General features: G+C 54.6%; 51 protein-coding genes and 1 pseudogene (2 of these 52 cut by a window edge). 32 read left to right on the top strand and 20 right to left on the bottom strand.

Annotated features, from left to right (window positions below):
• Together ACR0LD_RS07490 and ACR0LD_RS07485 are read left to right on the top strand one after the other, a co-directional pair.
• Positions 1-953: the 3' portion of an adenylate/guanylate cyclase domain-containing protein gene (locus ACR0LD_RS07490; RefSeq protein ID WP_480636257.1), read on the top strand. Its footprint begins 475 nt before the window's first position; only the last 953 of its 1,428 coding nucleotides appear in the window; its start codon lies beyond the left edge, outside the window; its stop codon occupies positions 951-953.
• A gap of 307 nt (positions 954-1,260) precedes the next feature.
• Positions 1,261-2,493, top strand: coding sequence for an alpha/beta hydrolase family protein (locus ACR0LD_RS07485; RefSeq protein WP_480636255.1), 1,233 nt, complete (start codon positions 1,261-1,263; stop codon positions 2,491-2,493).
• Between the two features lie 248 nt (positions 2,494-2,741).
• On the opposite strand, the gene ACR0LD_RS07480 is transcribed toward ACR0LD_RS07485, so the two are convergent.
• Complete coding sequence (locus ACR0LD_RS07480; RefSeq protein WP_170339966.1) at positions 2,742-4,016, bottom strand: adenylate/guanylate cyclase domain-containing protein; 1,275 nt, start codon at positions 4,014-4,016, stop codon at positions 2,742-2,744.
• A 267-nt stretch (positions 4,017-4,283) separates the two neighbouring features.
• Between ACR0LD_RS07480 and ACR0LD_RS07475 the strand changes: the two genes are divergently transcribed.
• Positions 4,284-4,745: a hypothetical protein gene (locus tag ACR0LD_RS07475; protein WP_170357415.1), complete on the top strand. Its 462-nt coding sequence runs from the start codon at positions 4,284-4,286 to the stop codon at positions 4,743-4,745.
• 178 nt (positions 4,746-4,923) lie between these two features.
• Here ACR0LD_RS07475 and ACR0LD_RS07470 read toward each other — a convergent pair whose 3' ends face one another.
• Entirely contained in the window at positions 4,924-5,856 is a 933-nt protein-coding gene (locus ACR0LD_RS07470) for an IS5 family transposase (protein ID WP_480636252.1), read from the bottom strand.
• 293 nt (positions 5,857-6,149) lie between these two features.
• On the opposite strand from ACR0LD_RS07470, the gene ACR0LD_RS07465 reads away from it, so the two are divergent.
• Positions 6,150-6,638, top strand: a complete 489-nt coding sequence (locus tag ACR0LD_RS07465; protein WP_170340103.1) for a CHAP domain-containing protein — start codon at positions 6,150-6,152, stop codon at positions 6,636-6,638.
• A gap of 597 nt (positions 6,639-7,235) precedes the next feature.
• On the opposite strand, the gene yghX is transcribed toward ACR0LD_RS07465, so the two are convergent.
• From yghX to ACR0LD_RS07440, 5 genes are all read right to left on the bottom strand, one after another.
• Positions 7,236-8,126, bottom strand: coding sequence for a YghX family hydrolase (gene yghX / locus ACR0LD_RS07460; RefSeq protein ID WP_480636250.1), 891 nt, complete (start codon positions 8,124-8,126; stop codon positions 7,236-7,238).
• An 89-nt stretch (positions 8,127-8,215) separates the two neighbouring features.
• Positions 8,216-9,739: a malonate--CoA ligase gene (locus ACR0LD_RS07455; protein ID WP_480636248.1), complete on the bottom strand. Its 1,524-nt coding sequence runs from the start codon at positions 9,737-9,739 to the stop codon at positions 8,216-8,218.
• The gene (locus tag ACR0LD_RS07450) at positions 9,736-11,034 is read right to left on the bottom strand and encodes a malonyl-CoA decarboxylase domain-containing protein (protein WP_480636246.1); all 1,299 of its coding nucleotides are present in this window, start codon (positions 11,032-11,034) and stop codon (positions 9,736-9,738) included. The genes ACR0LD_RS07455 and ACR0LD_RS07450 overlap by 4 nt, the downstream gene beginning before the upstream one ends.
• 1 nt (position 11,035) lies before the next feature.
• Positions 11,036-11,701 (bottom strand): GntR family transcriptional regulator, encoded by a 666-nt coding sequence (locus ACR0LD_RS07445; protein WP_480636244.1) that lies wholly within the window; start codon positions 11,699-11,701, stop codon positions 11,036-11,038.
• 42 nt (positions 11,702-11,743) lie between these two features.
• Positions 11,744-12,130, bottom strand: coding sequence for a YciI family protein (locus ACR0LD_RS07440; protein WP_170363807.1), 387 nt, complete (start codon positions 12,128-12,130; stop codon positions 11,744-11,746).
• Positions 12,131-12,214: 84 nt separating this feature from the next.
• On the opposite strand from ACR0LD_RS07440, the gene ACR0LD_RS07435 reads away from it, so the two are divergent.
• The 11 genes and pseudogenes from ACR0LD_RS07435 to ACR0LD_RS07385 all read left to right on the top strand — a co-directional run.
• On the top strand, positions 12,215-13,099 hold the full coding sequence (locus ACR0LD_RS07435; RefSeq protein ID WP_170371584.1) for a fumarylacetoacetate hydrolase family protein: 885 nt from the start codon (positions 12,215-12,217) through the stop codon (positions 13,097-13,099).
• A complete protein-coding gene (locus ACR0LD_RS07430) occupies positions 13,096-13,761 on the top strand; it encodes a malonic semialdehyde reductase (RefSeq protein ID WP_170404058.1) in 666 nt (221 codons plus the stop codon). The genes ACR0LD_RS07435 and ACR0LD_RS07430 overlap by 4 nt, the downstream gene beginning before the upstream one ends.
• Before the next feature lie 18 nt (positions 13,762-13,779).
• Positions 13,780-14,235: an OsmC family protein gene (locus ACR0LD_RS07425; protein ID WP_480636241.1), complete on the top strand. Its 456-nt coding sequence runs from the start codon at positions 13,780-13,782 to the stop codon at positions 14,233-14,235.
• Between the two features lie 34 nt (positions 14,236-14,269).
• Entirely contained in the window at positions 14,270-15,343 is a 1,074-nt protein-coding gene (locus ACR0LD_RS07420) for a C4-dicarboxylate TRAP transporter substrate-binding protein (protein ID WP_170439450.1), read from the top strand.
• A 30-nt stretch (positions 15,344-15,373) separates the two neighbouring features.
• Positions 15,374-15,925, top strand: a complete 552-nt coding sequence (locus tag ACR0LD_RS07415; RefSeq protein WP_170339329.1) for a TRAP transporter small permease subunit — start codon at positions 15,374-15,376, stop codon at positions 15,923-15,925.
• A complete protein-coding gene (locus tag ACR0LD_RS07410; protein ID WP_170339327.1) occupies positions 15,922-17,226 on the top strand; it encodes a TRAP transporter large permease in 1,305 nt (434 codons plus the stop codon). The genes ACR0LD_RS07415 and ACR0LD_RS07410 overlap by 4 nt, the downstream gene beginning before the upstream one ends.
• Positions 17,227-17,236: 10 nt before the next feature.
• Positions 17,237-18,103 carry a dioxygenase family protein gene (locus tag ACR0LD_RS07405; protein ID WP_480636239.1) on the top strand — a complete coding sequence of 289 codons (867 nt, stop codon included), beginning with the start codon at positions 17,237-17,239 and terminating at the stop codon, positions 18,101-18,103.
• Between the two features lie 42 nt (positions 18,104-18,145).
• Positions 18,146-18,931 carry a TatD family hydrolase gene (locus ACR0LD_RS07400; protein ID WP_254429939.1) on the top strand — a complete coding sequence of 262 codons (786 nt, stop codon included), beginning with the start codon at positions 18,146-18,148 and terminating at the stop codon, positions 18,929-18,931.
• Complete coding sequence (locus ACR0LD_RS07395; protein WP_170339934.1) at positions 18,928-19,305, top strand: hypothetical protein; 378 nt, start codon at positions 18,928-18,930, stop codon at positions 19,303-19,305. The genes ACR0LD_RS07400 and ACR0LD_RS07395 overlap by 4 nt, the downstream gene beginning before the upstream one ends.
• On the top strand, positions 19,302-20,432 hold the full coding sequence (locus ACR0LD_RS07390; protein ID WP_480636237.1) for a cytochrome-c peroxidase: 1,131 nt from the start codon (positions 19,302-19,304) through the stop codon (positions 20,430-20,432). The genes ACR0LD_RS07395 and ACR0LD_RS07390 overlap by 4 nt, the downstream gene beginning before the upstream one ends.
• A gap of 255 nt (positions 20,433-20,687) precedes the next feature.
• Positions 20,688-20,939: pseudogene (locus ACR0LD_RS07385) on the top strand (IS6 family transposase); the annotation flags it as partial.
• A gap of 296 nt (positions 20,940-21,235) precedes the next feature.
• Here ACR0LD_RS07385 and ACR0LD_RS07380 read toward each other — a convergent pair.
• On the bottom strand, positions 21,236-21,877 hold the full coding sequence (locus ACR0LD_RS07380; protein WP_480636235.1) for a TetR family transcriptional regulator C-terminal domain-containing protein: 642 nt from the start codon (positions 21,875-21,877) through the stop codon (positions 21,236-21,238).
• 191 nt (positions 21,878-22,068) lie between these two features.
• On the opposite strand from ACR0LD_RS07380, the gene ACR0LD_RS07375 reads away from it, so the two are divergent.
• The 7 genes from ACR0LD_RS07375 (at position 22,069) to ACR0LD_RS07345 (ending at position 30,874) form a co-directional block, all read left to right on the top strand.
• Positions 22,069-22,932 carry an ABC transporter permease gene (locus ACR0LD_RS07375; RefSeq protein ID WP_480636233.1) on the top strand — a complete coding sequence of 288 codons (864 nt, stop codon included), beginning with the start codon at positions 22,069-22,071 and terminating at the stop codon, positions 22,930-22,932.
• A complete protein-coding gene (locus ACR0LD_RS07370) occupies positions 22,929-23,723 on the top strand; it encodes an ABC transporter permease (RefSeq protein WP_170339925.1) in 795 nt (264 codons plus the stop codon). Before ACR0LD_RS07375 ends, ACR0LD_RS07370 begins: the two co-directional genes overlap by 4 nt.
• 20 nt (positions 23,724-23,743) lie before the next feature.
• Positions 23,744-24,859 carry an ABC transporter ATP-binding protein gene (locus ACR0LD_RS07365; protein ID WP_170357404.1) on the top strand — a complete coding sequence of 372 codons (1,116 nt, stop codon included), beginning with the start codon at positions 23,744-23,746 and terminating at the stop codon, positions 24,857-24,859.
• Positions 24,856-25,911: an ABC transporter substrate-binding protein gene (locus ACR0LD_RS07360; RefSeq protein WP_170339920.1), complete on the top strand. Its 1,056-nt coding sequence runs from the start codon at positions 24,856-24,858 to the stop codon at positions 25,909-25,911. Before ACR0LD_RS07365 ends, ACR0LD_RS07360 begins: the two co-directional genes overlap by 4 nt.
• A 94-nt stretch (positions 25,912-26,005) precedes the next feature.
• The gene (locus ACR0LD_RS07355) at positions 26,006-28,072 is read left to right on the top strand and encodes an oxidoreductase (protein ID WP_480636231.1); all 2,067 of its coding nucleotides are present in this window, start codon (positions 26,006-26,008) and stop codon (positions 28,070-28,072) included.
• A gap of 8 nt (positions 28,073-28,080) precedes the next feature.
• Positions 28,081-29,280: an aromatic ring-hydroxylating oxygenase subunit alpha gene (locus tag ACR0LD_RS07350; protein WP_170357406.1), complete on the top strand. Its 1,200-nt coding sequence runs from the start codon at positions 28,081-28,083 to the stop codon at positions 29,278-29,280.
• Between the two features lie 25 nt (positions 29,281-29,305).
• Complete coding sequence (locus ACR0LD_RS07345; protein ID WP_480632848.1) at positions 29,306-30,874, top strand: trimethylamine methyltransferase family protein; 1,569 nt, start codon at positions 29,306-29,308, stop codon at positions 30,872-30,874.
• A gap of 63 nt (positions 30,875-30,937) precedes the next feature.
• On the opposite strand, the gene ACR0LD_RS07340 is transcribed toward ACR0LD_RS07345, so the two are convergent.
• On the bottom strand, positions 30,938-32,332 hold the full coding sequence (locus ACR0LD_RS07340; RefSeq protein WP_170446014.1) for an aminotransferase: 1,395 nt from the start codon (positions 32,330-32,332) through the stop codon (positions 30,938-30,940).
• A gap of 189 nt (positions 32,333-32,521) precedes the next feature.
• On the opposite strand from ACR0LD_RS07340, the gene ACR0LD_RS07335 reads away from it, so the two are divergent.
• Positions 32,522-33,100 (top strand): TetR/AcrR family transcriptional regulator, encoded by a 579-nt coding sequence (locus tag ACR0LD_RS07335; RefSeq protein ID WP_254428901.1) that lies wholly within the window; start codon positions 32,522-32,524, stop codon positions 33,098-33,100.
• A 643-nt stretch (positions 33,101-33,743) separates the two neighbouring features.
• On the opposite strand, the gene ACR0LD_RS07330 is transcribed toward ACR0LD_RS07335, so the two are convergent.
• Positions 33,744-33,947 carry a hypothetical protein gene (locus ACR0LD_RS07330; RefSeq protein ID WP_170389536.1) on the bottom strand — a complete coding sequence of 68 codons (204 nt, stop codon included), beginning with the start codon at positions 33,945-33,947 and terminating at the stop codon, positions 33,744-33,746.
• 484 nt (positions 33,948-34,431) lie between these two features.
• Between ACR0LD_RS07330 and ACR0LD_RS07325 the strand changes: the two genes are divergently transcribed.
• The gene (locus tag ACR0LD_RS07325) at positions 34,432-35,187 is read left to right on the top strand and encodes an N-acyl homoserine lactonase family protein (RefSeq protein ID WP_170371558.1); all 756 of its coding nucleotides are present in this window, start codon (positions 34,432-34,434) and stop codon (positions 35,185-35,187) included.
• Positions 35,188-35,236: 49 nt separating this feature from the next.
• Here the strand turns inward: ACR0LD_RS07325 and ACR0LD_RS07320 are convergent, their stop codons facing one another.
• Positions 35,237-35,965, bottom strand: coding sequence for an SDR family NAD(P)-dependent oxidoreductase (locus ACR0LD_RS07320; RefSeq protein ID WP_170357411.1), 729 nt, complete (start codon positions 35,963-35,965; stop codon positions 35,237-35,239).
• 510 nt (positions 35,966-36,475) lie between these two features.
• Here ACR0LD_RS07320 and ACR0LD_RS07315 point away from each other — a divergent pair.
• A complete protein-coding gene (locus ACR0LD_RS07315; RefSeq protein ID WP_170357416.1) occupies positions 36,476-36,976 on the top strand; it encodes a hypothetical protein in 501 nt (166 codons plus the stop codon).
• 11 nt (positions 36,977-36,987) lie between these two features.
• Here the strand turns inward: ACR0LD_RS07315 and ACR0LD_RS07310 are convergent, their stop codons facing one another.
• The 7 genes from ACR0LD_RS07310 to ACR0LD_RS07280 form a co-directional block, all read right to left on the bottom strand.
• Entirely contained in the window at positions 36,988-39,732 is a 2,745-nt protein-coding gene (locus tag ACR0LD_RS07310) for an AsmA family protein (protein WP_480636227.1), read from the bottom strand.
• A gap of 108 nt (positions 39,733-39,840) precedes the next feature.
• Positions 39,841-40,590 carry a DUF3299 domain-containing protein gene (locus tag ACR0LD_RS07305; protein WP_480636225.1) on the bottom strand — a complete coding sequence of 250 codons (750 nt, stop codon included), beginning with the start codon at positions 40,588-40,590 and terminating at the stop codon, positions 39,841-39,843.
• 263 nt (positions 40,591-40,853) lie between these two features.
• Positions 40,854-41,234 carry a hypothetical protein gene (locus ACR0LD_RS07300; RefSeq protein ID WP_170366830.1) on the bottom strand — a complete coding sequence of 127 codons (381 nt, stop codon included), beginning with the start codon at positions 41,232-41,234 and terminating at the stop codon, positions 40,854-40,856.
• A gap of 24 nt (positions 41,235-41,258) precedes the next feature.
• Positions 41,259-41,450, bottom strand: a complete 192-nt coding sequence (locus tag ACR0LD_RS07295) for a hypothetical protein (protein WP_480636223.1) — start codon at positions 41,448-41,450, stop codon at positions 41,259-41,261.
• Between the two features lie 270 nt (positions 41,451-41,720).
• Complete coding sequence (locus ACR0LD_RS07290; RefSeq protein ID WP_480636221.1) at positions 41,721-42,200, bottom strand: hypothetical protein; 480 nt, start codon at positions 42,198-42,200, stop codon at positions 41,721-41,723.
• 30 nt (positions 42,201-42,230) lie between these two features.
• On the bottom strand, positions 42,231-43,112 hold the full coding sequence (locus ACR0LD_RS07285; RefSeq protein WP_480636219.1) for an amidohydrolase family protein: 882 nt from the start codon (positions 43,110-43,112) through the stop codon (positions 42,231-42,233).
• 69 nt (positions 43,113-43,181) lie between these two features.
• On the bottom strand, positions 43,182-44,543 hold the full coding sequence (locus tag ACR0LD_RS07280) for a metal-dependent hydrolase family protein (RefSeq protein ID WP_480636217.1): 1,362 nt from the start codon (positions 44,541-44,543) through the stop codon (positions 43,182-43,184).
• Between the two features lie 182 nt (positions 44,544-44,725).
• On the opposite strand from ACR0LD_RS07280, the gene ACR0LD_RS07275 reads away from it, so the two are divergent.
• From ACR0LD_RS07275 to ACR0LD_RS07250, 6 genes are all read left to right on the top strand, one after another.
• Positions 44,726-45,751 carry a helix-turn-helix domain-containing protein gene (locus tag ACR0LD_RS07275; RefSeq protein WP_480636215.1) on the top strand — a complete coding sequence of 342 codons (1,026 nt, stop codon included), beginning with the start codon at positions 44,726-44,728 and terminating at the stop codon, positions 45,749-45,751.
• A gap of 635 nt (positions 45,752-46,386) precedes the next feature.
• Positions 46,387-47,961, top strand: a complete 1,575-nt coding sequence (locus tag ACR0LD_RS07270; protein WP_480636213.1) for an ABC transporter substrate-binding protein — start codon at positions 46,387-46,389, stop codon at positions 47,959-47,961.
• 55 nt (positions 47,962-48,016) lie between these two features.
• Positions 48,017-49,570, top strand: coding sequence for an ABC transporter substrate-binding protein (locus ACR0LD_RS07265; RefSeq protein ID WP_480636211.1), 1,554 nt, complete (start codon positions 48,017-48,019; stop codon positions 49,568-49,570).
• The gene (locus ACR0LD_RS07260; protein ID WP_170339894.1) at positions 49,571-50,539 is read left to right on the top strand and encodes an ABC transporter permease; all 969 of its coding nucleotides are present in this window, start codon (positions 49,571-49,573) and stop codon (positions 50,537-50,539) included. It begins immediately after the preceding gene.
• Positions 50,536-51,450, top strand: coding sequence for an ABC transporter permease (locus ACR0LD_RS07255; RefSeq protein ID WP_170339892.1), 915 nt, complete (start codon positions 50,536-50,538; stop codon positions 51,448-51,450). Before ACR0LD_RS07260 ends, ACR0LD_RS07255 begins: the two co-directional genes overlap by 4 nt.
• Positions 51,447-53,141 carry an ABC transporter ATP-binding protein gene (locus ACR0LD_RS07250; protein ID WP_480636210.1) on the top strand — a complete coding sequence of 565 codons (1,695 nt, stop codon included), beginning with the start codon at positions 51,447-51,449 and terminating at the stop codon, positions 53,139-53,141. The genes ACR0LD_RS07255 and ACR0LD_RS07250 overlap by 4 nt, the downstream gene beginning before the upstream one ends.
• Positions 53,142-53,664: 523 nt before the next feature.
• On the opposite strand, the gene ACR0LD_RS07245 is transcribed toward ACR0LD_RS07250, so the two are convergent.
• Both ACR0LD_RS07245 and rsgA read right to left on the bottom strand, forming a co-directional pair.
• The gene (locus ACR0LD_RS07245) at positions 53,665-54,432 is read right to left on the bottom strand and encodes a VOC family protein (RefSeq protein WP_480636208.1); all 768 of its coding nucleotides are present in this window, start codon (positions 54,430-54,432) and stop codon (positions 53,665-53,667) included.
• Positions 54,433-54,436: 4 nt separating this feature from the next.
• Positions 54,437-55,273, bottom strand: coding sequence for a ribosome small subunit-dependent GTPase A (rsgA, locus tag ACR0LD_RS07240; RefSeq protein WP_480636207.1), 837 nt, complete (start codon positions 55,271-55,273; stop codon positions 54,437-54,439).
• Between the two features lie 1,229 nt (positions 55,274-56,502).
• Here rsgA and ACR0LD_RS07235 point away from each other — a divergent pair.
• Positions 56,503-57,671: the 5' portion of a phospholipase D family protein gene (locus tag ACR0LD_RS07235; RefSeq protein WP_480636205.1), read on the top strand. The gene runs 364 nt beyond the window's last position; 1,169 of the gene's 1,533 nt are visible here — the first part of the coding sequence; its start codon is at positions 56,503-56,505; the stop codon falls past the right edge of the window.

Here is a 57,671-nt window from a genome sequence, read left to right as displayed (position 1 = left end):
AAGGAGGACAAACTGTTGGAGCTCTCGCCGTGTTGAGGCATTCAACCGGAAAACTTCAAAAAGAGCAGTTCGATATTCTCACAACATTTGCGGCACAAGCGAACATCGCCTTGGACAACTTGCACTTGCTGAGCCAGATGCGTGAGGCGAATGACACTTTGACACACGTGTCCAAACAGCTTGCCAAATACATGCCACCCCAACTCTACGAGTCAATCATTGCCGGCGACCAACACGCGGCTATCGAAAGCCGCCGCCGAAAGCTCACGATCTTCTTCTCAGACATCGTCGACTTCTCCGAAATCACAGATCATCTCGAAGCCGAGGAGTTGACTACTTTGTTGAATGAGTATCTTTCAGCAATGTCCGAAATCGCCCTGAAGCACGGCGCATATTTCGACAAGTTTGTCGGTGACGCCATGATGCTGTACTTTGGCGAACCCGAAAGCCTCGGGGTAGAAGAAGATGCCGCTGCATGTGTGCGAATGGCAATAGATATGCAACGCAAGCTTGGCCACTTGCAAACGGAATGGCAGCGCAAAGGATTGATCGATCGACCATTTCGCGCTCGCATGGGCATAAACACTGGTTACTGCACTATTGGAAACTTCGGCTCGGAAGACCGGATGGACTACACTGCTATCGGACGCGAAGTGAACCTTGCTGCGAGACTTGAGGCCGAGTGTGATCCAGGAGGTCTCTTACTCGCTGCCGAATCCTATTCTTTGGTAAAAGACTGGCTTCCGGTTGAGGAACGAGAGCCTGTTCGAGTGAAGGGATTTCAAAACCCCATTCGCACCTATGCTGCGACCGCTATTTATGAAAGTGCCGACCGCGATAGCCGCATTATTCACGAGGAAGATGAAGGCTTTTCTCTTACAGTTGATCGTGCTCGCATAAGCAAAGGGGCAATCCTCCGACTAAAGTCCCTTGTTTCAGATCTGGACGACTAGTCAAATTTTCGGTCACGGCAGCTCAGTCCAAAACCTGTGACATCACATATCAAAAATGGCTGCACGACAATCGAAAGGCCAGTTTCCCGCCACGCTGCGACGCCAGGACGGGATTCATTGAGAAATCGCGTGTGCAAAAGACCGCTTTCACGCGTGCAAGTGGGAACCAATGGCCAAGCCAACCACACTTCACAAGATGGTGAGTAGCAGGCTTGGCAGTCCAGAGAGATGAGTTGCACTAATCGCACCGTGTACTGTGCTAAAAAAAGGGCGGACTCGTATCACTTACAGCATCGGGGCATTCGTCATGCGCTTTTCTCTCACCATCGCAACACTCGTTGTCTTGGCCACTCAGTGTTTTGCGCAAGACTCCGTTCTTATCGGGGACGCCCCGCTTCCTGCCGACATTGCAATTGATGTAACGCCAGATTCTCCTTTTCTTGGAATTTGGACGGGGAGATGGGACTCTCGGAGAAGTCATATCCTCGTCGTCGAAAGCCGAGATGAGGATGGGTTGTTCAATGTTGTTTACTCGGTCGGACGTGGCCAGCATGGCCGCGGAAACTGGTTCCGGAGCAAAGCACGTTTAGACGGAAGCACGTTGGTGTTCACCGACAATGACTTCGGGGCGCGCTATTCAATTTCGGGTACGGGGCGACTGCGGGGCATCTATCCAACCGAGGACCGCGTCGCAATACTCGAGCGACAAACCCTCTCAGAAGTCCTCGCGACGGCGACCCGCCAGTGGTTTGAGGTTGGAACGCGAGACTTCCTTACGACGGAACTCCGAGAGGACGGCGCAACAGTCGAGCTTGCTGTGGCCATCTATCGACCTCCTGGTGATGGGCCTTTCCCGTTGGCTCTCGTTCATCACGGCTCAACCGGCTCTGGAACCGATCCGCAGGCTTTTGATCGGTTCTTTTCCAACGACTGGCTTGCGGACGTTCTGAACTCACACGGTTGGATCGCTGCGTTCCCACAGCGCCGCGGTCGGGGTGGGTCCGACGGATTGTATGACGAGGGCTTTGCTGAAGATCGGACCGAGGGCTATTCGACGGAGGCCCGGCTATCTTTGGCAGGGGCGGAACGTGCGCTGATGGATGCAAAAGCAGCGCTGCATGCGTTGCAGGAACGACCGGATGTGAGTGATGGATCGGTTCTACTGATTGGTTTCTCGCGCGGGGGCATTGTTGCCCTTATGCAGGCCGGCGACGATCCGGGAAACACCGCTGGTGTGATCAACTTCGTTGGGGGATGGATGGCAGAGGGCTACGGTGATCCTCAAATCAATCCGACGCTCTTTCGACGTATTGGAACATTCGATGGGCCGGTGCTTTCCATCTATGGGGAAGATGACATGTTCTACAGCATCGAGCATTCCCTATCCAACCTCACCGCAATGGAAGCGATGGGTGCCAATAGTGAGACTCATATCGTGGCCGTTCCTGGCTACAACAAAGGTCATTGGGTATTGTGGTGGCCGATACTCTGGGAAGAGATCGTCAGCGACTACATCCGGCGCCTCCAGGATCAACGTTGAAACAATGAATTGGACTGCGACCCTGTTATCTCCGCGTTTTTTGCCGGATGCTTCGGTGAATTTCCGTTTCTGTCTGGAAGCGAGTTTTACCGATATGATTGGAATTGCAGCTTCTGTCTGCCGAGAAGCCAAACACTGAGTCTTGCGGGAAAACCGCTACGAGCCCGAAGCAGACCGTTGTCATTCTAGTGCCCGCGCCTCAAAACGCACATCAAAGCATGTTTGCAAAAGGCTCATGCAATTGAGCTTTACGTGACAATTCCGTAGGAAAAGACCTCTAAGTCTTCATCAAAACTCCGCAATGAATGCCGCCCCAATTTATGCGGCTCTTCAGATACCAAGCTGACAAAGTCGCCAGTTGCCAAAAGCCGCGCATCCAGTTTTCGCGTCAAGCTCTCTAACCTGCTGACTATCGCAACTGATGTGCCGGTTACCGTAAAATCCAAGCGCTTTTCAGTGCCAACATTCCCGTACACAGCCGCGCCAGTGTGCAAACCAATCCCAAACTCAGCACGGTCTGATGGATCAAGCTCTTTATGCCTTTGGAACGCTTCTCGCGCCGCCGACAGGGCAGCTTCGCACATGTCTTCGGGTAGTCTTCGTTGGCCATCAAAAGGAAAGATCGCAAGCAACCCATCGCCAACGAATTTCAGAACCTCTCCGCCGTGGTCGTGTACCGCCCCGCCGACGCAGTCGAAGAATTGGTTGACGGTCGCGACATATTTTTCCGGTGACAGGCGCTGGCTCAAAGCCGTAGACCCGTGTATGTCACTGAACAATAGAGCGCAGTCAATTTTGCTGACATCTCCCCGGGCTATTTGACCGTTCAATACAGATCGACCGGACACCTTGCCCAAGTAAACCTCCATCAACTCAGCTGCCAGGAACTGCTCTGACAGAACACGCGCTGTACCAAGCAAAGGTAGAGACAGTCGCGACAGACCATCTACCTCCCGGTCTGTGAAACCAGAACGACGCTTTGTAGCAAAAGAGACTGACGCCCCCAAAGCCCACTCGACCTTGCCGTCAAATACAACGGTACGATTGCCGAATGGTGCACTGAATACGACGTAGTCGGTGACACCTGCCTCAGCGAGTTTTTGGAATAGCGGAAATCTGTCACGGGTCGCTTCGTCAGTCAGATCTGCTCGCATGAAAGGAAACTTGATCGAGCCGTTCGTAAGGTCGTCCGCCAAGTCCCAGACTTCCTTGTTGAAGTGCTGTTTCGCTATCTCATTGGCCAATTTCGAGTTCTCTCCGAAGGGTGCTTTGTCGAAGAGATCAGTTGTCACCGAGCTTCGTGGAAGAACAGTCCATTCAATTCGATGGTTGGAAGCATCCCATGTTGCGTCGAGCAATCCAATTACAGGGTGCATCATCAGGCGGCCCAAGGAAACACGCGAAACCGGCACGCCACCATCGATCAGCCTGTGACTTAGCTGCTCGACTAGCCCGCCAAGGTCGGCATCAAAAAAGGCCAGCTTCTGCAACCAATCTGCAATGCGGTCGAAAACATCCGCCATAACGTACACCTCTGCCACCATCTTGTTACAGCCGGAGGCTCATGTCATTGGGTTTGTCTTCGAACTCTCATTTCTCTTGCAATGGGTTTGCAAATTCTCACACGCGTACGCTCACGATTTTCAGACGAACGTCAGGTTCGAGTCCTCCTCAGACCTTGATCGCGTGCTCAGCATAGACAACGATTGGCTTGGTCTCTCGGCTGCATTCGACGACAAAGCAAAAGCATGTTTAAGGTTGTCAGCCCGCTTCGCACAATGGAGAATCAAATGCGTCGATCGAACCTGATGCTGCAAATAACTATGGGGGTAATGGGGGGTGCTGCATCTTCCCAACCGCTCTTTGAGGATTCCAAGGCCTTCAATCCTTCCAGCGAAACGGCAATGGCGATTACCGGGCCAGTAATCTTGTCTACCAAGCGGATAGTCTTCGAGACCGGCGCTTCTCTTGATCTCGAGGTTCATGACGCCAAGAGTTCAGGTAATTGGGGCGCGTCTGGTGACGTGCCTTTTGCTCAGGTATTCCGGGTATCAGGTGACGTCGGACCGTTGCGTCAGGGAAACACGCTTTGTGGAGACCAGCCAATCACATTTATGGCGGCCTGGAACGAAGAAAGTTCTGGGTTCGACTATCTCGGCATCGCGATGTTTACGGGTGCGGCAGCGCCTACAAGCGTTGATGACCAGACTATTTGTGCGACCTATTTCTACTCGATGGATGTTTCGGGCTAATTCAGAAGTTGTCCGAGGCTAGCCACTTCGTCCGCAAAGTAGTCACTCAGTGAAGACGCAGCGAACAGAGGATGTGAGCCCCAAGTGACCGATGCTGCGCGATCGACCGACGGCGGCTGTGCGCGGCCATGTTGCACAAATCGGCTGAGGGCCGGAGTTCCCGTTTGCCCGGACGGATTTACTCTACTGCCACTGAGATGGGTATGCCAAGCGCGGTGTAGCCGTTCAGCACGGCGATGCGGACTTGCAGTTCCGCGACCTGGCGATCGAAGTCTCGAGCCATCAATGACTGACCAAGCAGCTTGATGCAGTTCATCTTGGACTCGACACGGCTCCGGCGGTGATAGCCGCTCCATCGTCGCCAGATAGCACGGCCCAGGTACTTTGAGGTCCGCAGAGCTTCGTTGCGTGCGATGGCGCCGGCGCTCGTCGGTTTCCATGGCTTGGCGTTTTTGCGGGGCGGGATGACAGCTGCGGCGTTTCGAGCGGCAATTGCTTCGTGGCATTTTCGGGTGTCATAGGCACCGTCGGCGGTGACGCTACCGATCTCCTGATCAGGTGGGATCTGGTCCAGCAGTTCTGGCAACATGGGCGCGTCACCAATGTTGCTGCCCGTGACCTCGACGGCCCGAACTTCCAGTGTTTCCTCGTCGATCCCTATGTGTATCTTGCGCCAGATGCGCCGCTTTGGGCCGCCGTGCTTGCGGGCGTTCCATTCACCTTCGCCTTCGGCTTTGATGCCGGTGCTGTCGATCAGAAGATGCAGGGGGCCATGGCTACCGCGGTAGGGGATGGCGACGTTCAGCTTCTGTTGTCGACGGCACAGAGTGCTGAAATCCGGCACCGCCCAATCCAGACCGACCAGCCGCAGCAGGCTCTGCACGAAACCAGTTGTCTGCCTGAGCGGCATGCCAAAGAGCACCTTCATCGTCAGACAGGTCTGGATCGCCGCATCACTGAAGCTCGGCTTCCGGCCGCGCTTGCCGGTCGGCGGCGGCACCCAGACCATCTCCGGATCAAACCAGATCGTCAGTGATCCGCGCTGCTTCAAACTGTCATTGTAAGCCGACCAGTTCGTGGTCTTGTACTTCGTAGGGGCCCAACTGCTCATACCATCCAGCTATCATGCTGAATTCATGTAGTGAATCCCTCAACAGATTTGTGCAACAAGGCCGCTGTGCGCAGAAAGTTGACTTTGCAAAGTTTCGCGCTCGTCCTTTCGAGGATGAATATCAACTGGCAAATTTCTGCCGGGGATCCGGCTGGGCTCTTTTCATTACCCATTAGATCGCCTTAAAACTATCCGACCCCTCAAACCGTCAATGTAATGTCTTGAAGAACAGCGACAGCAAAGCGAATACGAAACGGCCGTGCCTGCACGGTACTGCTCGCGCTGCGTTTGCGATGGGGCTTTTTGCTCTTGTTTCTGCCTGCGCTCAGGCCCCAAGCGGCGCGGATCTCGATCCAGAACGTCAGGCCATGGCGTTGCGCGAGGTCTCTCAAAAACAAGCTCGAGGGCAAAGGGTATGGTGCGTACCCTACGCACGTAACCTCAGCGGTATCGAAATTCGCGGAAACGCCAAGGACTGGTGGGGCAAGGCGCGCAATACTTTTGAGCGAGGCAATGAACCGGTTGTTGGTGCGGTCATGTCATTTCGAGCAACCCGAGGGATGCCGCTTGGTCACGTGGCTGTCGTATCCGATGTCGTCACTGACAGAGAAGTCATCGTGAACCACGCCAACTGGCACCGCAACAAGGTATCATTGAAAATGGGCGTCAAGGATGTATCCAAAAACAATGATTGGACATTGGTCCGAGTTGAAAGTCATCCGGGCCGGTATGGCAGCTTCTACCCGGTGAACGGGTTCATTTATCCCAATGTTGGGGAATAACTTAATTCAGTTGTGAACCGCACACTGTGCGTATCCGACGGATGGGTCACAAGCGGCTCAGTAGTTCACGCGGGCCAGTGACGGAAAAAGTCCGCAAATCGGATAATTGTGGCGGTAGAGCGAGTGACCGCATCGAGCCCTCCGTGGAAGTGAAGAATTTACGCAGCGAGCGCTCGCAGCAAGATTACCCACCGCATCGCCGAAAATCACCCGCTGCATGACAGAGGAAAATGCGGACGTTCAGGCAGAACGCAGCGAGATTGCGATCCGGTATGACCGGGTCACGGACCAAAACAACCGTTCTCGAATTACTATGAAGCCAGTAAGTCGGATGCAAAATTGCAAAAGCTCGCGGCCGTTCACTCCGCCCTCTAAAATCACTTCAACCTTTAGCAATCTCTTACCAATCGAGACACCTTGAAGCTGACATGCAACGCTACCCTCGGCGAATGGCGCGAGCTTGGTGCAGCAAAAAGGCAGCTATTTGGGGCTGGCCGAGAATGCTTTGAGTTTGTTTGATGACGCTCTCTCGAAGTTTTTGAACACCGAAGCGACGACAGATTTTTTGCCGTCGCTTCGCCATTCCGCGAACTCAGTTCAGGACTTTAGGTAGGTGTCAAACCAATCAATGGTGCGGTCCCAGGCCAAGTTTGCCATTTCCTCGTCATACCGAGGCGTACTGTCGTTATGAAAGCCGTGGTTGGCATTCTCGTAGATGTAGGCCTCGTAAACCTTATTGTTGGATTGCAGCGCAGCTTCGAACTCCGGCCAACCTGCGTTGATGCGTTCATCAAGCTCTCCCATCTGAATCAGTAGCGGTGCCTGAATTCTAGCCACATCCTCGGAGGCCGGTTGGCGGCCGTAAAATGGCACGCCGGCTGCCAATTCGGGGTAGGCCACGGCAATTGCGCTGACCACACCACCGCCATAGCAGAAACCTACAGCGCCAACTTTCCCAGTACAGTCTTCCCGGTTCAACAGGTATTCGAAGCCATTGAAGAAGTCATTCATCAGCTCGACCCGGTCGACTGTCTTCTGCAACTCGCGCCCATCTGCGTCGTTGCCGGGGTATCCGCCAACCGACGTTAGGCCGTCAGGAGCCAGTGCCATAAAGCCTGCTTTCGCCAAGCGTCGCGCCACATCTTCGATGTAGGGATTCAGGCCGCGGTTTTCGTGTATCACGAGCACCCCGGGCAGGGGTTCTTCCACACCAGCGGGACGAACAAGGTAGCCTCGGACATCACCCGTTCCGTTCGGAGAGGGGTAGGTTATGTAGTCTGCGTGGATATCGGGATCGTTGAACGACACCTGCTGTGCCAGCGCATAGTTCGGGCTGAGCATGTTCAATAACGCGGCAGCCGCTAAGCCGCCAACCGCGAATTTTCCGGCGCGGTCCAGAAATTGGCGTTTGGTGATCTTTCCGTGCGCATAATAGTCGTACAGATCCAGCAGTTCCTGATCGAAGTCTTTTGCTGTCATGCGAGTCATGGTCAATCTCCTGATGAGGTGGCGATTCAATCCGTGGGATACTATCAGTTCAAAGGGTTATGGTTTGTTCGAAGTTCTAGGCAGGTCGGCTAAGATATTGCCGTAGCGGGTTCCTTCTTCGTGTGCTGATCGCGCAGAACGTTCTTTTGGACTTTTCCCATGGTGTTTCGTGGCAACTCTTGGACGAGTTCGTAGCGACGCGGATGTTTGAAGCGCGACAGCCTTTCCCTGATGATTGATGCAATCTGATCCGTGTCGAGTTCTACGCCTGGCTCAGCAACCAGAGCGGCAATGATCTCTTCCCCGAAGTCGTTGTCAGGGACGCCAAAGACTGCCGACTCCAGTACGCCATCGATGTCGTTTAAAACGTCTTCGATTTCCTTGGGGTAGACGTTGTAACCGCCAGTAATGATGAGGTCTTTTGAACGACCTACAATCGACAGGTAGCCATCCTCGCTGTATTTGCCCAGATCCCCGGTGATAAAGAACCCATTCTCGCGAAGTTCTGCAGCGGTTTTTTCGGGCATCTGCCAATAGCCTTGGAAAACATTAGGGCCGCGTATCTCGATCATTCCAACCGTCCCTCTGGGCAGTTGCTCACCGGTTTCAGGATCAGTGACGATCACCTCGATGCCGGGCAATGCCATGCCAACAGTTCCTGCGCGACGTTCGCCAGTATAAGGGTTCGAGGTGTTCATGTTTGTCTCGGTCATACCGTAGCGCTCCAGGATGCGGTGGCCTGTGCGCGCTTCGAACGCCTGATGGGTTTCGGCCAGCAATGGGGCAGAGCCCGACACGAACAACCGCATGTTCGCCGCCGTCTCTTTGGTGAAACCGTCATCTGCCAGCAATCGAGTGTAGAAAGTTGGGACGCCCATTAGAAGGGTTGAATGCGGTAATTCCTCCAAGATCATTCCAATGTCGAATTTTTCCATCAGCCGAACTTCGGACCCGGCGACTAGTGACGTGTTCATCGCCACAAAAAGCCCGTGCGTGTGAAAGATCGGCAACGCGTGAACCAAGCGATCGTTTTTTGTGATACCCCACAAATTCGCGAGAGCTTGTGCATTGGTCAAAAGGTTCTGGTGGCTCAACATTGCGCCCTTAGAGCGACCCGTGGTTCCCGACGTATAAAGCAAAGCCGCAAGGTCGTCCGGGGCGCGATCAACGGTTTCAAACTCGCGCGGCTGCGTGTCAGCTTGGCGGCTTAAGCTTGATCTTTCACCGCCAAGGGTAAGCAGCCTTGCGCCATACTGATCCGCCAATTTTTTGATCTCAGCTTCGTCTTTGTCGTCGCAGACGATCACCGCAGGCAGGGCGTCAGATGCGAAGTAGTCCAATTCTGCCATTGTGTAAGCAGTGTTTAGCGGCAAATAGACAGCACCTGTCTGAACCGAAGCGGCATAGAGTGCAATCGTATCGGCCAACTTTGGGGCCTGCACAACGATGCGGTCGCCAGGAGAAACTCCGCTGTTCTGCAAAACATGCGCGATCTGCGCAGCGCGTTTCAGAAACGCGTCATATGACACTACCTTTCCGTCATCGAGTAGCAGGAACGGAGCCTCGTTTCCCACGTGGTGGGCAAACAAGCTGTCATAAAGTGTGTTAGTCACGCTGGATTTTCCTCTGGTCTGGCCGCAAGTACAGTGGTTGAAGCCGCGCGCACGGAACGCGAGGTTTCGATTGTGGCGTGCGTCACAAATTCTTCGTGGTGACGTTCAGTCTTTTTCAAGTCGTAGAGGTAATTGACCATTGCGCCGCCGGATTGGGATCGTCCGTTCTGTGACGGATCGGCCCCGGCATGCAGTTCGTGAAGCTCGGCGCCATTGCCCAGGTGAAAGCGGGCCACAGGGTCCAGCGGCATCCCATCCTCGCGCTTGGCGTGTAACAGGTATCGGGCGGCCATCGCCCGCACGTCCTGCGGAGGGGCTGTTCCCGCAAGTACGGCTTCGGCAGCATGGCCATGCTCGGGATGTCCTGTTTCGCCAGCTAACCACCGGTTCATACCGGGTATCGGAGACAAGGTCACAAATGTGTCAAGGCCCGGAAGCTCTCGCGAAAGTTCGGTCACAACCTGTTTGATCAGCAGGTTTCCAAAGCCGATACCCATTAAACCCCTCTGGCAGTTTGAAATTGAGTAGAATGCGGCGATTTTGGCCCGCTCTGGTTCGATCGGCTCTCGAACTTCGGACAAAAGCACTTCAATCGCGTTCGGAATCTCAGTCGTCAAAGCAACTTCGACAAAAATCAGCGGCTCATCCGGCATTGAGGGATGAAAAAATGCAAAACAGCGACGGTCGGGCGGTAAAAGCCGGCGCCGCAGGTCGTCCAGATCATGAATCTGATGGACGGCCTCATACGCGACGATCTTGTCCAGAACGCGGGCTGGTGTATCCCAACTGATTTGTTTGAGGACCAGAAACCCCCGGTTGAACCAGCTTCGCAGTAAATGCACGAAATCTACATCTGTGCGCTTGAGTTCGGGGTTGGATTTGAGAAAACGCAACAGGTCAACGCGCATTGCCACAAGCTCTTGCGTCGCGCCGGAGGGTTGATTCAGACGGCGCAGCAATTCTTGCCGTTTGGGTTCGGCCGCCTCGCTAAGCCTTTTGTACAGATCGACACTTCTACACTCGGCATAACGACGCGCCGTCTCAGACAGTTGATCCGCGTCTAACTCAAGCTGATCGTTCAAATAAGCGAAGAAGTCCAGTTTTTCCGGGTCGTCCAAGGTCTGGTATCGATCCAGTATCGTTGATGCGAGCGCGAAACCTGATACTTCACCTTCCGCAGACAAGAGTGCTTCACATAGCTCCGAGATGGATCGCTTGTCATCTATGCCCCGCTTTTTGCCGGGGCGGTCGAACAGCTGATTAAGCAGATCGCCCAGAAACCAGTTCCGCTGCATTTCACGACTCCATCTGACTGCTCAGATACTCACCAGTTCGACGGTAATGATCGACCAAATGCCGCGTTGCGCTTTCTGCATCGCGATCCAGTGCTGCGTCCAGTATTTCCTGATGCTCTGCGTTGATATCGCGCTTTTTGTAACTCGACCCGCCAGCCGCCAGATATCGATAGCGGATGTTCAGGTCGTAGAGCTGCGAGCAATACCGCAAGAGTAAAGGAAGCCTCGCATTGTCCAACAAGGCCATGTGAAACGCCTTGTGTGCGTCTTCAAAGTCGTGTTCCCCTTTTTGGCTCGCCTTTTTCATATGGTGGTGCCGCAAAACAAGCCTGTCTTCCCAGGCTGAGTCTGCATTGGCGATGGACTTGCGCAACGCGGTTTCTTCAAGACCGCATCGCAACATAAGGATTTCCTCGAAGTTGCATTTGCTTACTGGTGCAGCCCTGAATCCGCGCTGGTCAATTCGTTCCACCAACATATCCGATGTCAAAAGGCTTAGAGCTTCGCGAACCGGGCTTGCGCCGGTCTCAAGGAGCCCACGGAGCTGTTCGATCTTGAGCTTTTGGCCGGGCGGCAGCTCGCCAGTCAGGATCATTTCGCGCAGCTTTCGATACGCACCATGAGTGGCGGATGTCTCTTTAACCTCGGTATCAAGCATGGCTTCCATGTCTGGCATTCCCTTCTACGTGGTGCAGTCTGCTGGGAGCTCTTAGCTGAGCGTGCTCGTTCCAGTCGATAGCCCGATTGAGATGTTCAGCGAGCCCTCGTTTATCAGCCATCGCCGAAGTACAAAGCTGCGTGCACCGCTTTTGTGCATCGGGTCATCTTCTGCCAGCTTTCGGGCGGCTTCGAGACTGTCGGCCCTATAGATGATGAGGCCAATCCCTTGCATATGCTCGCCGGTTTCATCCGACATGGGGCCTGCAAAAGCCAACTGCCCCGAATGTTCAAGCTGCGCCTGATACGCCAGGTGATCTGGCAGTGAAGCTTTTACATCTTCGGGCGCTTTGGCTGGCGTGCTCAGCGCGACGTAAAGCTCCAACGCAAGCGCACCGCGGCTTTTCGCATCTGATTTGTAGTCTGCCCAAGCAACCATTCGCGGTCTCCAAAAATATCGATATTATTTGACATATGGCAAAATAGTCGGCAAAAATCAAGCAAGCTAACATGGAAGGTGACAATGAAATACCTGGTGGGAGAGACTTCGGAAGGCACAGCGGTTTTTGCCGTGAACGGTGAAAACGCAGTGAATCTAACGGCTTTGGACCCTGCCGTCGGTTCCGATTTGATGGGTTTGATTGGCCAGCCAGGTTTGGCCGACTCGCTGGCTGAAAAAATCACCTCGGCGGAAGCTGTGCCGTTATCCTCAGTCACACCGGCGTTGCCCGTGGCGTCACCCGGCACAATCATTTGCATGGGTTTGAACTATACGGATCACATCAAAGAGGGCGGCTACGACATCCCCGAATATCCAACGCTGTTCATGCGCGGTAAGAATTCGATCATGGCGGCGGGCCAACCTATGGTGCGGCCTGCGTGTTCGGAAAAACTCGACTACGAAGCCGAGCTTATGCTGATCGTTGGAAAACGCGGCCGCCATATCTCGGAGCAGGACGCGCTGGATTATGTCTTTGGCTACACTGTATTCAACGATGGTTCGCTGCGGGACTATCAGCGCAAAACCGTTCAGTGGACGCCCGGCAAAAACTTTGATGATACGGGCGCTATCGGTCCTTTCACCGTGACGCCAGATGAGTTGCCCGAAGGAGCATCAGGTCTGAAGATCGAAAGCCGTGTGGGCGATGAAATCCTGCAAAGCTCGAACACGGCCAATATGATCTGGGGTGTCCGGCAGGTAATTGCGACGATCTCGGAATATACCACTTTGGAGCCGGGGGATCTGATTGCTCTGGGCACGCCACCTGGAGTTGGACACGCCAAAAAGCCCAATCCCCGTTGGTTGAAACCCGGCGAAACCGTCGAGGTCGAGATTGAAGGCATTGGAGTTTGCGCCAGCCCAGTGATTGATGAAAAAGACGCCAAGTCAAAGGTCGCCGCAGCATGACCGCACCAACCGGGGCAGAGCTGGAAGCACTTCGCGCCAAGGCACAGCAAGATCATCGAGACCTGCGCCAGCGCATTCCGCGATTGTCCGACGATGCAATTGCCCTGATCCTTCGCGAGTCCAGGTCTCACTATGCCTGGACCGACCAGCCGGTTTCTGACGATCTGCTCGAAGAGATTTACGACATCACGATCAACGGCGCGACCAGCATGAATACGCTGCCCGCCCGCTTCGTTTTCGTGAAAAGTGCCGAAGGAAAAGAGCGGCTTGCCAAGTCGTTGAAGCCGAAGAACGTGCCAAAAATGATGGATGCGCCGGTCACGGCGATCATTGCCTATGACATGGACTTCTGGAGGGAATTGCCTTTTCTTTTCCCGCACGAAGACCGACGACCATTGTTTGAGAACAATCCCGAATATGTGGCCGATACAGCTTTTCGCAACGGAACGCTTCAGGGCGCTTATTTCATGATCGCCGCCCGAGCTGTCGGGTTGGATGTCGGCGCGATGTCCGGCTTTTCGAACAAGATCGTCGACGAGGAGTTCTTTGCAGGAACAACGCTCAAGTCGAACTTTTTGTGCAATCTGGGCTACGCAGATGAAACGGGACTGTTTCACAAGCTGCCTCGCTTCCCATTCGAAAAGGTTTGCTCTTATGCATGAGGAGGTGACCCAGTGGCCATGAAAGTGAAACCTGTCGTCACGTACCGCACGACAGCTCAATGCCCGACGCCCGCGCGGACCGAGATTCCCATTCGTGATTTAGATGTTGTCGTAGACGAACCGGTCGAACGGGGCGGAACAAATCTTGGCCCGTCTCCGACCGAAACCGCAATGGCAGCGCTGATCGCCTGCACCAACGTCATCGGGCACAAGAATGCGCACCGTTTGGGAGTTGATCTTGGCACAGTGACGATAGACGCGAAATGCAGGTTGGATCGCCGTGGTGTCCTAATGGAAGAAGAGATCGATGTTCCGTTTCCGGAAATTGAACTCACCGTGAATTGTGAAACGCCCGCCAGTCAGGAGGAGCTGACACGCGTGGGTGAGGAAACGGCCAAATACTGTGCCATCGCAAAGCTGTTCGAAGCGGCAGGCACTGACCTGACCGTCAACTGGGTCAAAACAAGCAGCTAAAAGTCAACAGACCCGACTTTCTGGGAGGAGAGAAATGAAAAACTGGACCAAACGCAGCCTTGTTGCGGCTGCTGTGGCAAGCGTCATGGCGATGCCCCTCGCGGCAGAAGAGACCATTTCAGCTGTTGTGATTGATGGGTACCCAGATCGGGCCTTATGGGTGAAGGAATTCACCAACTTCTTTATTCCAGAAGTGGATAAGCGGTTGGCCGAGTCCGGCAATTACAAGATGAACTGGCAGGAGAACTATGGCGGTTCTATTGTAAAACCCAAAGGTGTTTTGGAAGGCGTACAGTTGGGTTTGGGCGACATTGGCATCGTCACAACCATCTTCCATTCGTCCAAGCTGCCCAGCCAGGGGATCTCGGGCTCGACACCATTCGTCGCGTCGGATGCTCGTGCAGTGGCCAAGGCAGTTGACGAGATCGCGCGAGAATACCCGGCTATGCAGAATGAGTTTGCTGCGCAAAATCAGGTTTATCTGGCGACGGGCGTTGTGCTCGACACATATCAGATTTTCTGCTCAGAGCCGGTCGAGAAAGTTGCAGATCTTGAAGGACGCAAGATCGCGGGTGCCGGCCTGAACTTGCGCTATCTCGAGGGTATCAAGGACGCGGCGGGCGTACGCGGAGGCCTCACTGATTTCTACAACATGGTTCAAACCGGCCTTGTCGATTGCGTAATGATTTGGCCGGAAGCTTCCAAGACGTTCAAAATCGTCGAAGTGGCCCCTTACATGTTGAAGGCAGACCTTGGTGCGGTAAATACAAAAACAGTCACCGTCAATGCCGACTACTGGGCGAGTCTGCCCGATGAGGTAAAAGAAGTACTACAGGCCGTGGCTATCGACTACCGTGACCACGTGGCAGGTATTGCAATGGATCGAGCCGCTGCGTCGCGAGATGCATTTCTAGAAGCTGGCGGATCGATCATTGAAATCTCGGACGAAGACCGCGCTGCGTGGGCAAATGCGATGCCCAATGTTGCGCAGGAATGGGCTACAACGCTGAATGAGAACGGCGAGCAGGGCACAGATATGCTGGCCGCTTATCTCGGCAAGCTTCAGGATGCTGGTTTCACTGGTGTGCGGGACTGGACGGCCGAATAATCGTTCGGCGACCCGAGAAAGGGGCCAGACATGCTGAAGACCGCAGTTACCGTCCTGTCGCGGGTCGCCAATTCGCTTGCTATCGCCGCCAACGCATTGGGTACGCTTGTCGTCCTGGCGTTGGTGGTCATTCTGAATGTTGACGTCATTGCGCGGGGCCTTTTTTCAGCCCCACTGCGCGGAACCTACGAGATGGTGCAATTCTCGGTCGTGATGATCGTGTTCCTGCAGCTGGCCGACGTTGTCAGAGTGGATCGATTGACGCGCTCGGACGGGTTTTTGAACCTGCTACACCATCGTCGCCCCGGTCTGACAGCCAACCTGAGGCGCATCATCAACGCCATTTCGGCAATCTTCATGGCCTTGATCGCTTATGTAACCTTTCCAGAATTTCTTCACATGTGGGAAACACAGGACTACTTCGGAGTGCCCGGTCTTTTCACATTGCCTTGGTGGCCGGTCAAACTGGTCATCGCGTGCGGTACTGCGCTTGCCTGCGTGATCTTCCTGCTCAAGGTCGTCACGGCGCAGGACCGCCCGCAACTTGTCCGCACCCCAGAGCATGACGAGGCTGCAGAATGACCCCGATCGAGATTGGCCTGATCTCGGTCATCGCCATCGTCTTTCTGATTTACGCGGGCGTTTACATTCCTATCGCTCTGGGCGTGGTCTCGTTCGTGTCGATCTGGCTGATGCGGGACAACTTCACGCTTGCGCTCAACCTGTTGAAAGTGGCGGTTGGCGATAGCGCGATGGAGTATAGTTTCGCGACAATCCCTTTGTTTACCTTTATGGGGCTTATCGTTTCAAAAGCGGGACTAGGCAGGGATATTTACGAGGTCATGACCATGCGATTTCGCAAGGTCAAAGGCGGTATCGGAATGGCGACTGTCGGAGCAAATGCCGTGTTTGCGGCCGTTACCGGGTCGTCCATTGCGTCGGCATCAGTGTTCACCAAAGTCTCGGTCCCGCAGATGATGGCGCAGGCATATAATCCACGTTTTGCGGTTGGGGTTGTAGCTGGGTCTTCGGTCTTGGGGATGATCATCCCGCCGTCGGCAATGCTGATCATCTATTCCTTCGTGGCCGAACAATCCGTTGGTGACATGTTCCTGGCGGGGGTCATTCCAGGGATTATGCTGGCAATCGCTTATGTCGGCGCGATTTGGGTCATGGGGCGCTTCACCCCAGCTTTCGTCGGTGGTCGTGTTGTTGAAGACACCGAGTGGATGTCAGGACGCGAGATCGCCTCCAAGACACTGCCGACACTGTTCATCATTACCATCGTGCTTGGTGGTATCTACACGGGTTGGTTGACGGCAGTAGAAGCAGGAGCCGCCGGAGCTTTTGTCGCGCTAATCATCGCGGTTGCCCGCAAGTCTATGTCTCCGCGCGCATTCTGGGACGCGTTGCTGGAAACCGGGCACATCACGGCGGCGATCCTGTTCCTGATTACGGCGGCTTCAATATACAGTCGAATGCTGGGACTGGCGGGGTTGCCCAATCAACTTCAGGACTTGCTTGCAGGGAATTCCGCGTCCTTTTGGTCGATCATGCTGCTTTATGTTCTTCTGATGCTGTTCCTGGGAACGCTGCTCGACACGGCGTCGATCATTCTTATCGTTGTTCCGTTGTTCCTACCTATGGCCGAGGCGCTGGATATGTCGCTGATCTGGTTCGGCATTATCACCGTGGTCGGAGCCGAAATCGGGCTTTTGACACCGCCTTTAGGCATATCCTGCTTTGTCATAAAATCCACGATCAACGACGACCGCATATCACTCAAAGACGTGTTCATGGGCGCACTTCCCTTTGCGTTCGTGATGCTGATCGTTCTGTTCATTCTGATCGAGTTCCCGATCCTCAGCCTTGCCCTGATTTAAGGAGGCCAAGATGCGCTCTGTCACCAAAGACAATATCACTGACGTCTTCATGGGGTACCTGTCCAAAGACTCAGATCCACGAATGCGCGAGATCATGGGCTCACTGGTCAAACACCTGCACGATTTCGCACGGGAAACCAACCTGACGCATGACGAGTGGCGCGCTGGGATTGCGTTTCTGGAAGGCTGCGCCGCGGTGGAAACCGAGGATAGGCATGAATTCGTGCTAGCCTCGGACGTGTTGGGCCTGTCGTCATTGGTTGACATGCTGCATTCCAGCCCTGACGCGACCAGTTCGTCTGTGTTGGGGCCGTTTCACGTCTCAGGCGCACCCCCGCTGCCGATCGGTGGCGATATGAAACGTCACTACGGCGGGCCGGTCCTTCTTGCTGAAGGCGTGGTCCGGGATACAAAGGGCAATCCGATTGCGGGTGCCGAGCTCGACATCTGGCAAACCGCACCAAACGGGCTCTACGCCAGTCAGGATGAGGAACAGGATATCTACTCTTTTCATGGCTTTATGACGGTCGGCTCAGATGGCCGTTACGCTTTCACCACGGTCAAACCAGTGGAATACACGGTGCCATCTGATGGGCCAGTCGGAGACATTCTGCGAGCCTGTGGTCGCCATCCCTGGCGACCGTCGCACCTGCATTACATCGTCAAAGCTCCCGGTTATCGCACTTTGGTGACCGAGATATTTCCCGACGATGATCCCTATCTGGATGAAGACACGGTGTTTGGCGTGCGCGACGATCTGGTGATGACATATGTTGAACGCCCGGCTTCTGAATTTCCTGATGGCATGGAGCTTTCTGGTCAGATCCATGAACCTTTCTTGCATGTGAATTTCGACGTGACGCTTGCCAAGGACTGATTGATAGATAGGAGGCTTGAGGTGCTGAAACGTATCTTCATTTTGGGCGCTGCGCTGTTTTGCAGTGCCGCCATCGCACAAGAGCGCCCCATCTTCGACACGCATATTCATTACAGCCACGACGCCGTCGAACTGGTGCCACCAGAACAGGTGGCTAAAATCCTTCGGGATGCAGGCGTGCGGAAAGCGCTAGTTTCCAGCTCGGACGACAATGGCACTCAGCTGTTGTTGGACGCGGCACCGGACATCGTCGTTCCAGCGTTGCGCCCGTACCGTCGTCGCGGTGAAATCAACACCTGGATGCACGATGAAACTGTAATTGATTATCTGGAAGAAAACCTGGCCAAAAACGACTACGAAGCTATCGGCGAGTTTCACGCTTACGGCGAAGATATCAAAACGCCGGTCATCCAGCGTATGATTGCACTGGCCAAAGAGCGGAACCTCATTCTACACCACCACGGTGATCGAGAGGCAGTTGACCTGATCTTCGAGACTTGGCCAGAGGCGCGGGTTTTGTGGGCGCATTCTGGCTTTGACGACCCGGCCAGCGTGTCTGACGCTTTGGACACTTATCCCAGGCTTTGGGCGGACTTGGCTTTTCGGTCGGATATGGTTTCACGCGGCCGTTTAGACCCGGATTGGAAGGCCGCGTTCGAGGTGCATCCCGATCGGTTCATGGTTGGCACGGACACATTTGCGCCGGAACGTTGGTACTACGTTGGCCCGCACGCAGATTTTTCGCGTGAATGGCTGGATCTGCTGCCGGAACGGATCGCAGACAACATCGCCTATGCCAACGCTGAACGTTTGCTGGCATCAGAATGATCCGCTGGGTTATATGGCTTCTTGCTTCATCGGGCGCAGCAATTGCTTGTGACGCTGTGGGGCAACGCATGGGGTCGGAAGCCCCAGATGCGCCTGCGGTTTATTTGGCTGTCAGCGAAATTCCGTTGGCCCAACCGTTTTCCGTTCTGATTTCAGTCTGCAGTGAAGCAACAGCACATGAGGTGCGTGTTGATGCAATCATGCCCGCTCATCAGCACGGTTTGAATTACGTTCCCGAAGTTTCGGCATTGGGCGATGGAATGTTCCGGGTCGATGATTTGCTGTTTCACATGCCGGGACTCTGGGAGCTGCAGGCTGACGTTCATATCGGAGGGCGATCGCTGTCCTACACGTCAGAGATCACGCTCAAATGAAGTTCTGGGCTTTAACCGCGCTAATGGCGCTTCCGGTTGCTGTACACTCAGAAATTCTATTGTCCGAAGAGGAAATACAGCAAACGCTTTCCTTCGGGCCGTGGCCGCCAACATACAAGCCAGACCCCAGCAATCGCGTTTCAGGTGACTCAAGAGCTATTTTGCTCGGCGCGGCTTTGTTCAACGATCCGGTGCTGTCGGTAGACGGCGCTTTTTCTTGTGCGAGTTGTCACGACCCCGAACAGGCATTTACAACATCCGAGGCGCGGGCGCTCGGCCGTGTCAGGTTGGATCGGAACACCCCATCCCTGAGAAACCTTGCGAGTCTGCGCTGGTACGGTTGGGGTGGCAAGAGCGATAGTCTCTGGGCAGCAAGTCTGCATCCGATCATCGAAGAACAAGAGATGGCTCACAGCAGCGAAAGTCTAAAGGCGGCAATTTCCGAGAGTTCTTATGTTGCTGATTTTGAGTCCATTTTCGGCAATATCCGAAGTCAAGACCCGGAGTTGGTCCTGGTCAACACGGCCAAGTCTCTATCAGCCTATTTGGAGACGCTTAGAACCGAGCGGACACAATTTGACAGTTTCCGCGATGCGCTGGAACGCGGAGATCTGTTGGCGGCTGCGAACTATCCCGAAGCTGCTCAGAGAGGTCTAAAGCTCTTTCTGGGGCGCGGGAAATGTGCCCTTTGCCACAATGGCCCGGCATTATCCAACAATGAATTTCACGACGCCGGTGTGCCTTACTTCCTAAGCGAAACCGAAGTCGATGAAGGACGGTTCGGCGGGTTGAACTTCCTATTTTCAAGCGTCTACACACTGGACGGGGAATGGAACGACGATCCCGCCAAGCAAGGTGCGTGGGCGGTTCGCAGTGTGCATAGACGTCATTCTGATTTTGGGACCTTTCGTACGCCAAGTTTGCGGGGTGTGGCTGAAACTCCGCCCTATATGCACGACGGCAGTTTGATCGACTTGGACGCGGTGGTCCGGCACTACAGCGAGCTTGATACCGAAAGGCTGCATGCCGACGGTGAGGCCATACTCTCAGAACTGAACTTGTCCGAGCAGGAGATCACTGATCTCATTATGTTTTTGGAGACTTTGTCCGGCGTTACATGGCCTTGAGATACTCCAATTCGGCCAAAGCGCCGCCTGAGTTATGCGGCACGCCGAATTTTGCTGACCCCCTTTCCACGTCAGAGAGTGTGGCCAACAAAACAAGGTCGTTGCAGTCGTCCGAATGATCTATGCCGAACCCCTTGTTGCCTACTTTGGTCGGGCCGTTCCCGAGTAAAATATCGTCTTGCTCTGGCGCCTGCCCACAAAAACTTTCGTCACTGGTCGCTTCGCATGCTAAAAGGCTGCATTAAGGCAATTGGGTTGGGCGCTTTTGACAAACGGCAAACGGGCAGGTGGCTCAATGACCGCCTCGAGAACTCCCACCTGCCGTTTGTACGACTCGACCTCGCGTTACAGCGCTTCAAACACATGCGAAATCTACAGAAATTCGCCGTCTTCAAATCCTCTGTATTTGACCACTTCAACTAGGAAAGATCGCTAACCAGCCCAAGCACCTTCAGGCTGATCCGCCTCGCCGGTCTTTGCGAGTGGAGTCAACTTTGTTCCGGATAGGTTCGTGGTTCCCGCGGTAAACTGAGACTGGTTCGACTTCGTCTGACAGAACCGCCGCCCATTCCCGCCTTTCGCCACTGTTTTCTTGCCACGGGTTTCTGTGGGTAGTACCGTGGGCTGTGCCGCTCTGCCTCGATCAGAGAAAGCGCGATATGCAGACTGAGGCCGTTTTTCCGAAGCGTGCAAAGTTTACTTAAATCCGCCGCGGTCCATTCATCTCTCTGCTTCCATGATGTCGACTGAAAGATGGGATTGCCCACCTCCACAATGGCCAGACTGTAAACCTTTCGCGATCTCTAATCAGACAACACTGCGCCATTCAGGTCAAAGTGCTTTGGGAACATTGCACGCAGAAATCGGAAAACAATTCTCATTGCTTCGTCGCGGTCAAATGAATCCGGGTGGAGTAGGTAATCAGTCCACATGCCTTCGAGCATTGCGAGTGTGCCGTGCGTGGCGTCCCTGGCAACTTGATTAGGGTGTTCCGTCCCAGTTTCTTTTGCAATTCGAGCGAAAGCGTTGAAAACCAAGTTCCGAAGCTTGGCGTCGCGGGTATCTGAAAACGCAGCGATTGCTGCTCTGTTTCGGGCCTCGCCTCGAAATGCGTACCAAATGGAGACGTTTTTCTTGTTGAGAATGGTTTCACTCAAGTCGCCCCGAACAATCATCTCAATATGTTCCTGTCCGGTTTGCCCGGTCGCTTCCAACAAGTCATAAATGCCGTTGTAGTATTGTTCGGATGAATAGCGGGCGGCTTCGTCGACCAAGTTGTCCTTACCACCAAAATGAAGATGAATCATGCCGCGGGACAGATTGGCGCGTTGGATGATTTCGCTGACTGAGGTCTCGGAAATCCCTTTCTCTGCCACCGAGTCGAGTACGGCCTCGATCAGAGAAAGGCGATTTCGTTCGCGTATTTCTTGTCGTCTTCCGGTCATATGATTAGGCGGCTCTATTTGTTTTCAGTCTCTTGCGGTGGCGTCTAGTGGCCGATGCGAAATTGGCCAGCCTCTATGTCGAAATAATCAGTTGACACAACTAGTGCAAAAATCCCAGATTTAAATGGACGATTGTCCATTTTGTGATCGACTGTTGTCACAGCATCGAAAACGACATTCAGCAGGGAAGCATGGCAGGAGCACTACGAAGTGAGACGGGCAAGGGCCTGGCACTTAGCGCGCCTGCGACGCTCTACGTGGGGCTGCTTGTAGCCGTGCCGCTCTGTATTCTTGTCGCCTACAGTTTTTGGACCCAGACATATGTCCAGATTGACCGGACATTGACTTGGGCGAATTACCAAGAGGCGTTTACTGACCCCTTGGTTCGACACCTAATGATCCGTTCGGTTGCAATTGCGGGCGCGGTGACATTGGTAACGGTTTGTCTGGCCTACCCGATTGCCTACTTCATTGCGTTTCGTACGCAAAAGAAGACCCTCTGGCTGCTGCTGATCACTATTCCTTTTTGGAGCAGCTACCTTCTGCGCGTGTTCAGTTGGAAACTCATTCTTGGTTTCAACGGGGTGTTGAACTCGGCGCTGATTTCATTGGGTTTGATACAAGAACCACTGACATTCCTGCTCTACAATGAGTTTGCTGTGGTCCTTACGCTCGCCCACGCCTGGGCACCGTTTGCCATCCTGCCGATCTATGTATCGCTGCAAAAGATTGACCGCAGCCTTTTGGAGGCCGCAACAGACCTTGGCTGCAGTAAGTTGGAGCGCTTTGTACGTGTGACACTGCCCCTGACGGTGCCGGGGATCATCGCGGCCTGCCTGATCATTTTCATCCCAACCGTCGGCGATTACGTCACTCCGGCCTTGGTCGGTGGATCTCAGGGAAAAATGGTCGCGAACTTGATCCAGGTGCAGTTTGGCGCCGCCAATAATTGGCCGTTGGGTGCAACCCTGTCTCTTCTCGCCATGCTTTCGGTCGGCTGCGTTTCGATCCTGTTCGTGGTGATCGTCACCGCATTGGGTCGGAGGATCAGATGACCAGGGTATTTCGCATCTCATGGTTGCTGGTTTACGCGATTGCCTACCTGGTGTTTCTCTATCTGCCGGTTTTGCTGTTGCCGCTGTTTTCGTTCAATGACGGAACCATCGTGGCGTTCCCGCTCAAAGGTTTCACGTTGAAATGGTACGCGCAGTTGGGTCAGCAAGACACGCTGTTGCAAGCCATGGTGAATTCGCTGATCGTCGGCAGCGTGACCGCCGTGATGGCAACTTCCCTGGGTCTCTTTGCAGCTCGCGCCTATGTCCGTTATCGCTTCACGGGGCGTGAGTTGTCCGAGGGATTGGTCATGCTTCCACTGGTCATTCCCGGCATCATCGTTGCCAGTTCAATGCTGGTTCTGTTCATCAGCATCGGGCTGAAACCATCGCTGACCACCGTGATCCTTGGGCATGTGTTTGTGGCGCTGCCCTTTTCCGTGTCGATCATGAAGTCTGCGTTCGACGACTTCGACCAGTCCCTGGAGGAGGCCGCGTTCGATCTTGGTGAAAGCGTTGTTGGAACGTTTCGACGTGTTACCCTGCCAATCGTCGCGCCGGGAATCATTGCCAGCCTGTTGGTCACCTTCACAGTGTCGTTTGACGAGTTCGTCCTGGCCTTTTTCCTATCCGGAAACAGCCCAACACTGCCGGTGTATATCTGGAGCCAAATCCGCTTCCCGGCAAAGCTGCCCAACACGTTGGCACTGGGGTCACTGCTATTACTGTCATCGGTCCTGCTGCTGTTGATTGCCGAATATTTCCGCCGCCGTTCCATCCAGTCCTCAGATTGAAGCCAAAGGAAACAAGTAAGATGAGCGAACAGAACATCATCGAAATTCGGGGCGTAGAAAAACGCTTTGGTTCCTTTGTGGCTGTGTCTGATCTGAACCTGACCTTGAAAGAAGGTGAGTTCTTTTCGTTGCTTGGCCCTTCAGGCTGCGGCAAGACAACGGCTTTGCGTATCATCGCGGGTTTTCAGGATCACGAAGAAGGCGAGATCCGGATCGATGGTCGGACGATGGGAGAGGTGCCTGCCAACAAGCGCCCTACAAATATGGTGTTCCAAAGCTATGCGATCTTTCCGCATTTGAACGTCGGCGACAATGTTGGCTTCGGATTACGCAAAACAAAGCTGTCTCGGAGGGAAATCAAAGAGCGTGTTGCCGAGGCGCTTGAGATGGTCGAGCTTGGCGGCCTGCAGGACCGAAAAGCCAACGAATTGTCGGGAGGTCAGCGGCAACGTGTGGCACTCGCCCGGGCACTCGTTATGCGGCCCAAGGTATTGCTCTTGGATGAACCGTTGTCTGCGTTGGACAAAAATCTGCGCGAAGCGATGCAGTTGGAGATGCGACGCCTTCAACAGAAGCTTGGAATTACTTTCGTCATGGTCACGCATGACCAGTACGAGGCGATGACCATGTCCGACCGCATCGGCGTCATGTTCGCCGGGCAGCTCAAGCAGGTGGATAAGCCAGAGGTCCTGTATTCCCAACCCTGCAACCGGGAAGTGGCTTCTTTCATCGGTGGAATGAACTTTCTGGATGCCGAAGTGACTTCGGAGAATTCTGAAACGCTCGAAGTCAACGTCAAGGGCTTTGGGAAGATGGAAATCGGGGTGAACCCCAACGTCCAGGTGCATGACAAGGAACTTCTTGTCGGGGTTCGACCTGAGCAACTGGAAATCAGCTCGGAAAAACCGGATGGCTATGATGCTCTTGTTCAGGGCGAGGTCTCGGACGTCGCCTTTTATGGCGAGAGTGTCCACTACTATGTGCGCGTCGATGGTCTGAAAGACAGCATTGCCGTCGCAGTACCAAATTACTTTCACACGGTCGATCACACGCGCGGCGATACCGTCTGGCTTGGCGTTCAAAGCGCCTCGGTGATTGACTTGGGTAAACGTGAATCTTTGGGAGGAGAACAATGATTAAAACAGCATCACTTACGGCAGCAGTAGTTGCCACCTTTACCGCGGGCCAAGCTCTGGCGAACGCCGCTGACCTGACCGTTTTTGACTGGTCCGGATATGAGGATCAGGGTTTCTACGGCGATTATGTCGAAAAGTACGGTGGGGCGCCCAGCTACACCTATTTTGGCAGCGTGGAAGAAGCGTTCACCAAGCTTCAGTCCGGGTTTGAGGCCGATTTGGCTCACCCCTGCACAGATGCTCTGAGGAAATGGGTGGCGGCAGATTTGATCAAGCCAATCGACACCAGCAAGCTGGAGAATTGGGACAAGTTGATGCCCAAGATCAAAGAGGTCGATGGCATCACGATCGATGGGCAGACCTACATGGTGCCGTTTGAGTGGGGCAACACTGGCCTGATCTATCGCACCGATATGATTTCGGCGGATGATGTTTCGCTGCAATTGCTTGCAGATCCCGCCTATCAGGGCAAAGTCGCCATTCCGGACGCCGCTTCCAGTGCCTTTGCAATGGCAGCCTTGGCGACTGGAGCGTCCAGCTATACCGATATGAGTGACGAGGAATTCCAAAAAGCGGCGGACTATCTGCGCGCGGTTCATCCGAACGTGCGGTTTTATTGGTCCGATGCCGGCCAACTGGATCAGGCAATTGCCAGCGGTGAGGTTACGCTGGGTTGGGGATGGAACCAATCGGAACTGAACCTGATCTGGAACGAAACCCCAGCAGTCATGATGCGTGATGTGGACAAAGGCATCGCGACCTGGGTCTGCGGTTATGTACATCTGAAATCTGCGAAGCAGTCGGATGAGCAGGTCTATGACATGCTGAACGCGCTCAGCTCCGCGGCAAGTGGGAAGTACATCATTGAAAGCTGGGGATACGCCCACGCCAATGAAGACGCTTTTGCGCAGGCAGACCCGGAGTTGATCGAAACTTACGGGTTCTCGGATGTGGACAGCTTCTTTGAAGGCAGCTTGTTCTTCGACGCCGTTAACCCCGAGTTGGAGGCCAAGATGTTGAAGGAATTCGAGCGCATTAAAGCGGGCTTCTGAGGGCGCTCTTACAACACAGCCGGGAATGGTGGGGATGTAGAAACCCTTCCATTCCCACGAAACTATTTCCGATTTTCTTGGAGGAAGCGCGGCAATGTCAGGCGCTGACGGATATTCTGTACTCTTTGAACCGGTTCAAATTGGGCCAGTGACGGCTCGAAACCGGTTCTACCAAGTGCCCCACTGCAACGGCATGGGGCACTTGCGACCGCAGGCCGAGGCTGCCATGCGGGCAATGAAGGCCGAGGGTGGTTGGGCCGTCGTCTCCAACCAGGAGACGGAAATTCACCCGACTTCTGACCTGTCCCCGTTTGCCGAAAACCGACTTTGGGATGAGCGGGATATCCCGGCGCTGCGCCTGATGACCGAGGCGGTGCATGGAAAGGGGTCTTTGGCGGCTATTGAATTGGCGCATAACGGTCACCACGCGCAAAATCATCTGAGCCGGGCCCCTTTGCTGGCGCCTTCAGAACTTGCCTTGCAAACTGCTTATCCCAAGCAAGCCAGGGCGATGGATAAGGCGGACATTCGCGAATTTCGCAAGTGGCATCGCGCAGCGGCTCGCCGTTCGCGCGAAGCCGGGTTCGACATCGTGTATGTATATGCCGGGCATCACATGACCTTGCCTCATCATTTCCTGCTGCCACAGTTCAATGATCGAACGGATGAGTATGGAGGTTCACTGGAGAACCGGGTGCGGCTAACCCGCGAGCTTCTTGAAGAAACCAAGGAAGAGGTTGGAGACGATTGCGCCATTGCCCTGCGATTTGCGGTTGACGAAATGCTCGGGGCAGACGGCATGCAAGCGCAGGAAGAAGGCCGTGCTGTAGTCGAGTTGCTGGCCGAGCTTCCTGACCTTTGGGATGTTAACGTGGCAGATTGGAGCAACGACTCTGCAACTACCCGGTTCGAGCCCCGCGACGGCTTTCAAACCTCATATATCGAATTCGTGAAACAGGTGACTTCCAAACCTGTTGTTGGCGTCGGGCGTCTTACGTCGCCGGATTTGATGGCGTCACTGGTCAGGAAAGGCATTCTTGATTTTATCGGCGCGGCGAGGCCATCCATCGCTGATCCGTTTCTGCCCAACAAAATCAAGGAAGGTCGCATCGAAGAAATCCGTGAGTGCATCGGTTGCAATATCTGTGTTTCATCCGACTCTCTCGGTGTCCCCGTACGCTGCACACAAAACCCGACCATGGGCGAAGAGTGGCGGCGGAAATGGCATCCAGAGTTCATTGAGCGTCGGGGGAAAGAGAAAACTGCGCTCGTTGTGGGCAGCGGACCAGCCGGACTTGAATGCGCCATGCAATTGGCGCGGCGGGGATACGAGGTAACTCTGGCGGAAGCCAAGCAAGAGCTTGGCGGCCGTGTCTTGCAGGAGTCTGGTCTGACCGGGCTGTCCGCTTGGAAACGCGTCACAGATCACAGGATTTATGACCTTAGGCAAAGAGGGAACGTTCAACTGTTCACCGACAGCCTGTTGTCAGCAACCGAGGTTGTCGAGCTGGCTATTCCGAACGTCTTTGTCGCAACTGGCGCAAAATGGCGACGAGACGGGCGCGGGAAATCTGGATTTCACGGCGTATCAATAAGCGCCGGCGCTCAGGTATTTACGCCGGATGACATCATGTCAGGGACACTGCCGGGGAGCGGTCCGGTTTTGGTCTACGATGATGAACAGGCATATCTCGGTGGTGTATTGGCGGATCATCTGGCTCGGGCTGGACATGAGGTCGTCTTTGTAACCCCGGCTTCAATGGTTTCGCCGTTTACTGAACTAACGCTGGAACAAACTCGAGTACAACGCAGTCTTCTGGAGGGCGGCGTTCAACTGGTCCTGTCTCATACATTGGACAACGTGGCGCCGGGGCAGGCGACCGTGCGATGTGCGTACACGGGGCAAGAACAGACCAAAGAATGTGGTTCAGTTGTGTTGGTGACGCAGCGCGCGCGCGAAACCAACCTCTACGATGAGCTGCGCAGCTTGGCCAACAACCCGCTGACAACGCTGGAATTGATCGGAGATGCAGCAAACCCCGGCTTGATCGCGGACGCAGTATATTCGGGTCACATGGCTGCTCGGAATTTTGAACGCGAGGCGGGCGAAATTGACCGCGAATTTTTTCGTCGGGAACTCGTTTCCCTTGAACTTGTATGAGGTGCGCCATGCCAAAAGATGATTTGCAAGTTATGCGCGACTTGATGGGCTCGCAACGTGAAGGGTTCGCCTTGCCTCGTCACTTCTACACGTCTCAAGCCGTATACGAGAACGATATCAGTGCGTTCTGGAACCGAAACTGGATCTGGGTCGGCCATGTTAGCCAGGTCCCTGAGCCGGGTGATTATTTCCTGTTCGACTATGGACCCGAGTCCATCATTATCGTTCGGGATCGTGAGGGCGAAGTGCGCGGGCATCTGAACGTATGCCGCCATCGTGGATCGCGGGTTTGCATCGAACGGAAAGGCAAAGCCCGCAACTTCATATGTCCGTATCACGCGTGGACTTTCGACTTGAACGGCAAACTGCGGAACGGTCGATCAATGGGATCGGATTTTGATCCGGGCCAGTATGGGTTGTTCCCGGTTCAGGTGAAGATATACCAAGGTCTTATATTCGTCTGTGCAGCCGCGAATGCACCACCTCTGGATGCCGCGCTGGAGCGACTCACTCCACTTTCAAAGCCGTTTGACTTTGAAAATCTGAAGGTCGCTCATGAAGCCTCGTATCCGGTTCCCGCGAACTGGAAACTGGCCTTGGAAAACTATCTGGAATGCTATCACTGCGCCCCGTCTCATCAGGACTATTCGCGCAGTCACTCGTTGAAAGATCCTGCTCAAGTTCTTGAGTTCAGCGGCGCTCTTCGCGAGCGGATGGACGAAGTCGGAGTTCCCTTGGAGGAGTTGGACCTGACCGGAGAAAACGCGCTCGCGCCGGGTGCAGATGTCTATTGGCGGCGCTACCCGCTGTTTCCTGGGTATTTGACGGGCAGCAAGGATGGTACGCCTTTGGCTCCCGCTCTGGGAGAGCTAAAGGGTCACGACGGCGGTGCCACCGATCTGGGGATCGGGACTTTGAACTACTTCCTTGTTTATGCAGATCACATGGTTGGCTACCGGTTCGTTCCGCGCGCTCTGCAGGAAACGGATATTCAGATCGTCTGGTATGTGCGCGGCGATGCTCGAGAGGGTCGTGACTACGATAAGGATGCGTTGACATGGCTCTGGCATGTCACGTCGCTCGATGATGAGCGGATCATCCGTAACAATCAGGAAGGCGTGAACTCCCACCATTTCGTGCCGGGACCGCTGTCCGAGATGGAGTGGAGCATTCCTGGTTTCTATCGCAACTACTTCAGCATGATCTGACACGCTCAGAATTCGGAGAAACACCATGACAGAGTTAACGAAGCGCAGATCAAGACGGCGCGGGGGCGGGCGTGAGGCACGTGCTGCCGTGCGAACCAGCAATGTCGCTTCACAGGCAATCTGGCCGGGGATTGCCGGAGGAAGATACAAGCCCCTTTCAGACGCTGACATTGCGCGCATTCATGAAGCCGCCCTGAGTATTCTGGAGCGTACGGGCGTCGGTGATCCAACACAGGAAGTTCTTGATCTCGTGCTGCCCAAAGGGGCGACGGTGAACGAGCACGGCAGGCTATGCTTTCCTCGGGCCTTGATGGAAGACCTGTTGGCCAAGACCGCAAGCGAATTCTATGTCCATGCACGCGGATCTCGGGCTGGAAAGGACGATATGCACTGCACCAAGGACAAGGTGTATTACGCAAATTCCGGTACGGCGGTGACAACGTTTGACGCGGAAACGCGCAGTTACCGACCATCAACGCTCAAGGATATCTACGATTTCACCCGACTTGTAGACCGGCTCGACAACATTCACATGACCGGTGATACGGTTCTGGCAACGGATGTCCCGCAGGACTACGAGCATGACATGAGCATGCTATACGCCATTCTGGCGGGAAGCGAGAAACCGTCCTGCCTGACATTCCGCACGCGCGAACACATAAAAGACGCCATTCATATGTTCGATTTGGCATCGGGCGGGGAGGGAAAGTTCCTTGAAAAGCCTTCGGTGATTTTTGGAGGCTGTCCCATCGTCTCACCGCTTCGGTTCGGGCGGGAAAACCTGGAAATCCTGATTGATACTGCAAAAATGGGCCTTGTCTGCGACCTTGCCGTTCCGCCACAAGCCGGAGCCACGTCACCAGCGCCATTGGCCGGCACGCTGGCGCAGGCGGTGGCCGAGACCCTTTCCTGCGTGGCCGTTGCCAACCTGATCAACCCAGGAACACCTGTCGTCTTTGCGGCTTGGCCGTTCATTACTGATCTGCGCACTGGATCGTTTACTGGCGGAAGTGGCGAGCAGGCTTTGATTTCAGCCGCTGCTATTCAGATGGGCAACTTCTACAACCTACCAACCAGCGTCGGATGTGGAATGACGGATTCCAAAATCCCCGATGCGCAATATGGGCTGGAAAAAGCGCTTACCTTCGCTTTGGCGGCCCATGCGGGAGCAAACCGGTTGTGCGAGTTTGGTGGAATGCTCGGCAGCCTGATGGGCTGTAGCTTTGAGTCAATGGTGATCGACAACGAGGCAGCGGGCATGATCTCTCGAACACTGCGCGGGATCGAGGTGAGTGACGATACGCTTTCGGTCGACGTCATCCATGAATGCGCAATAGATCCCGGTCATTTCCTTGGTAATGCGCAGACCTTGCAATACATGGAGACCGAGTATGTCTACCCAACCTTGATGGATCGGGAGCTTACCGACACTTGGGAGAAGGCAGGCCGTCAGGATATGTTCGAGCGGAGCAGGTCGGTTGTGAACGATATCCTATCCAATCACTACCCGAACTACTTTGGCAGCAAGGCTGATGAAGAGGTTCGATCCAAGTTTCCGATCAAGTTGCCGCCTGAAGAAATGCGGGCTGGGTGAGCGTAGCAGGTCGCGGTAGGGGCTCGCCACTTGCAAGGTTGCGAGGCCACCCCGAAGCCATTCCTAAGTTCTCAACGCATTCTGGCGCGTCAGGTCCTCGGTCGCCAGCCGGATGCCCTTTTCAAGGATGTCGAACATCTGGTTCAACTCGTCTTCCGAAATGATCAACGGCGGAGAAAACACACACATATTGATGATTGGCCGCAGGATCAGTCCGTTCTCCTGACAATGATGATCGATCAATGCGCCAACTGATTTATCAAGATCCAGCAAGTTATCGGCTTTGGCGTCCGCAACACACTCAACGCATCCAACCAGCCCCATACCGCGGGCATCACCGACGAGCGGCAATTCAGCTAGGGCCTGAAGGCGTTCTGCGAACAGCGGCGTGATCGCGCGGACATGCTCAAGAACGCCGTCACGCTCCATGATTTCGATCGTCTTCAAACCGGCCGCCGCGCTTACTGGGTGGCCCGAATAGGTGAAGCCATTAGAAAAGGTAGCGTCCTGGGCGTGTTCGCCGCTTATTTCTGCTATCAGCCGATCAGAAATGATGCAGGCCCCCATCGGCACATACCCTGAAGTCATTCCCTTGGCGCAGGTGATGATATCCGGCTGAATACCGAAGACGGCTTCGGACGCAAACCAATGCCCAAGCCGTCCGAACCCAGTCACAACCTCGTCCGAGATATACAGGACATCGTACTTTCGGCAGATTTCCAGACAGCGCAGATGATATCCCGGTGGAGGTACGATGACACCTCCAGAGCACAAGATCGGTTCAGCGATGAAAGCTGCGACCTTGTCTGCTCCGGTCTGCAGGATCATGTTTTCCAGATCCGCTATTTTTTCGTCCAGAAAGTCGTCGACTGTCTGCTCGGGGCGACGCGTATAAGGATTCACATTCGGCAGGAAGCGCGTCAGGTGACTTGCCTGGTCCAGCCAACCTTTGTCTCGCTCTTTTCCGGACACTGAGGCCGCCAGGTAGGTCGATCCGTGATAGGCTTTCTGCCGCGATATCACGATCTTCTTTTCAGGCTTGCCCAGAAGGTTGTTGCGAAACTGCACAAACCGAAGAGCGGAATCCACGGCGGTTGAGCCACCTGTCGTGAAGAACACATGGTTCAGGTCGCCCGGCGTCCTCTTGGCGATCTCATGCGCCAACCGGGCGGGGGCTGAGTTGGCATTGTTGAAGGGCGAAAAATACGCCATCTCTTTCGCCTGCTGGGCCATGGCATCGGCAATTTCAGTGTTTCCATAGCCCAATTGCATACACCACATGCCAGCAGGGCCGTCTATTAGGCGCTTTCCGTCCTCAGTGAAGACGTGAACGCCCAGGCCGCTTTCTGCAAAGGTGCGTGCGTTTTGGCCCAAACATGACATTCCCTCCCACGGGTGCAGGAAATGTTCGTTATCCCACTCGCGAATGGACCGAAAGTCAGAGTTGGAAAGGGTCATGCAGCGTCTCGATGAAATGGAAATCACAAAATGAACAAACATTTATTCAATGTCAATTCTTGAACTTTCGCTCTGCTAAATGCGAGAAGACAAAGGGCGACCACCCAGCGGAGGACAAACAAGATTACTCTCGAGCCTGATATCCCAACCAATGCCCGTGATCTGGGTAAGCTGCAGAACCGAAAGCAGTTGATCCAAGCGGCTGCAGAGGCCATCTATAAGTACGGAATTCGCGGCACAACCTCGGCGAGAATACAAGAGTTGTCGGGACTGTCGCAAGGGATGGTAAACCTACACTTTGGCTCCAAAGAAAAGCTTCTGCTTGCGGTGGCTGAGGAATTGTCAGTCCGCTACGCGGAGCAGTGGAAGGTCATCGCAGCCAATCCCGAGTTGGACCCGGCAGACAAGTTAATCTCTTTCATTAAGGCAGACTTCGATCCCTTGGTCCTAAATGCACGGGACGTCGCAATTTGGTTTTCCTTCCGGGCCGAAGCGCTCTCGAACCCGAAGGTATTTCCTTTCATCGACTCGCGAGACAAAGGTTTCAGGGCGGCGATACTGGAGCTGTTGGAGCAAATAAAGGTTGAAGGCCAGTACGATGACGTAGACGCCAATCTTGCAACAGACGCATTGGTTGCTTTGCTGGAAGGGCTCTGGACCGACTACCACTTGCACTCAGAGATCTTCAAACCTTCGGAGGCTTTGAGGATCTGCCTGTTTGTACTGCAATCGATGTTTCCAAAACACTTTAGCAACCAAAAGATCTAAGGATGAAGGTGGCTTTTGAAAATAGGAACCTACCGAGGTCAATCCCTAATCCGTCCGTGTCTCGTGAATGAATCGCCGCAAGTCATTATTCATTGGTTGGGCCCATAAGACGCACATGAGCAATGCAAAACACCAAATAGCAGCGCGCCGATGATCAGCGAACTAGCCGAAGCTTCCAACCCGCGGCCGCGCGCGATCAGCAAAATTCCAATAACAAAGTCAGTAAAAATCCCCAGATGATAATATGAGCTGCGCCGGCATCTTCAATCCCACCGGTTATGACCGTTTTCACAACAACGACATCAGCGTCGGCATATGTAGCAAGAAGTCTCATGGTTGGGGGCAGGACCGCCAAACTGGCACCAACCTCATTGGCTGCTCCTAACGGTGTCGGACGTTCGTCAGAACTGCCGCTATGACCGGGTCACGGACAAAGTTCTAGGATTCTTCAAACAGATCGGTCATCCGTAGGATTGCGCTACACGGCCGTCGAGAGTGGGAAGGAGTACTTTTCTTCTCTTCCGAAAGTGTCGTGACTCAATTCAAGGCCTCCCTACATGCTGAGAAGGCCGTTTCGGCTCACCGGTGTCCAGAAACCCTCCGGTGGAGCCTTTTTGTGTGTCCGACGGTATCGTTCACAAAACTAGGTTGCTGGATGCTCGGGTGCGTCACCCAAAGCCAGTAGTAAAAGGATGGCCAAAAGCGGTGATCCAACCAGACCGATCAGGAACCAGATCAAACCGGATCGGTTGCGCCGCCCCGCCATCGTGATCGGCAGGATATAAAGCCAGATCACGCCAACCAGCAAGGCTAGCATAAATATCAGTTGGATAACTGGTGCGTCCATCAAATTTCGCCTTTCGTATCTTGACGCCATGTAAAACACGGCTGATCAAGTTTGACAGACGGTGGCCCGAATGTGCTCTTGGGCAAAAAATAACTCCCGACATTGGTCTCGGGCGTCCTGGCACTCTCCCGGTGGCTTCCTTGGCGATTAAACGGTGTAGTCCCAATGGTTAGAGCGTTCCGGAGCGCACAGTGGCAAGGTCGGGAATGCGGACAAATTTTCTGTGCGTTGAGGGAACTCTCTAAGTCTAGCCAAAATCGGCAGATTGGCCAAATATCAGTGATTTTCTACCAAAACGTTTAACTGTTGGTCGGTTGACTAAGAGAAAAGACCTCTTTCCGATCTCAACCGCCAATCTCGCTCCAAGCTTCACCCGTAGCAGTGCTGGGCTGAGTGATAGCTAGTATAGTGTGCAGTGTGACGGCGGACTCCTTGACTTTCACACTCTACTCAAAATCCTTGCAGTCAATGAGGGAGAGAGTTTGTGCAAGCTGAGGGATTTGTCAAAGGGCGGCCGATTGACCTGGCAGTTTTGGACTACGGGCTGTTCAAGGTTCATTCCACGGGTCGCATCATTGGGATCTGCGGCTTTCTGATCCGGACGGATCTGGGAGAAGCCATACTCATCGACACCGGGTTTCCCGAAAAATATGCGACCGATACCGAAGCCGCGGTCAAAGAAGATCTTTTGTACGAGTTTGGCGAAGTCCTAAAATGTGAACCGGAAAATCTGCCACGCGCGCAACTGGCAAAGCTCGGTCTCATTCCATCAGACATTACGTTGCAGATTTGTACCCACACTCATATCGACCATATCGGGGGATTGGGCGACTTTCCGAGCACTCCGATACTGATCTCTTCCGTGGAGCGGGCTCTGCCTCGTCCATTGTATTGGGGCGGTGTGCAGCCTTTGGAGTGGCCCGATCGGGATTACTTTTTGATTGATGGCGACGTAGAGATTGGACCAGGTATTCTGGTAATGGCGGCACCCGGTCATGCACCAGGCCAGATCGCCCTGATGGTCGATCTTCCCTCGGGTCCGGTTTTGCTCACCAGTGACGCGATATCCCGACCGTCAGAAATCGATGAGAAATTTGCAGGGTCATGGGACGAAGAAGCCGCGATTGCCAGCGCAGACAGGTTGATGCGTCTAGCATCCGAGCGAAACGCCTTTGTGATCTATGGGCATTGTCCAAATCAATGGCCAGTTCTGAAGAAAGCACCAGAGGTCTACCGTTGACCCCAACCGGTGGTCCACCTTTCCCGAAATCGATTGATCTTCCTGAAAACTACCTGACGTCCCGCCCTTGATTCAGAATGATTACATTTCCGCTGGAAACGTCACCGGCCGGTGAAATGAGAAAACTGACCCAAGAGGCGACTTGCTCGGGCTGCATCGCATGACCATGCGGCATGGCGCCAACGGCTTTCTCCAAGACTTCCTCAGACAAGACATTGAACAAGGGCGTCTCGGTCATGGCTGGCGCCAGCGAGTTCACACAGATTTTTTCCTTTGCGTATCGACGGGCTAGGTCTTTCGTAAGGGTATCCATCGCCGCCTTTGATGCCCGGTAGTGCGGAGGGTCAAATACATCGAAATTGTAAGCTCCGTTTGATGAGATATTCACAATCTTTTTGACGCCCTCGCGTTCCAACATCAATCGGACAGCCTGCTGGCAACAATGGAACGCAGAGTTGAAATTGATTGCCATCTGCCTTTCCAGTTCCTCGGGCGGTATATGCGGGAAGTCGGACATGAAGCAGGTGCCAGCGTTGTTTACCAAAGCATCGAGGCCGCCATAAGCTGACTTTATGCCATCAAACGTCTGCGCGATTGCAACTGGATCCGTCAAGTCAACGCAGAATTGTGTGAAATTTGAACCTAACTCTGCCGCCAGTTCATCCAAGCCCTCCTCGTTGAGGTCCAGTCCAAGGACGTGGAACTCACATGTCCGCAATTGGCGGCAGATAGCCTGTCCCATCCCTCCCGCGGCACCAGTCACAACGGCTGTTTTCATAGTAACTCCTCGAACCCTGGCGAAACAGTGGATATCTTGAACTACAGAAGGAAACCCGCAACGCAGGTTTCTGCAAGTATGGATAGTCAATCTCTCAAAAAATTCGGTGAGCGTCTGGTTTGGGCTCGGAGTTAGACCTTGCGATGTCATTCCACCGCGCTTTGGCGCCGGATGTGCCTTTCGACGTTGCAACTGAAGCAAACGGCAGCATGGTCCGCAAAGCAGACGTTCAAACAAGTTGCAGCGAATGACCGGTTTGAGCCCACTTTGACTGATGCTGATCGATGCCCCAATGACAGCAATGCGCAGAAAGTGGACTGTGCAAAGCACAGCAGACGGCTCAAACCGGGCATTCCTTCTAATAGCGGCGTATGCGGCTATGAGCAGGAACTAGACTTCACGGTTGCGCCCCGACGACTTGTATCCTCATGACGCTTCTTTTGTATCGTTTGATTGATCGTCCTTGATCGGTAGGATGGGTAAACCTTCAAAACTAATCCGGGGTCAAAAATGTATAGGTATGTGCTGACAATACTGGCTTTGTGTTGTGCAAGCTTACTTCATGCCGCCGGTATGGAGCGGTGGGGTGAATCCGGGGACTGGACAATCCTGATTGATCCCGAAAAGGGCAATGGTTGTCTCGCGTGGAAGCCCTTTGAAAATGAAATGACTGTTGAAATAGGCGCGGCGCCCAATCAGGCCGGTGGTTTTTTTGCCGCCTTTAATCCGGCCTGGGTTCAGATCGAGGACGGCGCGAAGGGCATCGTGAAGTTCGATTTTGGTGATGCGCAATTCGAAGGCGAGGCAATTGGTGTCTTCAAGAATGGCGTACCCGGCGGTTACGCCTTTTTCGACAACCCGGCTTTTGTAACCGAGTTTGGAAAACGCCAAAGCGTTACGATTATAGGTGAAAGTGGGGCCGAGGTGGAACTCGATCTCAGCGGGTCTGCAAAAGCAATCGAAGCGGTTCTGGCGTGTCAGGCCGAACAGCCGGAACCACTGAAGAACTAAGTAGCTTCCAATTATTGCAATTGATTGATGTCCGGCACACAAGGTTGCCTGTTGGTAGGCATAGCATCAGCGCCTTCTGGAGCCTTGTTTCTGGACCCGCCCACATCCAGCTTGAACTTTGGCGACGAAAGCCGACCCGTTACATCAAATGGCCAAGCGCTCCGGGATAGGGGTTCGCCGACGCGACGAGGCTCCGCTCTTAATGCGATGCTATCGTTCAGCCAGTCCACTTGCCCCCTGGCCACCAATTGAACCGATCCTGTTTCGATGACGATGGAGTTTGAACTGACACGCCCGGCTTGGATATCAACCGGGGCGACCACGCAAGTGATGTCGGTATAGCCTTGTCGGAACTCTTCTGAAAAGAGCCAGGGGAAAATACCCAGCCCGGCCAACTCTAGTAGACTGGTACTAATGTAACCTTGCGACATCGACAACGACGCATTGCCACGCATCGAATTGACGAAGGCCTTGCCCGAGGCGGTACTGCCAGAAACGTTGAACTCACCGCTCAAACGTCCATAGGCCTCAATACCAATGCCCAACTCATCCAAGATTTCGCCGAATTCCCATCCCGAGGTCGATCCCGACAATGAAAGCCAATCCGGAGAGTCAATCAGATCCATGACCGCCCGCAGGCTGAAGTTTCCGCCACCATAAGCCATCTGAAGAGGCCCGAAATCCACGGTTCCGTCTTTGGCAGACAATTGGCTTGAAACAGACGTTACGCCTTGCTGGCCTACAATCTCTTTGAATTCGATCTGTACCTCGACGTCAGCTTCTCGCAGCACGCGCTGCACATCCAGAAGATCGGCAGGTTTCCCTTTTTCCTTTGGCAATACCAAGGGCTGGACGTCTGTCTCCTTCGGTAAAACCAAAGGTTGAACTTCGGCTTCAGGTTCCTTTGTGGCCTCGCCTACCAAGCTTTTCAGTTGGTCCAGCACGGCAGTCAGGTTCTTCAGGTCGTTGAGATCAAGCTTTTCGCTGGTGATGTTGCCCCGAACAACAGTAGCGCCCTCGGGGAAATTTGCGTCCAATGCTGCAAGAAGATGCGAGGACCCGGCTTCGAACTGGATTGCGGCACCAAAGTCCCCGCCCTGTTTGGAGGTTTCCGCATCAATAGCTAGTGCTCCGATCTCGACAGGCTGCAGATCCACTGCGGTCAGAAACTTGGCGCTGTCGTCGATGTCCAGTTCCACGTCGAAATCGAGACCGGAAAGCCCTTTTAGCTCGTTGACAGAAAGTGCGAGATCGAGTGCCCAGAGATCGGTGTCGTAAGTCGTCGCGTTAAACCTGTTGAGTGAAACCGGCCCACCCGCGTTGGATATGTTGAAATCGGCTTTGATGCCGCCGAACTGGTCAACGTAGACTTCATCGAGGTTGGGCAAAATCAACTTGGCGGGCCCGTTTAGCTCCCCATCGAAAGTCACGTCCTGAAGCTGAAGCAGATCGAGGATTTTACCTTCGGCTTTCAGGACAGGCTCTTCAATTGGACCGGCTTGCAGCGCGATGCCCAGCATGGCGAGCCGGCCGTCCGGCATGCGGCGAATGCTTTCGATTGAGGCTGGACCGATTACGTCTAACCCTTGGTCGAATGCATTAGTTTGGAACAGCAACTTCTCGAATTCGAAGGAAGCCAGGGATCCGACCATATACATTTCAAAGCCCGTGAACTTCAATTCCTGGATACTTTTTGCTGCTGGTGGCGGCTGTCCTTCGGGATGAAGTCGCGCGTTGAAAAGCAGATCGACGCCCTGAGCGGTGTAGAGGTCATCTATTGAACCTTCAGCTTCGAGTTTCTGTCCATCTTCCAGGCTTACGGTGGTTGTAAACGCCTCGATCTTCAGAGCGTCCTGAGACACGAGCTCAGCCTGCAACTGGCCATTGCCTTCCAGAACGCGTTCCAGCCCGATGACGTCCAGAAAATCACCGAATTCACCTGTGTCCATCTCCAAGACTGCGCGATAGCCACCCCCTTCATCTACCGAGAAGGGCTCGCCATTGTAGCTTACGGTCATTTCGCCAAAACTGGCGCGTGTCGTAAACGGTGCGGCGTGCGGGTAGTCGCCTTCGATTTCGAAAACCTGACCGTTGACGGAGCCGGAGCCCGAGACCTTTGTTCTTTGTCCATTATCTACTTGTTCGAGCGCGAGGGCCTGAAGGTCAAACACAAATGAGAAGCCCGAGACCTTGTCGTCGATGTTTAACCCGATTGACCTGAAGCTGACGTTCTTGTCGCTCAGGAAGTTCAGAATTCCACTGCTTTCCGTGTCGGTCTTATCGGTACCATCAGCGCTCGCGACGTCTTTTTGATCATCCGCTGATACAGTTTCCTCTGAAGTTGGCTTGGGTGTTGGCTCGCCTTTTCGCCAGCTTGTGGTACCGTCTTCGGCCGTCAGAAGATTTGCTTGGAGGCCTTCCACGACGAGATTGTCAAAGTGCAGGCGCCTGTTGGCCAAAGCGGCGATATCCAGCTCCAGTTCCAGCAGGTTCAATTCCACAAGAGCTGACTCCGGCATTGTCAGGCTCGGGATGACCACACCACCTACGTAAATGTAACTCGTACGGCCAAGCGCGACGCTTACATCATCATGGACAAGAAGTGGCCGACCAATTTGTTCCGAAAGAACTCTTTCCACAAGGTCGCGTCGCATGTCCGAGAACATCGGAGCAGCAAACAACAACCAAACAAACGCAACTGCTGCGAAAGCGAGAAGTGCAACAAGCCCAATTACCCTAAATAGCCAAACCCTCATGCGCTCCCCTATCGCCGCTTTCGCCGTTCAGTCTCTCACAAGCAGATATTCGGCCCACCTAACTGAACGCCCCTTCTAAACCATATTCAGGTCAGTTGGGCCGTGTCACTATTCGTCTTTGATAGCCCCGCCAGTCGCTATTATTCTTCCCATCAGTACGCTTGCCCTATTGGTCGTAGCCTCTTTGGAAGACTGAATTGGTCCAAAAGTCTGAACGTCATCGACCTCCAAAGTAAACGCAGCCTTCATGAGAACGGGACCATCAACAACCAGCATTTCTTTCTGCGTCGGGTCGATCCTGATTTGCCCAGTTACAGCGATGGGCTCGTAAAGCGTCGATGGCGTCCATGAGTCACTTAGGTGCAAACGCACCATCTGGTTTGGTGGTGGAGGCGGCACGTGGCTACACATTCCACGTTCCGGCACGATATATGCCATTTGGGAGCCATCTTCGTCGCGGGGTGCCGGGATCACAAATCCGCCCAACGAAACGTTCGCACCATCGATGTCGACATTGGCGGCCGTGCCCGCCTTTTCACGTCTTTCCATCACAACCCAGCGTTGGGAAATCAGCCAGTTCGCATCAATGCCTTCCTCAGCAAGGGTTGCTTCGGTCGTCTCGATATCCAGTTGAAGCTGGTCCAGCTGTTCTGGCGTGGCCCCGACTTTTTCTAGTAGTGCTTGCAACCTGACCAATTTACGAAGCGCGTTAAGCTGTTTGTCAGTCAATTCAACGAAAGGATCTTCGTAGTCCTGAGCGGATTCAACGATCAGGTCTGACCACTCAACACGATTACCTTCCGAATGAGCCGGCAATGCCAAAAAGCATGTAGTTATTACTGCAAAGGAAAGACGCATTGTCATATGCTCCTCAATTGTCCGCAAAGCAGCTCCCATTGCCACTGGCTTTGACGGGTCATCATTCAGTTGCACCGGATTCCTGCGCGAGCAGGACGCGTGCTCACGAAAGGGTAGCAAGCGCAAAAAATACAAGAAGGGCTTTTTCCATCGCTAGGTCTGGTGTCCGGGTTTTGACCTTGGGCCGGGGTTCACAGAAAGATCGCCCCGGCCAGCGTCAGGGCAAACGAGGTAATTCTTGCCCTGAAACACCGTACCTTAGTCTAGTTGAGAAGATCACCGACGATGCCGACAGCATCAACAACGGTAGAGAGGTCATTCGTAACTTCGAGGACTTCACCATCGACCTGAATGTAGCGGTTTCCATTGCCCGGCTCCTTCAGCTTCCATTTGGAAAGGTCCCCGATTTCTTCGAACTCCAGGTCAGATGGGAGCTTGGCACCGCGCGTGTAGCGCTTGATCTGGCCAGGTGGCACAGCCTTTGGGCCTTTGCCGGGTTTGTCTTCGATCTGAATGCTGACATCTCCGTCCTTGCCGCCCTTGTTCGGCTTCTTACCCTTGTTGTCTTTGGCATAAGCATCGCTGCCTCCAAGGATGAAAAACACAACTGTTAAGGCTGCGAGAATTCCGTACACGATCTTCATAGACTGTTCCTTTGCTTCCTAACTTCATTCGACCGGAGTTGAAAATTCCGGCACGCGCTTCAGGGCTTCAACCCTGTCCGCGCTCGTCATCAGTTCGATGAACCTGTAGTCTTTTAGCACCCCTTGGCTCAGACGCGAAAAATACATGGCCTGCACCATGCCTGGATCGTCCGGTAAACGGACGGTGATGTAGTTCTTGCCATCTGCCAGTCCCAAAAACAGCTTATCATCTCACCGCCCATTGCGGCGAGTGCAGCGCCCATGTCCTTTCCCCGGTCGGTCGGGTTGTCGATCATGGTTTGCCAGGCATCGGGGTTTGGTTCCCCGATCCCCAGATAGTATCGGCTTTGGGTTTGTTCCGTTGCTGCTCCTTCAACGCCGATCCCAAAAACGCAAAGAGCTACTGCGATTGCCTTGTTCATTGATCGCTCCCCTGTTCAGGATCGACGATGCAAGGCGCAGGTGTCAAATTCCCGCATACTCTGCTCATTCGAGAGTATTCTTGTAGAAGACGCCGTCTTTCATGATCACGCGAATGGTCTCAAACCCTCGATCACGCGCAGGTGCATCAAACCATTTCGGATTTGCGCCAAGAACCGACAGGTCCTCCAGTGGGTTCCCGTCGACAATAAGGATGTCTGCATAGGCCCCTTCTTCGATCACGCCCAGTTTGTTGGGATAAGGGTTCCGCCGCCCTGTCAGCTGTGCCAACTCGCCACCAGTCGAGGTCGCTGCAACCAGGAAAGCATGGTTACCCAGCAATTCCGCGAAATAGCACTTTTCAAAGTCCCGGTGTGCGCGGCCAAACCCAATGGTGGACAGCACGGTGTCGACGTTATGCACGATCTTGGGTTTGTATTTCTTGATGTACTCAATGACGTTTTCTGACCCGACCAGATATTCTTCCAGTTTCGGTTTCACCGTTGGCATCGAGAAATTCGGATGGTCGAGCAGCGCCGGATCCATTCCTGCGACATTCAAGGCCCAGAAGATACCTTAATCTGCAATGCGTTTGACGGTCTCCTCGCTCACCATCTGAGCGTGCTCCAGTGACTTGACGCCTGCGTCCAGAGCCATTGTTACCGTTTCGTCCGTATAGGCGTGGACAGTCACATATGTATCAAAGAAGGACGCAGCCTCGACCGCTGTTGCAATCTCATCAACGTTGTAGGCAACGGACCAAAGCGGATCGAGCTCGGATGACACACCGCCGCCGGCCATCAGTTTCAGGAAACTCGCACCGTGCGCGAAGTTAAGCCGCGATGCCTTTCGGATTTCTTCGGCACCATCAGCAATATAGGACAGGTTGAACGTATTGGCGACGTCGTCCGACCCCATGTTGAAGGTTCGCTGCTCGGGGTTTCGCCAGTCACCATGCCCGGAAGTCGGGCCGATGGCCGCACCTGACGCATAGATACGTGGCCCGTCTACAATCCCCTTGTCGATCAGTTCGCGCAGACCTGATCCCATTCCGCCAGTATCCCGCACCGTGGTGTAACCATCGTAGAGATAGTCGCGGGCATTTTCGGCTGCTGTGGCCCCGATCTGATCCCATTTGGCGGCCTGAAGACCTGAGAAGGATTGCACGAGCCCTGTAGCGTAGAGATGCACGTGACTGTCAATCAATCCCGGCATTAGCGTGCGCCCACCTCCGTCGATAACCGTCGCTTCGGGCGCATCAATACCGTCGGTCGAGACTGTCTTTATGAGATTGCCTTCAACCAGAACATTCGCGTTTTCGATCCGCTCTTCACTAATTCCGTCAAAGATATGCACATTGGTGAACAAGGTTTGCGGGAGCGCGTCCTGCGCCAACGCGCCGCTTGCTGCCAAGGAAACAAATCCGGCGATTGCTGTCAGTGAGGCCAGTGTTTCCACGTGTCAGCACTCCAATTTGTCAAGCTAAGGGGGCGCGGGGTGTCGAGGTAAATTCACCCCGCGCGACACTCAATCGAGTGTATTTTTGTAGATCACGCCGTCTTTCATGATCAGGTCGATGTTGTTGGTGTAGTCGACCAGGATCTCGGCATCTTCGACCGGGTTTCCTTCAACAAGCAGCAGGTCGGCGTATGCGCCCTGTTCGATCACACCCAGCGGGCCTGCTGTGTAGGGGTTGAGTTTTCCTGAAAGCGCCAGAAGTGCGGCGGACTTTGACGTGGCTTGTTGCAGGATTTCGTGTGAAGTCCATGCCTCCAGCCGGTATTTGAACTCATCGTTTTGCTTGGTCAGCGCGACGGGATCGCCGATGATATCGGTCGAGAACGCAACGTTCTCGATCTCATACTCTTTCAACAGTTTCATCTGGTTGCGCGCACCTGCCTGAACATCAAGGAATTTGGGAGCTGCCGCAGGGCCAAGCGCCTTCTTGACAACTTCCTCATCAAGCCCAAGCAGAGAATAAAACGGGACGATCCAGGCGCCAGAATCCTTGATGGCCTGCGCTGACACTTCAGTCATCAGTTGTCCATGTTCTATGCTGATGACGCCCGCTTCCAGCGACCGCAGGATCGAGTCGTCGTTATACGCGTGGACCATGACATAGGTTCCCCAATCAGCCGCCGCGCGAACCGAAGCCTCCAACTCTTCCGGTAATCCTTGAACGGTGTGCAACGGATCAACCGAAGATGACACACCACCGCCTGCCATTACCTTGATCTGCACAGCGCCCATACGCAGCGCTTCGCGCGTTGCCCGCAGTACTTCGGGCACGCCATCGGCCAAGAACTCGACATGCTGGTTGAAGAAAGACGGCTGCGCCCCCATGAAGTTCGGGTGGGGTTCGGTATAGACCCGATGCTCGCCATGTCCGGAAGTCTGCGAGATGACCGGCCCTGATGCGTAAATCCTTGGCCCTACGGCCTTTCCACGATCAATAGCTTTTTGCAGACCAATTGCCGGGCCACCCGCATCCCGAACGGTTGTAAAACCACGCAGTAGCATTTTCTCGGCTTCAATTGTGGAAACCGCGCCCCAATACATCCAGTCAAAATTGTCCCTCAGGTCCGCGACGGGCTCGGTGATTGCCATATGTACGTGCGCATCGATCAAGCCCGGCATCAGCGTTCGACCTCCACCGTCAATGATCTGGGCATTGGCAACGGCCAGCGGTTCCGACGATACTTCCGCGATCAGATTGTCCACGACCAGAACGTTTGCGTTCTCAATTCGCTGTTCATCGACACCGTTAAATACGTGCACGTTGGTAAATAGGATTGGAAAGCTCTCATCCTGCGCAAAACCTTGGCCCGCGATTGCCAGGCTTGCAGAAAAGGCTGTCGTGGCCACCAGGTGTTTGAATTTCGGTGTCATTGAGGCCCTCCAAATACGAATCAAAGATGTATGTTTCTGAATATGATTTTAGAGTGATTGCCGGATTTTGCCTGACAGTATGGCGGGCTGCGCCAAATTGATTTGGCATTCTGCATGCTTTTGGCGCCTTTTTGTGTGTTTTCTGTCTTTCTGTCGTTACCTTCATGATATTTGAGGGCGACATGGGCGTATTTGAGCAAAACACAAAGAAGGGCTTGCCGCTGGTTCGGGCATCGGTTGCTGCACCTGTCGTAGCTGCTTTGCGTCGTGCCGGTGTTGAACCGGCTGTTGTTCTGGACCCTCTGGGCGTGAGCGAAGCTCAGGTGATGGATCGCCAAAACTTCCTGCCACACGGGACGATTTATAGAATCCATCAAGCCGCTGCTGATGCAACATCACCAGACTTCTGCGCGCAAGTTGGTCAATCAATTGACCTTGTTCGGTTTCTGACTCTCGGTGACATGTTGGCCGAGGCGTTGACGTTGGGCGACTTCTTTACGCGCTACACTCAAGCCGTCTCGAAAGAATCCAACGCGGTCACGCAGTCGCTGCTTGTGGAAGGGGAGCACGCTTATTTCAGTGCTAAGCGGAATTTCAGCATTTCGGTTTCGCCCGGACAGACCGACGCATTTCTGGCGAGCATCTGGGTATCATTGCTGCATCGGGTTCTCGATTTCAGGTGGGACCCGAGCCAGATCATTTTACGGGTAAGCGAACCTGACGTGTTGCCAAAGCACTTTCATGGTGTTCAAGCCATTAAGTGTAGCCCTCAGGGCTTTTCGATCCGGTTTCCTTCACCCTGGCTGAGCCATCAGTTGCTCTCGGAAACATTGGAAAACCCGTCAGACCTGACAAGCGATTTCCTCGACCAGCATGCGCCTCAAGATTTCTTAGCCGGGCTTCAGGGCCTCATCCGGATTCATCTTGGCGAGCCGGGATTTGGTGTTGACGAACTGGCGCGCCTATGCGGTTTCCACCGGGAGACATTGAACAACCGGCTGGCCTCTTATGGGCAATCAGCATCTCAGGTCATATCTGCTGTCAAACTGGAAGAAGCAAAGAAGCTGCTGGGTCCGGTGGGAAAGTCCGTTGGTGAGACCGCACTGCGGCTTGGTTACGCAGACCCCGCTGCGTTTTCGAGGGCCTTCCGTAAATGGTCTGGAATGTCGCCGTCGGGTTTTAAGAAAACGGTAAAAGAACTGGGCTGAAAACCGGCGCCAGTGCGGTCGCATGCAGCTCGCCGTCGTTTCTTCGAGCATAGGATGAGAACACTAGCCGTATAAATCCCAAATTGCGCGCACGTTGTGAAAAACTGGTCGAGCGCCTGCAACACCATTCACGCATGTCCGGTTCTGCAAAAAGCTAGAATTGCAAAGTTCTGGGCTGAACGTCCGGTTTGGGCTGAGACCAGTCATCAGAAAGCAATGAGCCTACGGTAACTTTCTCCGCATTGCGAATGAGCGAAAGCACCTCGGGAGGATTGCAATTCTGGCAACAGATCAAAACAGCGTGGCAATCGCTTTATGAAGCGGACAATTATCCAGATTGTGAGCAGCGCAGTTCCCGTCAGCGCTATCTGGATCTACTTGTCGGACCATGAAGCTTGATGATTGCGGTTTGTGTTCCTCTCGTCTGAGTAATAGACACTTGATGCGGTGTTTTTGGGGAGAGTGGCTGTCCCCCTGAAGTCCCGTGTCGCTTGTGTTTAGCAAATCAAAACCGAGTTGAACGATTGACATGCATTCGCAGTTGGTATGCTATCCGCAGCCATAACGTTAACAGAAATTTGCGACACGTATCGTGAATTCAATGCAGTTAAACGACTGCAATATGGGAGAAAATAATGAAAAATCCAATACTCGTACTGACGCTTTTGATGACGACGACGTCTTTGGCCAGTGCCGAAACTCTGCGTTGGGCGCGCTCGGGGGATGCGCTGACGCTTGACCCGCATTCGCAGAACGAAGGGCCGACGCATACCGTGCGCCACCAGATGTATGAACCTCTGATCATTCGGGATACGAGCGGTGCTTTCGAGCCTGCGCTGGCGACCGATTGGGCCCCCAGCGAGAGTGATCCGAATGTCTGGGTGTTCAATCTGCGTCAGGGCGTGAAATTCCACGACGGCGCCGATTTCACTGCAGAAGACGTGGTGTTCAGCATCAACCGTGCGAAGCAGCCGAACTCGGACATGAAAGAACTGATCAATTCGATTGTCGAGGTGCGCGCTGTCGACGACCACACGATCGAGATCGAGACGGACGGTCCGAACCCCATTCTGCCTGCGAACCTCACCGACCTGTTCATCATGGACAAGGGCTGGACCGAGGCGAATAACGCGGTCAACGTTCAGGACTTTGAAGGCGGTGAGATCACCTTTGCGACCGTCAATGTGAATGGAACCGGCCCCTACAAACTGGTCAGCCGCGAACCGGACGTCAAAACGGTGATGGAGCGGAACGAAAATTATTGGGGGCGTGATCAGTTCCCGATGGCGATCAGCGAAATCATCTATACCCCGATCCAGAATGACGCGACCCGCGTTGCGGCGATGCTGTCGGGCGAGGTGAACTTCCTTCAGGATATGCCGGTGCAGGACCTGGACCGGGTGAATGCCGTCGACGGTTTGGTCGTCAAACAAGCGCCGCAAAACCGGGTGATCTTCTTTGGAATGAACCAGGGCGCGGACGACATCGAGGCGGATAACGTCGATGGCAAGAACCCACTTGCCGACGTCCGCGTTCGTCGGGCCATGTCCAAAGCGATCAATCGAGATGCCATCCAACAGGTGGTCATGCGCGGTCAGTCGCAACCTGCCGGGATGATCGCCCCGCCGTTCGTGAACGGCTGGACTGCCGAGATGGACAGTGAAAGCAGCACGGATGTTGAAGGTGCAAAGGCGCTTTTGGCCGAAGCGGGTTATCCGGACGGTTTCTCGATCCGGCTGGATTGTCCCAACGACCGTTACATCAACGATGAAGGTATCTGTCAGGCGGCTGTCGGGATGTTGGGTCAGATTGGCATAACAGTGAATCTGGATGCCAAACCGAAGGCGCAGCACTTCCCGCTGATCACGGACGGAAAGACCGATTTCTACATGCTGGGCTGGGGCGTTCCGACGTATGACTCGGAATACATCTTCAACTTCCTGGTCCATGGCCGTGAAAGCGACATTGGGACGTGGAACGGCACCGGGTATGACAATGATGAGTTGGATGCCAAGATCGAGTCGCTGGCCTCGAACACGGATCTCGTCGCGCGAGATCAGGCTATCGCCGAGATCTGGCGGGTGGTGCAGGATGAACAGCTGTATATTCCGATCCACCATCAAGTGTTGAACTGGGGTATGGCTGAAAACCTGGACATCAACGTTGATCCCGAAGATCAGCCTATGGTCAAGCATTTTGGCCTGAAGTAAGAAACGTGGCCGGGCCTCGGGATGCGAGGCCCGCCACCAAAGAGTGGGAGCTATCATGAAACGTCTGACCACTGCCGCGCTATTCTGCGCGCTTGCCTTGCCCGTCGCAGGCGAAGAGTTCACGTTTGCCGTTACAACGGACCCGCAAACAATGGATCCTCATGCTGTCAACTCTGCCCCGGTTCTAGGTTTCTTGAACAACGTCTACGAAGGGCTTGTGCGCAGGGGCAAGGACATGACCATTGAACCGGCGCTGGCCACGAGTTGGGAAACCATCGGGGACGGAGCTGGATGGCGGTTCAAACTGCGCGAGGGCGTAACGTTTCATGATGGTTCCGAATTCAATGCGGATGACGTGATCTTCTCGTACCAGCGGGCGTCTGACGAAAATTCGGACACCCGCAGCTGGTTCGCGCCCGTCAGCGAGGTGGTAAAGGTTGACGACTACACCGTCGATGTCATGACCACTGCGCCGAACCCGATTTTCCCGGACAGCATTGCCAACTGGATGATCATGGATAGCGGCTGGGCCGAGGCAAACGACGCAGCACTGCCCGACAAAGAATCGGGCAACTATGCGACCCTGAACGCCAATGGCACCGGTGCTTTCCGAGTCACCGCGCGAGAGCCGGGCCTGCGCACTGTTCTGGAACCGTTCGACGGCTGGTGGGACACAGCAGAACACAACCTGACCCGCGCTGAATTGGTGCCAATCCAAAACCCGGCAACCGCTCTGGCGGCTTTGTTGTCCGGAGATGTCGACTTCATCAACCCGGTCCCAATTCAGGATGTGGCTCGGTTGCAAGGCAATCCGGATGTGAAGGTCATTCAGGGCGTCGAAGCGCGCGTGATCATGCTGGGGTTTGATCAGCAGGAAGGCGCGAGCGAAGCCGGGCAGGGTGGCTCGGACCTTTTCCGAGATGTGCGCGTCCGCGAGGCGGTGGCAAAGGCAGTCAACGTTCCAGCCATCCTGCAAACCATCATGCGCGGCAATGCTGAGGTGGCGAGCCAGTTGGTCAGTCCTGCGATGCGCGGCTATTCGGCTGCAAATGCGGACCCCTATGGCTACGATCCCGAGGGTGCCAAAGATTTGCTGGCTGAGGCTGGCGCTGAGGGGGCTGAGATCAGCTTTAAGTGCCCCAACAATCGCTACCTGAACGACGAAGCTGTTTGCCAGGCGATCACCGCCATGCTGTCTCAGGCCGGGCTGAACGTGACGCTCGATGCGATGCCGGTTCAGAACTACTGGCCTGAACTGCGGGCCGACAATTTTGATATGTATCTGTTGGGTTGGTCACCCGGCACGTTTGATGCCGAGCATCCCGTGCGTTTTCTCGCTTCGACCCCGAATGAGGAAAAGAAGTTGGGTTCGTGGAACTTTGGCGGCTATTCGAACTCTCGCGTGGATGAATTGCTGCCGCTGATCCAGTCCGAGATTGACGAACCCAAACGTCAGGCGATGCTGGACGAGGTGGCAGGTATCCTGCACGATGAGGTGGCCTATGTACCGCTTTACGTTCAACCGCTGGTCTGGGGCGCGCGCAGCAATATCGAGCTGACACAACGGCCCGACAACTTCTTCCTTCTGCGCTGGGTAACGGTCAACTAAATGCTGTCATACATTATCAGGCGTGTGGCTCAGTCGGCGCTAGTTCTGTTCGTCGTGGGCCTGGTCGCCTTTTCCATGTTCCGCTTTGTCGGAGATCCGATCGACAACATGCTGGGGCAAGAGCGGACCATGGAAGATGTGGAACGTCTGCGCGCGCAGTTGGGGCTCGATCAGCCGTTTCCGGTGCAATATGTGAAGTTTCTGCAGGAAGCGGTACAGGGCAATTTTGGCGTCAGCTTCCGTCAAGGGCGTCCGGTCGCGGAAATCCTGGCCGAACGCGCGCCGGCAACGTTGGAACTGGCGCTTGTCTCAGCCGTATTTGCCATAGTCTTGGGCATCGCGCTGGGTGTGTTCACCGCAATCCGCCGAGACGGGTTTGCAGCGAATTTCATCATGTCAGCCTCTCTGATCGGGGTGTCCCTGCCGACGTTCCTGATCGGGATTCTGTTGATTTACATCTTCTCAGTTGAACTTGGCTGGCTGCCCAGTTTTGGACGCGGAGAAGTCGTAGATCTGGGCTGGTGGAACACAGGCTTGCTGACAAGCAGTGGACTCAAGGCGCTGATCCTGCCCGCGATTACACTGGGTCTATACCAGATGACCCTCATCATGCGGCTGGTGCGCTCCGAGATGTTGGAAGTACTCCGGCAAGACTATATCCGCTTTGCCCGCGCCCGTGGGCTGAGTGACCGGACCATCAATTTCCGCCATGCGCTGAAGAATACCATGGTCCCCGTCATCACGATTATCGGCCTGCAACTGGGGGCCATCATCGCCTTTGCCATCATCACCGAGACGGTGTTTCAGTGGCCGGGCCTGGGCCTTCTGTTCATCAATGCAATCCAATTCGTGGATATCCCTGTCATGGCAGCATACCTGATGATGATCTCGGTCATCTTTGTCACCATCAACCTTGCGGTCGATATCCTTTACGCCTTCATCGACCCGCGCCTGAGGGTCAGCGCATGAGCCGTGTGAAACGCATTCTGGACAGCGACCAGTTCTACGCCTTCCGCCGCTCGCCTGTCGCCATGGTGTCGGCGACAGTGGCATTGATCCTGATCCTGGCCACGATCCTCGCACCACTGATTGCGCCGACAAACCCGTTTGATCCGGCCAGCCTGAACCTGATGAACGGCTTTACCCCGCCGATGGAACCCAATGCCTTTACAGGCGAAACCTTCCTGATGGGCACAGACGATCAGGGGCGTGATGTGTTCTCGACCATCCTCTACGGAATGCGGATCTCGCTATTCGTTGGGGTGGCGGCCGTTCTGTTCGCGATGGTTCTGGGGATCATTCTGGGCCTGTTATCAGGGTATTTCGGCGGTTGGACCGAAACCATCATCATGCGCACGGCGGATGTGCAGCTGACTTTCCCATCGATCCTTCTGGCCATGCTGATCTTCGGGATCGCCAAAGGCATTACCCCGGTGGAGTATCGCGACCAGATGGCGATCTGGGTGCTGATCCTGGCCATTGGACTGTCCGATTGGGTGCAGTTCGCTCGTGTCGTCCGGGGCGCAACGTTGGTTGAGAAGAACAAAGATTACGTCGCCGCCGCGCGCATCATCGGACAAAGCCCGCTGACCATCATGCTGCGCCATATCCTGCCCAATGTACTGTCACCGGTGCTGGTGATCGCGACTATCTCATTGGCGCTGGCGATCATTGCCGAGGCGACGCTCAGTTTCCTTGGCGTTGGCGCGCCACCGACCCAGCCCTCGCTGGGGACGCTGATCCGCATCGGACAGGGATTCCTGTTCTCGGGTGAGTGGTGGATCCTGTTCTTCCCGGCTTGCACCCTGCTGGCACTGGCGCTGAGTGTGAACCTGCTGGGCGACTGGCTGCGCGACGTTCTGAACCCGAGGCTGAAATGACCGATCCCGTTCTTTCGATCCGCGACCTGACTGTGGAAATCCCCACACGCCACGGCATCTTCAAGCCGGTCGAGCATGTGACCTACGACCTGCATCCTGGCGAGATCCGGGGCGTTGTCGGCGAAAGCGGTGCTGGCAAGTCCATGACCGGCAACGCCGTGATCGGCCTTCTGGACCCCCCGGCCCATGTCTCCGAAGGCGAAGTCTGGCTGAACGGTCGTCGGATTGACGAACTGGACGCCGAGGACAAACGCCGAATCCGGGGCAAAGAGATCGGGATGATCTTTCAGGACCCGCTAACCTCGCTGAACCCGTTGTTCACAGTGGGTGAGCAATTGGTCGAGACGATCCAGCTTCACCTCGGCCTGTCCGCTTCCGAGGCCAAAAAGCGCGCCATTTCTCTGCTGGATCGCGTGTCCATCCCCGACCCGGCGGACCGTTTCAACCAGTATCCGCACCAGTTTTCCGGTGGGATGCGTCAGCGGGTGGTAATCGCGCTTGCACTCTGTACCGAGCCCAGCGTTCTGATCGCGGACGAACCCACAACGGCCTTGGATGTGTCTGTCCAAGCGCAGGTGTTGGATCTGATCAAGGAGCTGGCGAAAGAGCGTCAGGTCGGCGTGATCCTCGTTACCCACGATATGGGCGTTATCGCCGACACCACGGACTCGGTTACCGTGATGTATTCCGGTCATGTGGTTGAAAGCGGAACGACCAATCAGATCCTCGGCGCACCGAAACATGAGTATACCAAATCTTTGATTGCCGCCGTGCCGCGGCCGCACACCAAAGTCGAGCGTTTCCCAGTGGTCAATTATGGCGAGCGGGAAAGAACCTTCAAGATCGACGATCTGGCGGCCCATTGGGACAAGACCGATCTGTCGAAATCCGGCAAACTGCTGGAAATCGAAAACATTACTAAGACGTTCCTGCAAAAGGGCGGGCTGCTGCCCTCGCAACGCAAGTACTTCACTGCCGTCGATCAAGTGAGTTTCGACATTCGCGACGGTGAGGTTTTCGGCCTCGTCGGCGAAAGTGGCTCTGGCAAGTCTACAGTCGCCCGGATGATTGGAACACTCTATCCCGTAGACGGTGGTCGGGTGATCTTTGATGGCGAAGACGTAACAGCCATGGAGGCAGAGGCCCTACAAGCCTACCGCCGCCAGATCCAGATGATCTTTCAAGACCCGTTCTCCAGCCTAAATCCCCGCATGAGGGTCGGGGACCTCGTTGCCGAGCCTATCCATCATCACAAAATCCTGCCCAAGCCCGCAATTGAACCGCGCGTGCGCGAATTGCTTGACTGGGTTGGCCTGGCCAAGGACGCGTGGCGCAAGTATCCACACGAGTTTTCCGGTGGGCAGCGTCAGCGCATTTGTATTGCTCGCGCCCTCGCAACTCAGCCCCGTTTTCTGATCTGCGATGAGCCGACCAGCGCCCTGGACGTATCCATTCAGGCGCAAATCCTGAACATTCTCAAAGACCTGCAAGAACATCTGGGCCTGACTATGCTCTTTATCAGCCATGATCTTCCGGTCGTACGTCAGATGTGTGACCGGGTGGGCGTGATGCGGCATGGGAAGCTGCTTGAGGTTCAGGAGACGGACGCGTTGTTCGAAGCTCCCGAGCATCCGTATACACGGGAACTATTGGATTTGATGCCACGGCTAAAGCAATTGGCACAACCTTAACGGTTTGGACTTGCATCGGTTTTTCCAGAAGAAGTTGTTTGAGAGGTACGCGCGCAAGCAATCAACGGTAGTTTGAATTCAAACACCGACTTGAATTGGCTCCATCGCAAGGCGTCTAGTATTCGTTGTCGACCCAATTTCGGACCTGGACGAAGTTAGATGAAATGCAATCTCGATCAATGAGGTCTGCGTCGAGGTCACAGCCGACGGCAGCAATACGGTTTGCGACTTCAGAATTCAGGATACCCCTTGAAAGACAGCTTTCCGCGCCTCACCAAACATCTCGACACGGCAGTACGCGAGACTTGTAGGGGACTAGGTGTCGGTCATTGGTTTCAAACCGAGCGGCTACGGCACACACCCCCTATGCCGGACCAAAGCATCGGAGAACTGACCTCAGAAACAAGTCTGCGGCTGGATTCCAACCAATACACTGTCCACTAGCGCGCATAAGCGCTGAGTTCCGGACCTTGCAGAGCGGAAAATATCCGCTCTGCAGTTCCTGAATAGAATCTGCAGGTGGCTAGAAAGGGTTTGCCTGCTTGCCGCCGAACGCAAACGGCACTCCGTCCGGATCACACAGGATGGGGATTTGAGCTTGAACGGATTCGCTTAAGTTCAAGGAGGCCGGATGCGCCCCTTTGGTTTCAGCGGCACGGAAGGCGTCAGGGACTGAAGCAACTTTTAGGCTCGGGACCCAAGATGCGTTTGAGGCGGTTGCCCAAGTCGCCGCATGCTGGATTGCAACAAGACGGCCCCGAGGCCCGAGGAGAGTGGCGCAATCCTGGTCCTTATCGGGAAACACCTGCCATCCGAAGAGTTCGATGTAGAACGCCAGCGGAAAGCCATCATCGTTGCTGATATACACTTCAGGGCCAAACTGCCGTCTCGGCACGGGGAAACTGTGCCGAGACAGCGAAATCCCCACCAAAGCGCCGAGCGGATCGCGAACGAGTGCGTTGCGCCCGACGCCCGGCACCTCGAATGGCTCCCGAACAATTTTGCCTCCGAGCGTGTCGACGCGCTTGGCCGCCAGGTCCACGTCGGGGACCTCGATGTAGGCGACCCAGCCCTTCGCTTGCTCGGGCGGCGTCTCGATCAAACCCGCGCCCGCTTCGTCACCGGAAAGGGCGAGGACGAAATCCTGCTCGCCGCCACCCCATGCAAAATCCGATGCCCGCTCGACTTCATAAGACCAGCCGGCGACGTGCTGGTAGAATGCCATTGAACGCGCCCTGTCCGGTGTGAAAAGGTCATGCCATACGATTTGACCGGCCTTCGACTGTGTCATCGCCTTACTTCCTGACATCTTTGAGTTTTTTGACTCCGCGGACCATCTTCCCGAACGCCTTGTCGCGCGACCTGCGTTCCGCAAGACTCGACGAGTTAAACGCATCTTCGGCCATGAGCTTGCGCCATCTGCGAAGCCGATCGCTATCAAGAACACCCTCATCGATAGCCTTCAGAACAGCGCATTCCGGCTCAGAATCGTGCTGACAGTTCTTGAATCGACACTGCGCGGCCAACTCCTGAATGTCGGCGAAAAGATCATTGATACCTTCCGCTGCATCGGTGAGCTGCAGTTCCCGCATGCCCGGACTGTCCAAGACCAGACAGCCATTGGGCATAGCATGAAGCTCGCGCCGCGTTGTCGTATGCCGCCCCTTTGCGTCGTCCTCACGAATGGTTTGGGTTTCAATGGACTGACTCTCGAGCAGCGCATTGGCCAACGTTGATTTACCAACACCAGATGAGCCGAGAAACGCCACCGTCTTGCCGGGTTTGCACCAGGGAAGCAGTTTTGTCCGGGGCGCGTCGCCGCGGGCGTCAAAGGCGACCACGTCGATCATGTCCGATACCGCGCGAGCAGCGTCGATATAGTTCTGCGGGTCTGTCACGAGGTCGGTCTTTGTGACGACGATGACGGGTGTCATCCGTGCCTCCAAAGCCAGAGCTGCATAGCGTTCCAGCCGGGCCACCTTGAAGTCCTGATTGCAAGACGTGACGATAAAGGCCGTATCAATGTTCGCCGCGATCAGTTGTTCCTGCCGGTCGGTTCCGGGCGCACGCCGCTTTATGAGGCTTGTGCGCTCAAGAACCCGACTGGAGCGCGGACGTGTGGAGTCCAGCATCAGCCAGTCTCCGACAGTTGCGTCGGCTCCCGGCGGAAGTACCGTATCTATGCCGTCACCGACGACATGCAGCCCATTGCGATGCACTTCGACAACGCGAACGGGAGGTGTCGCCGACAAGTCCTCTACGCTGATCTGTCGGGCGAAAAACGGTTGCCATCCCAATGCCTGAAGAGGGCTGGGATTGGCGTGCGATCCCGCTTCGCTTGCGCGAGGCGGAAGGAAGTTGGAGTAATCCCTTGTCATAGGGTGTTCACTTTCATGTCTCTGGCCCAGGTCAGATTTGGGCGCTGATGGTAGGAAAGAGTGCGCACATCAAAACACTCCGTCGGCAACAAAGCGACGGCGGTGCTTCAGATTTTGAATATGCTCCGGGAGGCGCGCTGCCTCCCTTCCTTACCGGGACATAAAATCTCCATTTCCGATGAAGTGCACATAGGAAGACCGCGGGCAGAACACAACAGTTGACCGGTGATTTGGCGCACTTCGTCACTTCTCTGTAGCAACCGTTCAACACGAAGAAGAGTGTGTGAGCTTTACCCGCGTAGCAGCCTTTTGTGCTAGAAACAGCAGTTGACGGCACCGGGTCAAAATTTCCCCAAGGTCCTCCTTGGGCCGTTATCACACACCGCAACAAGCTGAATATTAGGTGGCTTCGTCCGCAATGCGCCTGTCGAATTGGACTATAAGCGACTGCTCCGAGCCATAATCTGACACTCGGTATCGAGTACGCTAAGCTGGATCGTGCGAGGCACACATACATTCAGAAACCGCACCTTTGGGAGGACGGATGTATGATCATGCGAATTTTTCAGGTGACGACGCGGTCAGGTAAAGAAGACGAGTTTGGCCGCTTTTTTCGCGACACTGCGATCCCGTTGATGAAAAGCACCCCTGGAATCGTGCACCTTTTTCCGGGCGCGCCGAGAGGGTGGTCTTGACCCCTGAAACTGGTCCGAACCGAGTGCGAAATTTTGGGTATATTTCTGGCAACAGGGGAGTGTAGCGATACCGAAGAAACGATTCAGCGACGAACAGATTGCCTTTCGATTGTGGACAGGGCGCTTCGTCAGCCGAAAAAAAATTTCAGTCGTAGCCGGCTGACTGGCTTTGAGCCGCAATTCCTCTGGAACGACACTACATCAGGAAACCTCCTGAACTTTCTCGGAACATACTTGCATTCTTGCCTCTTGGCGTAGTCACCTATGTGTGACGAGCGGAGGAAATCGATGAAGCCTTGGACAATCATGTTTTGTGCGTTCTGCACATTCGCTCTTGTCGCTTGTGCCCCAAAAGTTCGTACATATGAGAAAACCAATTCGGTTTCATTCTCGGCAAGGACAAACAGCACACTTGGGCAGACGGCGACCCGGCTTGGGGACCCCAAAGACGGCCGGTCCGGTGTCAAATTGATCAGCGACGGTGAACAAGCCTTGGTGTCACGGCTTCTACTCGCTGCAGCGGCTGAACAATCGATCGACGCTCAATACTACCTTTTGCATAACGACCCGACAGGTCACCTCTTTGCGGCCAGCCTTTTGCAGGCGGCGGATCGAGGCGTACGCGTTCGCTTGCTTTTGGATGACATGGACACATCCGGATACGACGCGATGACAGCCGCTTTGGACTACCACGAGAATATTGAAATCCGTCTGTTCAATCCTTTCTGGCGCGACCAAAGCCTGATCATTGCCGGGCTCACGGACTTCAAGCGGATCAATCGCAGAATGCACAATAAGTCGATGACCGCAGACAACGTGTTCACAATTGTCGGTGGCCGGAATATCGGCGCCGAGTACTTCCTGGCGCGGGAGGAAATGAACTATGCGGATTTGGATGTTCTGGCAGCCGGTCCCGTCGTAAATGAAGTTTCGCAAAGCTTTGACGAATATTGGAATAGTGAGTTCGCGGTTCCGGCCCGCGTGGTCGTCGGGCAACCTGAAGAATTTTCGCTTGGCCAAGCGCGAAGCAGACTGAATGAGCTCGTGGAGGCGGCAAAGCATACCCAGTACGGCGAAGCTCTCAGAAAATCTGCAAGAGAGAATTTTGCAGACGGAACGCTTTCCTTGGATTGGGTGCCCGCAAAACTCTACGCCGATCCGCCTTCCAAAGCCGCGGGGCTTGATAACTCAGATCCAATTCTTGCGTCGCAACTGCTGCCGTATTTCGAAGGTGCTGACAGGGAGGTCAATATCGTTTCGGCCTACTTCGTGCCACGCAACAACGGCGTGAAGTGGATGACCGAACTGGAAAACCGAGGTGTCGAAGTCAAAGTCGTAACCAACTCGCTTGCTTCAAACGACGTAGCACCAGTCTATGCGCACTACGCCAAGAAACGCAGGGCGTTGCTGCGTGGTGGGGTCGAGCTATATGAATTGCGGCCTGACGCTTATCAGGT

It is taken from the genome of Ruegeria sp. BF8 (genome assembly GCF_056538625.1).
Note: the sequence above shows the minus strand (reverse complement) of the source record. Positions and strands in the feature narration are given on the sequence as shown.

Coding starts and splice junctions, on each gene's coding strand:
- ACR0LD_RS07360 (WP_170339920.1), top strand. CDS start 24,856: ATGATTAAAACAGCATCACTTACGGCAGCAGTAGTTGCCACCTTTACC.
- ACR0LD_RS07260 (WP_170339894.1), top strand. CDS start 49,571: ATGCTGTCATACATTATCAGGCGTGTGGCTCAGTCGGCGCTAGTTCTG.
- ACR0LD_RS07380 (WP_480636235.1), bottom strand. CDS start 21,877: ATGACCGGAAGACGACAAGAAATACGCGAACGAAATCGCCTTTCTCTG.
- ACR0LD_RS07480 (WP_170339966.1), bottom strand. CDS start 4,016: ATGGCGGATGTTTTCGACCGCATTGCAGATTGGTTGCAGAAGCTGGCC.
- ACR0LD_RS07485 (WP_480636255.1), top strand. CDS start 1,261: ATGCGCTTTTCTCTCACCATCGCAACACTCGTTGTCTTGGCCACTCAG.
- ACR0LD_RS07430 (WP_170404058.1), top strand. CDS start 13,096: ATGACCGCACCAACCGGGGCAGAGCTGGAAGCACTTCGCGCCAAGGCA.
- ACR0LD_RS07340 (WP_170446014.1), bottom strand. CDS start 32,332: ATGACCCTTTCCAACTCTGACTTTCGGTCCATTCGCGAGTGGGATAAC.
- ACR0LD_RS07330 (WP_170389536.1), bottom strand. CDS start 33,947: ATGGACGCACCAGTTATCCAACTGATATTTATGCTAGCCTTGCTGGTT.
- ACR0LD_RS07475 (WP_170357415.1), top strand. CDS start 4,284: ATGCGTCGATCGAACCTGATGCTGCAAATAACTATGGGGGTAATGGGG.
- ACR0LD_RS07305 (WP_480636225.1), bottom strand. CDS start 40,590: ATGCGTCTTTCCTTTGCAGTAATAACTACATGCTTTTTGGCATTGCCG.
- ACR0LD_RS07410 (WP_170339327.1), top strand. CDS start 15,922: ATGACCCCGATCGAGATTGGCCTGATCTCGGTCATCGCCATCGTCTTT.
- ACR0LD_RS07370 (WP_170339925.1), top strand. CDS start 22,929: ATGACCAGGGTATTTCGCATCTCATGGTTGCTGGTTTACGCGATTGCC.
- ACR0LD_RS07470 (WP_480636252.1), bottom strand. CDS start 5,856: ATGAGCAGTTGGGCCCCTACGAAGTACAAGACCACGAACTGGTCGGCT.
- ACR0LD_RS07435 (WP_170371584.1), top strand. CDS start 12,215: ATGAAATACCTGGTGGGAGAGACTTCGGAAGGCACAGCGGTTTTTGCC.
- ACR0LD_RS07300 (WP_170366830.1), bottom strand. CDS start 41,234: ATGAAGATCGTGTACGGAATTCTCGCAGCCTTAACAGTTGTGTTTTTC.
- ACR0LD_RS07280 (WP_480636217.1), bottom strand. CDS start 44,543: ATGACACCGAAATTCAAACACCTGGTGGCCACGACAGCCTTTTCTGCA.
- ACR0LD_RS07375 (WP_480636233.1), top strand. CDS start 22,069: ATGGCAGGAGCACTACGAAGTGAGACGGGCAAGGGCCTGGCACTTAGC.
- ACR0LD_RS07255 (WP_170339892.1), top strand. CDS start 50,536: ATGAGCCGTGTGAAACGCATTCTGGACAGCGACCAGTTCTACGCCTTC.
- ACR0LD_RS07290 (WP_480636221.1), bottom strand. CDS start 42,200: ATGGATCCGGCGCTGCTCGACCATCCGAATTTCTCGATGCCAACGGTG.
- ACR0LD_RS07350 (WP_170357406.1), top strand. CDS start 28,081: ATGCCAAAAGATGATTTGCAAGTTATGCGCGACTTGATGGGCTCGCAA.
- ACR0LD_RS07465 (WP_170340103.1), top strand. CDS start 6,150: ATGGGGCTTTTTGCTCTTGTTTCTGCCTGCGCTCAGGCCCCAAGCGGC.
- ACR0LD_RS07345 (WP_480632848.1), top strand. CDS start 29,306: ATGACAGAGTTAACGAAGCGCAGATCAAGACGGCGCGGGGGCGGGCGT.
- ACR0LD_RS07390 (WP_480636237.1), top strand. CDS start 19,302: ATGAAGTTCTGGGCTTTAACCGCGCTAATGGCGCTTCCGGTTGCTGTA.
- ACR0LD_RS07355 (WP_480636231.1), top strand. CDS start 26,006: ATGTCAGGCGCTGACGGATATTCTGTACTCTTTGAACCGGTTCAAATT.
- ACR0LD_RS07320 (WP_170357411.1), bottom strand. CDS start 35,965: ATGAAAACAGCCGTTGTGACTGGTGCCGCGGGAGGGATGGGACAGGCT.
- ACR0LD_RS07310 (WP_480636227.1), bottom strand. CDS start 39,732: ATGAGGGTTTGGCTATTTAGGGTAATTGGGCTTGTTGCACTTCTCGCT.
- yghX (WP_480636250.1), bottom strand. CDS start 8,126: ATGACTCGCATGACAGCAAAAGACTTCGATCAGGAACTGCTGGATCTG.
- ACR0LD_RS07365 (WP_170357404.1), top strand. CDS start 23,744: ATGAGCGAACAGAACATCATCGAAATTCGGGGCGTAGAAAAACGCTTT.
- ACR0LD_RS07270 (WP_480636213.1), top strand. CDS start 46,387: ATGAAAAATCCAATACTCGTACTGACGCTTTTGATGACGACGACGTCT.
- ACR0LD_RS07250 (WP_480636210.1), top strand. CDS start 51,447: ATGACCGATCCCGTTCTTTCGATCCGCGACCTGACTGTGGAAATCCCC.
- ACR0LD_RS07420 (WP_170439450.1), top strand. CDS start 14,270: ATGAAAAACTGGACCAAACGCAGCCTTGTTGCGGCTGCTGTGGCAAGC.
- ACR0LD_RS07265 (WP_480636211.1), top strand. CDS start 48,017: ATGAAACGTCTGACCACTGCCGCGCTATTCTGCGCGCTTGCCTTGCCC.
- ACR0LD_RS07425 (WP_480636241.1), top strand. CDS start 13,780: ATGAAAGTGAAACCTGTCGTCACGTACCGCACGACAGCTCAATGCCCG.
- ACR0LD_RS07405 (WP_480636239.1), top strand. CDS start 17,237: ATGCGCTCTGTCACCAAAGACAATATCACTGACGTCTTCATGGGGTAC.
- ACR0LD_RS07445 (WP_480636244.1), bottom strand. CDS start 11,701: ATGGAAGCCATGCTTGATACCGAGGTTAAAGAGACATCCGCCACTCAT.
- rsgA (WP_480636207.1), bottom strand. CDS start 55,273: ATGCTGGACTCCACACGTCCGCGCTCCAGTCGGGTTCTTGAGCGCACA.
- ACR0LD_RS07245 (WP_480636208.1), bottom strand. CDS start 54,432: ATGACACAGTCGAAGGCCGGTCAAATCGTATGGCATGACCTTTTCACA.
- ACR0LD_RS07395 (WP_170339934.1), top strand. CDS start 18,928: ATGATCCGCTGGGTTATATGGCTTCTTGCTTCATCGGGCGCAGCAATT.
- ACR0LD_RS07415 (WP_170339329.1), top strand. CDS start 15,374: ATGCTGAAGACCGCAGTTACCGTCCTGTCGCGGGTCGCCAATTCGCTT.
- ACR0LD_RS07275 (WP_480636215.1), top strand. CDS start 44,726: ATGGGCGTATTTGAGCAAAACACAAAGAAGGGCTTGCCGCTGGTTCGG.
- ACR0LD_RS07440 (WP_170363807.1), bottom strand. CDS start 12,130: ATGGTTGCTTGGGCAGACTACAAATCAGATGCGAAAAGCCGCGGTGCG.
- ACR0LD_RS07450 (WP_480636246.1), bottom strand. CDS start 11,034: ATGCAGCGGAACTGGTTTCTGGGCGATCTGCTTAATCAGCTGTTCGAC.
- ACR0LD_RS07315 (WP_170357416.1), top strand. CDS start 36,476: ATGTATAGGTATGTGCTGACAATACTGGCTTTGTGTTGTGCAAGCTTA.